The 57,671-nt window shown below is 58.8% G+C and carries 43 protein-coding genes, 1 tRNA gene and 1 riboswitch (2 of these 45 cut by a window edge); of the genes, 29 read left to right on the forward strand and 15 right to left on the reverse strand.

What is annotated here, in order from left to right:
* The 7 genes in view from AC6I8V_RS00520 to AC6I8V_RS00550 are tightly spaced (at most 54 nt apart) and all read right to left on the reverse strand, a layout consistent with a single transcriptional unit that may run on beyond the window.
* A protein-coding gene (locus AC6I8V_RS00520) for a gamma-glutamyltransferase family protein (protein WP_497844012.1) crosses the window boundary here: on the reverse strand, positions 1 to 65 show its beginning. It extends 1,534 nt beyond the left edge of the window; the window shows 65 of its 1,599 coding nt (coding positions 1–65); the start codon lies at positions 63 to 65; its stop codon lies off the left edge, out of view.
* A gap of 9 nt (positions 66 to 74) precedes the next feature.
* Entirely contained in the window at positions 75 to 956 is an 882-nt protein-coding gene (locus AC6I8V_RS00525; RefSeq protein ID WP_497844013.1) for an ABC transporter permease, read from the reverse strand.
* A 2-nt stretch (positions 957 to 958) separates the two neighbouring features.
* Positions 959 to 1,900, reverse strand: a complete 942-nt coding sequence (locus AC6I8V_RS00530; protein ID WP_497845898.1) for an ABC transporter permease — start codon at positions 1,898 to 1,900, stop codon at positions 959 to 961.
* 17 nt (positions 1,901 to 1,917) lie between these two features.
* The gene (locus tag AC6I8V_RS00535) at positions 1,918 to 3,390 is read right to left on the reverse strand and encodes an ABC transporter substrate-binding protein (protein ID WP_497845899.1); all 1,473 of its coding nucleotides are present in this window, start codon (positions 3,388 to 3,390) and stop codon (positions 1,918 to 1,920) included.
* 54 nt (positions 3,391 to 3,444) lie between these two features.
* Positions 3,445 to 4,506, reverse strand: a complete 1,062-nt coding sequence (locus AC6I8V_RS00540; protein WP_497844014.1) for an ABC transporter ATP-binding protein — start codon at positions 4,504 to 4,506, stop codon at positions 3,445 to 3,447.
* The gene (locus tag AC6I8V_RS00545; protein ID WP_497844015.1) at positions 4,503 to 5,498 is read right to left on the reverse strand and encodes an ABC transporter ATP-binding protein; all 996 of its coding nucleotides are present in this window, start codon (positions 5,496 to 5,498) and stop codon (positions 4,503 to 4,505) included. Before AC6I8V_RS00545 ends, AC6I8V_RS00540 begins: the two co-directional genes overlap by 4 nt.
* Positions 5,495 to 6,217, reverse strand: coding sequence for a FadR/GntR family transcriptional regulator (locus AC6I8V_RS00550; protein WP_497844016.1), 723 nt, complete (start codon positions 6,215 to 6,217; stop codon positions 5,495 to 5,497). Before AC6I8V_RS00550 ends, AC6I8V_RS00545 begins: the two co-directional genes overlap by 4 nt.
* 482 nt (positions 6,218 to 6,699) lie before the next feature.
* Positions 6,700 to 6,794: riboswitch (guanidine-I (ykkC/yxkD leader) on the forward strand.
* A 61-nt stretch (positions 6,795 to 6,855) separates the two neighbouring features.
* Here AC6I8V_RS00550 and AC6I8V_RS00555 point away from each other — a divergent pair.
* The 7 genes from AC6I8V_RS00555 (at position 6,856) to AC6I8V_RS00585 (ending at position 15,095) form a co-directional block, all read left to right on the forward strand.
* A complete protein-coding gene (locus AC6I8V_RS00555) occupies positions 6,856 to 7,911 on the forward strand; it encodes a putative urea ABC transporter substrate-binding protein (RefSeq protein WP_497844017.1) in 1,056 nt (351 codons plus the stop codon).
* 15 nt (positions 7,912 to 7,926) lie between these two features.
* Positions 7,927 to 8,739, forward strand: a complete 813-nt coding sequence (locus AC6I8V_RS00560; protein WP_497844018.1) for an ABC transporter permease — start codon at positions 7,927 to 7,929, stop codon at positions 8,737 to 8,739.
* A 10-nt stretch (positions 8,740 to 8,749) separates the two neighbouring features.
* A complete protein-coding gene (locus tag AC6I8V_RS00565) occupies positions 8,750 to 9,511 on the forward strand; it encodes an ABC transporter ATP-binding protein (RefSeq protein ID WP_497844019.1) in 762 nt (253 codons plus the stop codon).
* Between the two features lie 11 nt (positions 9,512 to 9,522).
* The gene (locus tag AC6I8V_RS00570) at positions 9,523 to 10,233 is read left to right on the forward strand and encodes an urea amidolyase associated protein UAAP1 (protein WP_497844020.1); all 711 of its coding nucleotides are present in this window, start codon (positions 9,523 to 9,525) and stop codon (positions 10,231 to 10,233) included.
* Positions 10,233 to 10,868, forward strand: coding sequence for an urea amidolyase associated protein UAAP2 (locus tag AC6I8V_RS00575; protein WP_497844021.1), 636 nt, complete (start codon positions 10,233 to 10,235; stop codon positions 10,866 to 10,868). The genes AC6I8V_RS00570 and AC6I8V_RS00575 overlap by 1 nt, the downstream gene beginning before the upstream one ends.
* 79 nt (positions 10,869 to 10,947) lie before the next feature.
* Complete coding sequence (uca, locus tag AC6I8V_RS00580) at positions 10,948 to 14,547, forward strand: urea carboxylase (RefSeq protein WP_497845736.1); 3,600 nt, start codon at positions 10,948 to 10,950, stop codon at positions 14,545 to 14,547.
* A 251-nt stretch (positions 14,548 to 14,798) separates the two neighbouring features.
* Positions 14,799 to 15,095 (forward strand): HTH-type transcriptional regulator, encoded by a 297-nt coding sequence (locus tag AC6I8V_RS00585; protein WP_497836561.1) that lies wholly within the window; start codon positions 14,799 to 14,801, stop codon positions 15,093 to 15,095.
* 49 nt (positions 15,096 to 15,144) lie between these two features.
* Here AC6I8V_RS00585 and AC6I8V_RS00590 read toward each other — a convergent pair whose 3' ends face one another.
* Entirely contained in the window at positions 15,145 to 15,744 is a 600-nt protein-coding gene (locus AC6I8V_RS00590; RefSeq protein WP_497844022.1) for an HD domain-containing protein, read from the reverse strand.
* A gap of 61 nt (positions 15,745 to 15,805) precedes the next feature.
* Between AC6I8V_RS00590 and AC6I8V_RS00595 the strand changes: the two genes are divergently transcribed.
* The 16 genes from AC6I8V_RS00595 (at position 15,806) to AC6I8V_RS00670 (ending at position 37,482) form a co-directional block, all read left to right on the forward strand.
* Positions 15,806 to 16,270 carry a MarR family winged helix-turn-helix transcriptional regulator gene (locus AC6I8V_RS00595; protein ID WP_497844023.1) on the forward strand — a complete coding sequence of 155 codons (465 nt, stop codon included), beginning with the start codon at positions 15,806 to 15,808 and terminating at the stop codon, positions 16,268 to 16,270.
* Positions 16,271 to 16,366: 96 nt separating this feature from the next.
* The gene (locus AC6I8V_RS00600; protein WP_497844024.1) at positions 16,367 to 16,795 is read left to right on the forward strand and encodes an organic hydroperoxide resistance protein; all 429 of its coding nucleotides are present in this window, start codon (positions 16,367 to 16,369) and stop codon (positions 16,793 to 16,795) included.
* A gap of 250 nt (positions 16,796 to 17,045) precedes the next feature.
* Positions 17,046 to 18,740: a kdo(2)-lipid A phosphoethanolamine 7''-transferase gene (eptB, locus tag AC6I8V_RS00605; protein ID WP_497844025.1), complete on the forward strand. Its 1,695-nt coding sequence runs from the start codon at positions 17,046 to 17,048 to the stop codon at positions 18,738 to 18,740.
* A 125-nt stretch (positions 18,741 to 18,865) separates the two neighbouring features.
* A tRNA-Pro gene (locus tag AC6I8V_RS00610) sits at positions 18,866 to 18,942 on the forward strand.
* Between the two features lie 835 nt (positions 18,943 to 19,777).
* Positions 19,778 to 21,388, forward strand: a complete 1,611-nt coding sequence (dppA, locus tag AC6I8V_RS00615) for a dipeptide ABC transporter periplasmic-binding protein DppA (protein ID WP_497844026.1) — start codon at positions 19,778 to 19,780, stop codon at positions 21,386 to 21,388.
* A 201-nt stretch (positions 21,389 to 21,589) separates the two neighbouring features.
* Positions 21,590 to 22,609, forward strand: a complete 1,020-nt coding sequence (dppB, locus tag AC6I8V_RS00620) for a dipeptide ABC transporter permease DppB (protein ID WP_497844027.1) — start codon at positions 21,590 to 21,592, stop codon at positions 22,607 to 22,609.
* Between the two features lie 9 nt (positions 22,610 to 22,618).
* Positions 22,619 to 23,521 (forward strand): dipeptide ABC transporter permease DppC, encoded by a 903-nt coding sequence (dppC, locus tag AC6I8V_RS00625; protein ID WP_497844028.1) that lies wholly within the window; start codon positions 22,619 to 22,621, stop codon positions 23,519 to 23,521.
* A gap of 12 nt (positions 23,522 to 23,533) precedes the next feature.
* Positions 23,534 to 24,520 (forward strand): dipeptide ABC transporter ATP-binding protein, encoded by a 987-nt coding sequence (dppD, locus tag AC6I8V_RS00630; protein ID WP_497844029.1) that lies wholly within the window; start codon positions 23,534 to 23,536, stop codon positions 24,518 to 24,520.
* The gene (gene dppF / locus AC6I8V_RS00635) at positions 24,510 to 25,520 is read left to right on the forward strand and encodes a dipeptide ABC transporter ATP-binding subunit DppF (RefSeq protein ID WP_497844030.1); all 1,011 of its coding nucleotides are present in this window, start codon (positions 24,510 to 24,512) and stop codon (positions 25,518 to 25,520) included. Before dppD ends, dppF begins: the two co-directional genes overlap by 11 nt.
* 476 nt (positions 25,521 to 25,996) lie before the next feature.
* The gene (gene bcsO / locus AC6I8V_RS00640; RefSeq protein WP_497844031.1) at positions 25,997 to 26,731 is read left to right on the forward strand and encodes a cellulose biosynthesis protein BcsO; all 735 of its coding nucleotides are present in this window, start codon (positions 25,997 to 25,999) and stop codon (positions 26,729 to 26,731) included.
* The gene (bcsQ, locus tag AC6I8V_RS00645) at positions 26,722 to 27,522 is read left to right on the forward strand and encodes a cellulose biosynthesis protein BcsQ (RefSeq protein ID WP_497844032.1); all 801 of its coding nucleotides are present in this window, start codon (positions 26,722 to 26,724) and stop codon (positions 27,520 to 27,522) included. The genes bcsO and bcsQ (AC6I8V_RS00645) overlap by 10 nt, the downstream gene beginning before the upstream one ends.
* A 53-nt stretch (positions 27,523 to 27,575) precedes the next feature.
* Positions 27,576 to 29,681, forward strand: a complete 2,106-nt coding sequence (gene bcsA, locus AC6I8V_RS00650; protein ID WP_497844033.1) for a UDP-forming cellulose synthase catalytic subunit — start codon at positions 27,576 to 27,578, stop codon at positions 29,679 to 29,681.
* The gene (gene bcsB / locus AC6I8V_RS00655) at positions 29,678 to 32,203 is read left to right on the forward strand and encodes a cellulose biosynthesis cyclic di-GMP-binding regulatory protein BcsB (RefSeq protein ID WP_497844034.1); all 2,526 of its coding nucleotides are present in this window, start codon (positions 29,678 to 29,680) and stop codon (positions 32,201 to 32,203) included. Before bcsA (AC6I8V_RS00650) ends, bcsB (AC6I8V_RS00655) begins: the two co-directional genes overlap by 4 nt.
* Before the next feature lie 11 nt (positions 32,204 to 32,214).
* On the forward strand, positions 32,215 to 36,018 hold the full coding sequence (locus AC6I8V_RS00660; RefSeq protein ID WP_497844035.1) for a cellulose biosynthesis protein BcsC: 3,804 nt from the start codon (positions 32,215 to 32,217) through the stop codon (positions 36,016 to 36,018).
* On the forward strand, positions 36,018 to 36,464 hold the full coding sequence (gene bcsD, locus AC6I8V_RS00665) for a cellulose biosynthesis protein BcsD (protein ID WP_497844037.1): 447 nt from the start codon (positions 36,018 to 36,020) through the stop codon (positions 36,462 to 36,464). The genes AC6I8V_RS00660 and bcsD overlap by 1 nt, the downstream gene beginning before the upstream one ends.
* Positions 36,465 to 36,474: 10 nt before the next feature.
* Positions 36,475 to 37,482, forward strand: a complete 1,008-nt coding sequence (locus tag AC6I8V_RS00670; protein WP_497844038.1) for a family 8 glycosyl hydrolase — start codon at positions 36,475 to 36,477, stop codon at positions 37,480 to 37,482.
* Between the two features lie 75 nt (positions 37,483 to 37,557).
* Here AC6I8V_RS00670 and bcsC read toward each other — a convergent pair whose 3' ends face one another.
* From bcsC to bcsR, 5 genes are read right to left on the reverse strand one after another with little or no spacing between them, the layout of a single operon-like run.
* Positions 37,558 to 41,049: a cellulose synthase complex outer membrane protein BcsC gene (gene bcsC / locus AC6I8V_RS00675; RefSeq protein ID WP_497844039.1), complete on the reverse strand. Its 3,492-nt coding sequence runs from the start codon at positions 41,047 to 41,049 to the stop codon at positions 37,558 to 37,560.
* On the reverse strand, positions 41,042 to 43,339 hold the full coding sequence (gene bcsB, locus AC6I8V_RS00680) for a cellulose biosynthesis cyclic di-GMP-binding regulatory protein BcsB (protein WP_497844040.1): 2,298 nt from the start codon (positions 43,337 to 43,339) through the stop codon (positions 41,042 to 41,044). The genes bcsC and bcsB (AC6I8V_RS00680) overlap by 8 nt, the downstream gene beginning before the upstream one ends.
* Positions 43,340 to 43,354: 15 nt before the next feature.
* On the reverse strand, positions 43,355 to 45,973 hold the full coding sequence (gene bcsA, locus AC6I8V_RS00685) for a UDP-forming cellulose synthase catalytic subunit (RefSeq protein ID WP_497844041.1): 2,619 nt from the start codon (positions 45,971 to 45,973) through the stop codon (positions 43,355 to 43,357).
* A complete protein-coding gene (gene bcsQ, locus AC6I8V_RS00690; RefSeq protein ID WP_497844042.1) occupies positions 45,970 to 46,701 on the reverse strand; it encodes a cellulose biosynthesis protein BcsQ in 732 nt (243 codons plus the stop codon). The genes bcsA (AC6I8V_RS00685) and bcsQ (AC6I8V_RS00690) overlap by 4 nt, the downstream gene beginning before the upstream one ends.
* Entirely contained in the window at positions 46,701 to 46,895 is a 195-nt protein-coding gene (gene bcsR, locus AC6I8V_RS00695; RefSeq protein WP_497844043.1) for a cellulose biosynthesis protein BcsR, read from the reverse strand. Before bcsR ends, bcsQ (AC6I8V_RS00690) begins: the two co-directional genes overlap by 1 nt.
* A gap of 195 nt (positions 46,896 to 47,090) precedes the next feature.
* On the opposite strand from bcsR, the gene bcsE reads away from it, so the two are divergent.
* From bcsE to AC6I8V_RS00725, 6 genes are all read left to right on the forward strand, one after another.
* The gene (bcsE, locus tag AC6I8V_RS00700) at positions 47,091 to 48,638 is read left to right on the forward strand and encodes a cellulose biosynthesis protein BcsE (RefSeq protein ID WP_497844044.1); all 1,548 of its coding nucleotides are present in this window, start codon (positions 47,091 to 47,093) and stop codon (positions 48,636 to 48,638) included.
* Complete coding sequence (gene bcsF, locus AC6I8V_RS00705) at positions 48,638 to 48,826, forward strand: cellulose biosynthesis protein BcsF (protein WP_497844045.1); 189 nt, start codon at positions 48,638 to 48,640, stop codon at positions 48,824 to 48,826. The genes bcsE and bcsF overlap by 1 nt, the downstream gene beginning before the upstream one ends.
* Positions 48,826 to 50,481 (forward strand): cellulose biosynthesis protein BcsG, encoded by a 1,656-nt coding sequence (bcsG, locus tag AC6I8V_RS00710; RefSeq protein ID WP_497844046.1) that lies wholly within the window; start codon positions 48,826 to 48,828, stop codon positions 50,479 to 50,481. Before bcsF ends, bcsG begins: the two co-directional genes overlap by 1 nt.
* Before the next feature lie 203 nt (positions 50,482 to 50,684).
* On the forward strand, positions 50,685 to 52,697 hold the full coding sequence (gene hmsP, locus AC6I8V_RS00715) for a biofilm formation regulator HmsP (protein ID WP_497845737.1): 2,013 nt from the start codon (positions 50,685 to 50,687) through the stop codon (positions 52,695 to 52,697).
* 224 nt (positions 52,698 to 52,921) lie between these two features.
* A complete protein-coding gene (locus AC6I8V_RS00720; protein WP_497844047.1) occupies positions 52,922 to 54,208 on the forward strand; it encodes a dicarboxylate/amino acid:cation symporter in 1,287 nt (428 codons plus the stop codon).
* 245 nt (positions 54,209 to 54,453) lie between these two features.
* A complete protein-coding gene (locus tag AC6I8V_RS00725; RefSeq protein WP_497844048.1) occupies positions 54,454 to 55,962 on the forward strand; it encodes a M16 family metallopeptidase in 1,509 nt (502 codons plus the stop codon).
* A 3-nt stretch (positions 55,963 to 55,965) separates the two neighbouring features.
* Here AC6I8V_RS00725 and AC6I8V_RS00730 read toward each other — a convergent pair whose 3' ends face one another.
* Both AC6I8V_RS00730 and kdgK read right to left on the reverse strand, forming a co-directional pair.
* Positions 55,966 to 56,838, reverse strand: a complete 873-nt coding sequence (locus AC6I8V_RS00730; protein ID WP_497844049.1) for an alpha/beta hydrolase — start codon at positions 56,836 to 56,838, stop codon at positions 55,966 to 55,968.
* Between the two features lie 356 nt (positions 56,839 to 57,194).
* Positions 57,195 to 57,671 carry the 3' portion of a 2-dehydro-3-deoxygluconokinase gene (gene kdgK, locus AC6I8V_RS00735; RefSeq protein WP_497844050.1) on the reverse strand. Its footprint extends 456 nt past the window's final position, so only the last 477 of its 933 coding nucleotides appear in the window; its start codon lies beyond the right edge, outside the window — the gene reads right to left on this strand; it ends in the stop codon at positions 57,195 to 57,197.

A 57,671-nucleotide genomic window follows, 5' to 3' on the forward strand; every position in this document is an offset into this window, starting at 1 on the left:
GCGTTGCGTCCCATCATCGGTACACGGTGTGAGGCGTAACTGACGTTGTAATCCAATTCACTCATAACCCTTCCTTAATGTGAGTCATTGCGCGGATCGAGCGCGTCGCGCAGTCCGTCGCCCAACAGGTTGAAGCCCTGAACGGTGAGAAAAATAGCCAGGCCGGGGAAAATCGACATCCACGGCGCCTGCTCCAGATACCCTTTGGCGGTGTTCAGCATCGCGCCCCACGAGGGCGACGGGGGCTGCTGACCCAGGCCAAGGAACGACAGGCTGGCCTCGGTGATGATCGCTGAGGCAATCGCCAGCGTGGCCTGCACCAGAATCGGCGACAACACGTTCGGCAGCACGTAACGCAGGATGATCCAGCGATCCGGCAAGCCGATAGCGCGTGCGCCATCGATATACTCTTCATGGCGAATGGCGATCACCTGGCCGCGCGTCAGACGGGCGAAAATCGGCATCGCCGACAAACCAATGGCAATCATCGCGTTCGACAGGCTGGGACCAAGAAAGGCACCGAGCGCAATCGCCAAAATCAGAAACGGGCAGGCGAGAAGCGCCTCGATAAAGCGCGAGATAATGCCGTCGCACCAGCCCTGCCAGTAACCGGCAATCAGCCCCAGCGGCACGCCAATCAGGATGGCGATCAGCACCGAAATGCAGCCCGCCAGCAGTGAGGTGCGCGCCCCCCAGATCAGACGCGACAAAATATCGCGTCCCAGCTCATCGGTGCCGAACCAGAACAGCGCGGACGGCGCTTTGCGTACCGCCAGAAAGTTGGCTTTGATCGGATCGGCCGGTGCCAGCCACGGCGCCAGCAGCGCCACCGCGACAAACAGCAGCACAATCACCGCGCCGATCAGCGCGCTCTTGTTGCGCAGAAACTTCTTCAGCACCCGACGGTTAGGGCGCGCTGCGACGGGCGCGGCGCTGGCGGTTAAAACCTCGCTCATGGTTAGCCTCGCATTTTCGGGTTGATTAACAGATAAAGCACATCGGCCAGCAGGTTCAGCAGCAGAAACCCGATAGCGACCACCAGCACCACACCCTGCACCACGGCGTAATCACGGTTAAACACCGCATCGACAATCATCTTGCCGAAGCCGGGCAGGGTAAAAACCTGCTCAGTCAGCACCGCGCCGCCCAGCAGCTCGCCGAACAGCAGCGTGGTCAGGGTGACGATGGGCATCAGCGCGTTGCGGAAGGCGTGCTTCAGCACCACTTTGGGCGTCAGCAGGCCTTTGGCGCGCGCGGTGCGGATGTAGTCCGCTTTCAGCACCGCAATCATTGAGGCGCGGGTGTGACGCATCAGCGTGGCGGCCAGACCGGTGCCGAGCACCAGCGCAGGCAGCAGCAGGGTTTTCAGGTTCTGCGCCATATCCTCGCCGATTGGCACAAAGCCCGACGCCGGCAGCCATTGCAGATGCACCGAGAACAGCAGGATCAGCAGAATTCCCAGCCAGAAATGCGGCACCGATATGCCCGATAGCGCGACGAAGTTGGTGGTGTGATCGACCCAGCTGTCTTTGCGCACGGCCGCGATGATGCCCATGCTGATGCCAACCAGTAGCGCGATCAGCATCGCCAGCAGCGACAGTTCCAGCGTCACCGGCAGCTTGCTGGCAATCAACGCCGTCACCGGTTCTTTGGTGCGCAGCGACATGCCGAGATCGCCTTTCAGCGCATTGCCGATCCACGCGAAATATTGCGTCGGGATCGGATCGTCGAGATGGTATTCGGCGCGCAGCTGCGCGATGACCGCCGGATCGCGCTCCTCACCGGCCATCGCCAGCACCGGATCGCCCGGCAGCAGCTTTTGCAGCGCGAACACCATGATGCTCACCAGCAGCAGCGTGGGAATGGCCAGCAGCAGACGTTTAACAATCAATTCCAGCATCATCGCTCCTTAGCGGTTTACTGCGCCATGCTCACGCCCGCCAGCCGCACCAGACCGTCCGGCCACGCCTTAAAGCCCTGCAATTTATTCGTCATGCCGAAAATACGCGGTTCGAAGTAGAGGTAAGCAATCGGCATATCGGTTTGCAGCTGGTTTACCACTTTGCCGTACAGCGCCTGACGCTGCGCCTGGTCGTTGGTCAGACGCGCGGCGTTCAGCCACTCATCCACCTGCGCGCTGCTGTAGCGGCCGTCGTTGAGCGTGCCTTTGCTGTTGATAAATGAATAGATGCTGCCATCCGGGTCAGGGCGACCGGACCAGCCCGACAGGCTGAGCTGATAATCACCGCGCTGCTGACGATCCAGCAGGGTGGCGAATTCACTCATTTGCAGATTGAGGTTGAAACCGGCTTCGCTCACCATCGCCTGAATCACCTGGCCTACCTGCTGCGCCGTTGGGTTGTTGGTGACCAGCAACGTCAGATTGAGCGGCGTGGTGACGCCCGCCGCCTTCAGCAGCGCTTTGGCTTTCTCCACATCGCGCGCGGGCACCGGCACATTGACGTGATACGGGCTGACCGGCGAGAACGCCTGATTTGACGGGGTATACAAACCGTCAAACGCCACCTGATTCAGCGCATCGCGGTCAATGGCCAGCGAGAAGGCTTCGCGCACGCGCGCATCTTTCAGCGGGCTGCTGGCATCCACTTTGCCGTTATTGATGTTAAAGGTGATGCCCTGATAACCGAGGCCGGTGACTTTCGCCAGCGTCAGCTTGCTGTCGCCTTCAACGGTTTTTACGTCGCTGGCGGCCACGCCTTCAGTGAGATCAAGATCGCCGGCGCGCAGGTTAGCGAGGCGTACCGAAGCATCAGGAATCGGCAGGAAAATCACTTTGTCGAAGTGGTAAGCGCCTTTGTTCCAGTAATTTTCAAAGCGCTTCAGCACGATGCGGTCCTGCTGCACCCGGCTGTCGAACTGGTACGGGCCGGAGCACACCGGATGGGTGGCGAAATCGGGTTTCTTAGCCGCTTCGGGCGCCAGCATTGCGCCAGCGCGGTCGGTGAGCTGGCTGAGTAACGCCGCATCCGGCGTTTTCAGGTGGAATTTCACCTGCATCGGCCCGCTGACTTCCACGCTCTGAATCGAGGAGATTTCACTTTTACGCAGCGAACCCGGCAGCGTCAGCGCGCGTTCGATATTGAACTTCACCGCATTGGCATCGAACTTCTCGCCATCGTGGAAGGTCACGCCTTCGCGCAGATTCATGGTCAGGGTTTTGCCGTCGTCGCTCCACGCCCAGTCGGTGGCGAGGCCCGGCACCACTTTCAGGTTCTGATCGACATCGACCAGGCGGTCACACATGGCAGCAAACACAAAACGACCATAATAGGTGCGCGCCAGATGCGGATCGAGCATGTCCGGGTCAGCGCCCAGCCCGATGCGAATCACGCTTTCGGCATGGGCCTGTACGGTGGCTCCCAGCAACAACAGGCCACTAAGGACGGGTAATAACGCTTTCTTCACGGCTTATCTCCAGAGGGTTTAGGCTTGCTGATTTACCGCCTGCTCAAACAGCGCGCGGCGACGTAAAAAGGCGGCAGAAGGTGGCGCAATCACGATGGCGCTGCGGTCGCGGTTAATCTCCTGCCAGCGGTGGCAGGCGATCTGTCGCCCGCCGCTCAGTACCTGGCTGATAGGTTCAAACTGGCGGCACTCGGCGGTGGCCCACGGACAGCGGGTATGAAAACGGCAGCCAGCAGGGGGCGAAGCCGGATTGGGCAGATCGCCCTGCAACATCGGGATGCTGCGGCTGGCCCCCGGCTGCATCTGCGGGGCGGAGGCGATCAGCGCCTGGGTATAGGGATGCAGCGGCGCATCGAAAATCTCATCGACGGTTGCCAGCTCGACAATCTGGCCGAGGTACATCACCGCCACGCGGTCGCTCATATGACGAATCACCGCCAGACCGTGCGCCACGATGACCATCGTCAGGCCAAATTGTTGTTTCAGGCTCTCCAGCAGATTCACCACCTGCGCCTGCACCGAGACATCCAGCGCAGAGACCGGCTCATCGCCCAGCAGCAGTTTTGGCCGCGAGGCAAGTGCGCGGGCGATACCGATACGCTGACGCTGGCCGCCGGAGAACTCATGCGGATAACGTTCTGCCCAGGCGGCAGGCAGGCCGACGGTGCGCAGCAGCTCCGCCACCCGATCGTGGCGCGCGTCGCGACTCAGTTTGTCGTGCAGCCACAGCGGTTCACCGACAATCTGCTGCACCGTCATACGCGGGTTGAGCGAGGCAAACGGGTCCTGAAAGATAATCTGCAATTCGCGGCGCAGCTGGTTAAGGCGCGCGCCGCTGGCGTGGGTAATGCTTTCGCCCTCGTACAACACCTCGCCAGCGCTGGCGGCCAGCAAGCGCAGCAGCAGGCGGCCGAGCGTGGATTTACCGGAACCCGATTCGCCGACAATCGCCAGGGTTTCGCCCGGCATCACCTGCAACGACACGCGATCCACCGCAGTGACGCCGCGATTACGTTTAAACAGGCGCTGCGGACCGGCGAAGGTTTTGCTTAAATCGCGGCACTCTAAAATGGGTTTCATGCGATCTCTCCCAGCGTAACGTGTTGCTCCAGCGGGGCGCGAAAACAGGCGACCTGATGATCCTGCGCCAGGGCGCGCAAAGACGGGCGGTTCTGGTGGCAGCGTGGTTCGGCGAACGGACAGCGGGTGGCGAAGCGGCAACCGGCGGGCATGTTCTCTGGCAGCGGCACCTGGCCGGGAATGGTTGCCAGCGCACCGCTGCGCGCGCTCAGGCTGGGAATCGATCCCATCAGCCCGATGGTGTAGGGGTGCTGCGGATCGTTGAAAATCGCCTCCACCGTACCGCTCTCCACCACCTGACCGGCGTACATCACCGCCACGCGTTGCGCCACTTCGGCCACCACGCCGAGATCATGGGTGATCATCAGCACCGCAGTGCCGGTCTCCTGTTTCAGCGTGTTGAGCAGGTCGAGGATCTGCGCCTGAATGGTGACGTCGAGTGCGGTGGTGGGTTCATCGGCGATCAACAGTTTGGGCTGATTAATCAGCGCCATAGCGATCATGACGCGCTGACGCATCCCGCCGGAAAGCTGGTGGGGATAGGCCTTCAGACGCATTTCCGCGGCCGGAATCTGCACCTTTTGCAGAATCAGGAGTGCGGCCGCCAGCGCCGCACGGCGATTCACCTTGCGATGACGCATCACCGCCTCGCTCAGCTGATCGCCGAGGGTGAACGCCGGGTTGAGGGAGGTCATCGGCTCCTGAAAAATCATTGCCAGCTGATTGCCGCGCAGGCTGGCGTAGTCGTACGCGCTCAGCGCGCGCAGATCGCGGCCATCAAACTGCATCTCGCCCTGTAAAATCTGTGCGCTGTCGGGTTGCAGGCCCATCAGCGTCAGCGAAGTGATGCTTTTGCCGCAGCCGGATTCACCCACCAGCGCCAGGGTTTCCCCGGCGTGCAGCGTCAGGGAAATGTCGTCCAGTACCGTGACCGGCGAGCCGCGAAACTGCACGCGCAGGTTGCGGACCGACAAAACGGGTTGAGCCGTCATGGCGTCTCCTTATGGCCGGAATACAGGGTTTCCATCAGCGCCTGTTGCAGCGCCAGCAGATGTTCGCGCATCGCCGCGGCCGCCTCGTGAGGTTGCCGGTTGGCAATATGGGTCAGCAGGCGCTGATGATGGTTGTCGTAACTGTCGAGACGTGCCGGGGTGCGGGCCTGCACGCGCAGATGCTGCCAGCCGGGATCGCGGCGCACGGCATCGACGGCATCAAATAAGCCGAGCATCAGACGGTTGCCAGCGGCTTCGGCGATGGCGCGGTGGAAGGCGCTGTCCCACAGCTCGTGCTGGTCGCCATCTTCCGGCGCGACAATGCCCTGCATACGTTCAATCAGGCGTTTCATCAGGGCGATGTGTTCTTTGCTGGCGCGCAGCGCGGCGAGACGCGCCAGACCCGGCTCCAGTTGCAGACGCGCTTCCATCACTTCCAGCAGGTTCGACTGCTGCGGCAGATCGTGCAGCGCCAGCGGCTGGACCGGCGCGGCCGGGCCGACAAAGGTGCCTTTGCCCTGCTTGCGCCAGATGCGGCCCTCTTCTTCCAGCACATCCAGCGCGCGGCGGATTTCGCGGCGACCCACGCCAAAGCGTTCAGCCAGTTCGCGCTCGGTAGGCAACGCGCGATCGGGCGTGTGCTCCTGCTGCTGAATCAGCTGACGCAGCTGCTCCAGCGCGGAGCTGGAGTTCATGGCGGTTTCTGGCGTGTCACTCATGATTGGTTCGCCTGTTTATTCATCAATTGGAATCGCGTAAAGCCTAATGTCTGTCATCAAACGACAGCCTGCACAAACTTGTAGCGGCGCGATTAATCGCGCTTTTTATGCATCTTCTGTTAAAAGGCGCGCGATAAATCGCGCCGCTACGGGGCTGGTCAGTTGTTATCAGCTTAGGCAAGAAGCGAACCAATATTTGATTGGTTCGGATGGCGATAAGGGTTCAGAAAATAACCCCATGATCGTTAAGTAAAATTTTTTTTCGGTTCAGTTGAAAAGTGAGAAGGGCGTCAACTTCCGACAGACAGGCTGCGACATCCTGGTGCGCAGTTGCTGCATGGCTGTGCATCCTGGCGGGGAGAAAACACGGGAATCCATAAATAATTGTTCCATTTCATGGGGATAGAATATTGGCACTTTTTTTGCCTGTGTTTAATCAGATGCAGGAGCGATAGCGGGGAACCGATGTCGCCAGACAATTTGCAATGGGTCACTAGGGTTCCGATCGCAAGATGCTGGTCCGAGAGTGACCGACCGTCCTCTGACGGTTACACGGCGGGATAAAAGCCCGGGAGGAAAGCGAGATCGTAACTCGCCGCCTCCTGCTTTATTCGTCCGCTAACGTCAGAGGAACCACCATGATCAAAGCCTGCCTTCGCCTGCTGTTGCTTTGCACCATCGCGCTGTCCAGCGTCAACGCGCTCGCCGCCAAACCCTCCTTCAAGATTTGCTGGTCCATTTATGCTGGCTGGATGCCGTGGGATTACGCCCAGCAGAGCGGCATTGTGAAAAAATGGGCCGATAAATACGGCATCGACATCCAGTTCGTGCAGGTCAACGACTATATCGAGTCGGTCAACCAGTACACCGCGGGCGGCTTTGATGGCTGCACCATGACCAACATGGATGCGCTGACCATTCCCGCCACCGGCGGCGTTGACAGCACCGCGCTGATCGTCGGCGACTACTCCAACGGCAACGACGGCATCCTGCTGAAAGGCGCGGATAGCGTGGCGGCGCTGAAAGGCAAACCCATCAATCTGGTGCAGCTCTCGGTGTCGCATTACCTGCTGGCGCGCGCGCTGGAGAAATCCGGTATGAGCGAGAAAGACGTCAAGGTGGTCAACACTGCCGATGCCGATCTGGTGGCGGCATTTGGCACGCCGGACGTCGGTTCCATCGTCACCTGGAACCCGCTGCTGGCGGAGGCGAAGAAGGTGCCCAACAGCCATCTGATCTTCTCCTCGGCGCAGATTCCGGGCGAAATCCTCGACCTGCTGGTGGTCAACACCAACACCCTGAAGAAATACCCGCAGCTCGGCAAAGCGCTGACCGGCGCCTGGTATGAAACCCTGCAAACCATGTCCGGCGCGAGTGACAGCGCCAAAGCCGCACGTACGCAAATGGCGCAGGACTCCGGCACCGACCTGGCCGGTTTCGACCAGCAGCTGGCGGCGACGCATCTGTTCAGCGATGCCAAAACCACCCTCGATTTTGTCGACAGCCCGCAGTTAAAAGCCACCATGCAGCTGGTTGCTGAGTTCTCCTTCAAACACGGTTTGCTGGGCGAAGCCGCGCCGAGCGCCGATGTGGTCGGGGTGGAGACGCCTGCCGGTAACTGGGGTAACGCGGGCAACATCAAACTGCGTTTTACCGATGCGTACACCAAACTGGCGGCCGCAGGCCAGTTGTAAGCGGGAGCGATGCCGATGCGTAAACTGATTAACTACCAACCGCTGCCGATGGGCCGCCTGCTACTCGGGGTGCTGCCGCTGCTGGCGGTGCTGCTGGTCTATCTGTTCGCGTCGGATGCGCGCTTAAGCCTCAACGCGGCGGATAAACTGCTGCCGGGCTTTAACGCCATGGGTGACGCCATCAACCGTATGGCGTTCCAGCCCAGCCCGCGTACCGGCGAGTACCTGCTGTGGACCGATACCGCCGCCAGCCTGCTGCGTTTGCTGAGCGGCGTGCTGATCAGCGCCATGCTGGCGCTGGCGATTGGCCTGTTCACCGGCGCGCTGCCGGTGGTGCGCGCGGTGCTGGCGCCGCTGGTAACGCTGTTCGCGCTGGTGCCGCCGCTGGCGATTCTGCCGATTCTGTTTATCTGCTTTGGCCTTGGCGAAGTGTCGAAAGTGGTGCTGATTGTTATCGGCATCACGCCAATGATTGCGCGCGATTTGCAGTTGCAGGTAGAGAAAATCCCGCGCGAGCAGCTGGTGAAGGCGCAGACGCTGGGCGGCCACAGCGCGCAGATTCTGTGGCGGGTGATCCTGCCGCAGCTGATGCCGCGCCTGTTCGATGCGGTACGCCTCTCGTTGAGTTCGGCGTGGTTGTTCCTGATCGCCGCCGAAGCCATTGTCGCCACCGAAGGACTCGGTTATCGCATCTTCCTGATGCGCCGCTATCTGGCGATGGACGTGATTTTGCCTTACGTCGCCTGGATCACCCTGCTGGCCTTTGCCCTCGACCTGCTGCTGCGGCTAATCAGCCGTCGCTGCTGGCCGTGGTATTACGCCAAATAAGGAGCAAACCATGCCCTTACTGCAACTGAAAAATCTTGAGAAGCACTACGGCCAGCAGGTGGTGCTGGAGCGTCTGAATATCAGCGTGGAAGAGGGGGAGTTTGTGGCGATTGTTGGGGCCTCCGGCTGCGGCAAAACCACCTTCCTCAATATGCTGCTCGGCACCGAAGCGCCAACCAAAGGCGCGCTGCTGCTGGATGGCGCGCCGATCCCCGATGAACCCGATGCCCATCGCGGCGTGGTGTTTCAGCGCTACTCGGTGTTCCCGCATCTGACGGTGCTGGGCAACGTGATGCTGGCGGATGAGTTCAGCAGCGCGCGCTGGCTGGGGCGCGTCTGGGGGCGTAAGCGGCTGGCGATCCGCCAGCGGGCGCAAGCGATGCTGGCGCAGGTCGGTCTCGAACATGCGCAAAGCAAATACCCGCATCAGCTGTCCGGCGGGATGCAGCAGCGTCTGGCGCTGGCGCAGGCGCTGATGAAGCAGCCACGCATTTTGCTGCTGGATGAACCCTTTGGCGCGCTCGACCCCGGCATTCGCAGCGAAATGCATCAGCTGATCACCCAGCTGTGGCAGCAGCATGGCCTGACCATTTTTATGATCACCCACGACCTGCGGGAAGGGTTCAGCCTCGCTTCGCGTCTGCTGGTGTTTGACAAACTGCGCCACGATCCCCATGCGCCGGAAGCCTGGGGCGCCACCATTACTTACGACCTGCCGCTGGATCGCCAGCGGGCCGCTGAGACGGCACCGCTGCAATCGCAGGTCGCCTGAAGGAGAGAAGCATGACTACCTCATATCAAACGTTATTACCCGCCGGATCGCACTGGTCGCTGGTGATGCGCAGCGGCACTGCGCTGACCCTCACCGATGTGGCGGGCGGGGCGAATGTCGGCATGTTGTTTTACAACCCGGAAAACCTGCTGGAGCGCTATAACGCGCCGGACACCCTCAAGTGTCAGCACACCTTTCGCCTCACTGCCGGGCACTGCCTCTATTCCGACATGGGACGCATTTTCTGCGGCATCGAGCAGGACAGTTTCGGCTGGCACGAGAGCGTATGCGGCACGCTGAATGCGCAGCAAACCGCTGCGCGCTTCGGCGCCAGCGACTATCAGCAGGCGCGCAATCAGCGCCATCAGAACGGCTACGACAGCTTCCTGGTGGAGCTGGCGAAATATGGCCTCGGCAAGCGTGATATGGCCGCCTGCATCAACTTCTTTGCCCAGGTGCGTGCTGACGACAACGGCAGGCTGCAACTGGAACAGCAGGGTGCGGCCGGTGCCGAGGTGCGGCTGCGTTTCGCCATGGACACCCTGGTGCTGCTGCACACCTGTCCTCATCCGCTCAGCCATGCCAGCCAGTATCCGCGCCAGCCGCTCGGGGTACAGATCGATGCGCAGCGCGCGCCGCTGCCGGAACATTGCCTGCAACGCGCCGAGAACCAGCGCGGCCTGCGCAATAACGCCCTTTATCAATTGCAGGGAGAGTTGTGATGATCAAAGCAAGTTTGCTCAATGCGGATGATGCCCGTTTTCAGCAGCAGATTGGCGCCGGAGATTACTGGCTGCACCGCATCGGGAAAGGCGCCACGCTGCGCATCACCGATCTGGAGGGCAACCAGGCGGCGGATACGCTGTTTTTCAACGCCGACGATACCGCCGAACGCTACAGCATGAGCGACACGCTGCGCGGCCAGCAAAACGTCTTCCTCACCGCCGGTAGCGTGCTGCGTTCCAATGACGACCGGCCAATGCTGACCATTGTCGCCGATACCTGCGGCCGCCACGATACCCTCGGCGGCGCCTGCGCCACCGAGAGCAACACCGTGCGTTATGACCTCGAAAAGCGCCATATGCACGCCTGCCGCGACAGCTGGATGCTGGCGGTGGCAGAGCACCCGGAATATGGCCTGACGCGGCGCGATATCACCCACAACATCAACTTTTTTATGAATGTGCCGGTGACGCACGAGGGCGGACTGACCTTCGCCGACGGCATCTCCGCGCCGGGCAAGTATGTCGAGCTGGTGGCAGAGATGAATATCCTGGTGCTGATCTCCAACTGCCCGCAGCTCAATAACCCCTGTAACGGGTACAACCCGACGCCGATTCTGGTCAGCGTGTGGTGAATTCCTGACGCGACGGGACGACCCGTTATCCGCCGTCAATGCCAGCGCAGGACGACCTGCCGGAATGAGAGATGAAGTCATGATTGAGCGTGTATTGATTGCCAACCGTGGCGCGATTGCGGTGCGTATTATCCGCACCTTGCAGGCGATGAATATCAGGGCGATTGCGGTGTATGCCGAGGCCGATCGCCACGCGCGCCATGTGCGGCTGGCGGATGAAGCCTGGTCGCTGGGCGAGGGCCAGGTGCGCGATACCTATCTGAACCAGGACAAGCTGCTGGCGATTGCTGCCCGCAGCGGCGCGCAGGCGCTGCATCCCGGTTACGGTTTTCTGAGTGAAAACCCCGAATTCGTTGATCGCTGCGAAGCGGCGGGCCTGCACTTTCTCGGCCCGAACGCGCAGCAGATGGCGGCGTTTGGCCTCAAACATCGCGCCCGCGCGCTGGCGCAGGAAAATGCGGTGCCGCTGCTGCCCGGTAGCGGTTTGCTGACCTCGCTGGAGGAGGCGCAGGCTGCGGCGATCAATATCGGTTTTCCGGTGATGCTGAAAAGCACGGCGGGTGGCGGCGGCATTGGTATGCAGCGCTGCGATGATGCGCGGCAGCTGGCGGACGCCTTTACCCGCGTGAAACGTCTGGCAGGTAACAATTTCGCCGATGATGGCGTCTTTCTGGAGAAGTTTATCGCCAGAGCGCGCCATATCGAGGTCCAGATTTTTGGCGATGGCGCGGGTGAGGTGATAGCGCTCGGCGAGCGCGACTGCTCGGCGCAGCGTCGTAATCAGAAAGTGATGGAAGAAACCCCGGCACCCGGTTTAAGCGATGCGGTGCGCGCGCAGTTGCAGGCCACGGCGGTACGGCTGGGGCGCGCGGTGCGCTACCGCAGCGCGGGGACGGTGGAATATGTTTACGACGCGAGCAGCCAGCAGTTCTGGTTCCTCGAAGTGAACACCCGTTTGCAGGTGGAACACGGCGTTACCGAGATGGTGTACGGCGTGGATCTGGTGCGCTGGATGGTGGAACTGGCGCAGCAGACGCTGCCGCCGCTTGCCAGCCTGCAACCGGTGGCGCAGGGCCATGCCATCCAGGTACGGCTGTATGCGGAAGATCCGGCGAAACAGTTTCAGCCGAGCGCCGGTCTGCTGAGCCAGGTGCAGTTCCCGTCAGCGCTGGCCAGCGCCGCGTTGCGCGTCGACAGCAGCGTGGAGAGCGGCATGGAGGTTTCGCCGTTTTACGACCCGATGCTGGCGAAGGTGATTGTGCACGGGGCGGACCGGGAGCAGGCGCTGGCCGGGCTGGCGCAGGCATTGGCGGCCACAGAGTTGTACGGCATCGAAACCAATCTGCTGTGGCTGCGGCATTTATTAACCCTGGCGGAGGTGCAGCAGGGGCGCATCATCACCGCCACGCTGGGCGGCGTGCAGTGGCAACCGCCGACGCTGGATATCCTCAGCGGCGGCACCCTGACCACGGTACAGGACGCGCCGGGCCGCACCGGTTACTGGCACGTTGGCGTCCCGCCCTCCGGCCCGTTCGACAGCCGCGCGTTTCAGCTGGGCAATCGCCTGCTGGGCAACGATGCGCAGGCCGCCGGGCTGGAGATCACCCTGCGCGGGCCGACGCTGCGCTTTAATCAGGCGTGCAGCTTTGTGCTGACCGGCGCACCGCTGGCGGCGCAGCTCGATCAGCATCCGCTGCCGATGAACCAGATTGTCAGCGCCCAGGCCGGGCAAACCCTGACGCTGGGCGAGGTGCGTGACGGCAGCCGCAGCTATCTGCTGCTGGCCGGTGGGCTGGATACGCCGCGCTATCTCGGCAGCCGCAGCACCTTTACGCTGGGCAAATTCGGCGGCCATGCCGGGCGCGCGCTGCGGGCCGGTGATGTGCTGCATCTGGCCGCGCCTGCGCTGCTGGCTGAGCAACAGCTGCCGTCTGCACTGCTGCCGACGCTAAGCGGCCACTGGCAGCTGCGGGTGATCTACGGGCCGCACGGCGCGCCAGCCTTTTTCACCGCTGACGACATTGGTGAATTTTTTGCCGCTGAGTGGCAGGTGCACTACAACTCCAGCCGCACCGGCATTCGCCTGATCGGACCGAAGCCGACCTGGGCGCGCAGCGATGGCGGCGAAGCGGGAATGCACCCCTCCAACATCCATGACAACGCGTACGCGTTCGGCACCGTCGATTTTACCGGCGACATGCCGGTGATCCTCGGCCCGGATGGCCCGTCGCTGGGTGGCTTTGTCTGCCCGGCCACGGTGATCGACGCCGATCTGTGGAAGCTCGGCCAATTGAAGGCCGGGGATCGCGTGCAGTTTATGCCGATCGATCTGGCCAGTGCCGATCGGCTGGCGCTGGCGCAGCGTGAAGAGATCGCGACGCTTCAGCCTCAGCCTCTGCCGGTAAGCGCAGCGCTGCCCCTGATTGATCCGCTGCTGCACCAACATGCAGCAGCAGCAGGGCTGCCGTCGCTCAGCGTGCGCGCCGCCGGCGACCGCTTTCTGTTGGTGGAATATGGCGATCTTCTGTTAGATATCGCGCTGCGGTTTCGCGTCCATGCGTTGATGCAATGGCTGGAGGCGCATCCGCTGCCGGGTCGGCTGGAGCTGACGCCAGGCATCCGCTCGTTACAGATTCACTATGATGCGCAAATCTGCGCAAGAAGTGAGCTGCTGGCGCAGATTTTGCAGGCTGATACGTTACTGGGAACCTTAGCTGATGCCGCCGTCCCTTCGCGTACGGTGTGGCTGCCACTCAGCTGGGATGATGAAGCCTGCCGTGAAGCGATTCAACGCTACAGCCAGTCTGTCCGACCCAATGCGCCCTGGTGTCCGAGCAATATCGAATTTATCCGCCGTATCAACGGGCTGGAAAGCGTTGAAGCGGTGAAGGAGATGCTGTTCAGCGCGGCGTATCTGGTGATGGGGCTGGGCGATGTGTATCTCGGCGCACCGGTTGCGACTCCGCTCGATCCGCGTCATCGCTTAGTCACCACCAAATATAATCCGGCGCGTACCTGGACGGCGGAGAACTCGGTGGGTATCGGCGGCGCGTATCTGTGCGTGTATGGCATGGAAGGGCCGGGCGGTTATCAGTTTGTCGGGCGCACCTTGCAGATGTGGAACCGTGATCGTCAGACATCCGCCTTTACCCAACCCTGGCTGCTGCGCTTCTTTGACCAGATCCGTTTTTACCCGGTGAGCGCCGACGAGCTGCTGGAGATTCGCGAGCGCTTTCCGTGGGGCGATTATCCACTGCGTATGGAAGAGGGCGAGTTCCGCCTGGCTGATTATCAGGCGCTGCTGACGCAGCAGGCCGCGGAGATTGACAGCTTCCAGCAGCAGCGCCAGCAGGCGTTTGACAGCGAGCTGGCACGCTGGCGCGCCGAGGGGCAGTTTACCTTTGATAGCCAGTTGCAGGCGCAAAGCCACGAAGAGACGCCGATCCCCGCCGATTGTTGTGGCGTGGAGAGTCAGGTGGCAGGCAGCGTCTGGCAGTGGCTGGTGGAACCCGGAAGTAATATTGAAGCGGGAGCCACCGTCGGTATTCTCGAATCCATGAAGATGGAAATCCCGATCGTCGCGCCGGTGAGTGGAAAAATCCATAGCCTGCAACGACAGGCCGGGCAGCAAGTACAGGCAGGACAATTACTTATGGTGATCGATCCTGTCGCGTTATAAGAAAGATGAAAAAATAATCAGGATTAAGGCAGCAAACCCGGTGATCTCGCCCCATACTTAGAGACCCGGTCATAAGATGCATTGCCCTGATATGTTTTCGCAGTGTGCACCAGGCTGTGTCCCGTAACGGTTTCATAAAAATTCCTCTTAAACCGCTGCGGGATGCAGCCTGAACTGGCCGGTTTCAGCGTCTTCGGACGCTTTACCTCTCTACTTTCACGTGATTCATAGTGAGTTTTAAGGAGTTCTCTATGGAAATAAAAGATCCAATGGTCGAGTTACTTAGTAGTCTTGAACAGATTGTTTTGACACGTGATGCACAGCCTTCTGTATCTGAAATCGCCCTTTCTAAGGCGTCAGTTCCCGAGCCACAGCGTTTACGAGAGATGACCGGCATGCAGGTGGATGAATTCGCCCGCGTGATGGGGGTGAGCGTCTCCTCAGTGAAAAGCTGGGAGGCGCAACGTACGCGCCCTTCCGCTACGGCGCGCAAATTGATGAAGCTGTTGCAGGCCAATCCCTATCTGGGCAGACAGTTGCTTGAGTAAATAACGACTAACGGTTCTGACCCGCCTTTATGGCGGGTTTTTTTTGCCCTTAATTGAGCGGCATTACGCCATATTTCGCCGCCTGTTCGGCAAACCAGCTCTCCGGCACGCTGTACGGCGGCTGCGCCAGTTGCGCTATCCCCTGACGAATAATGCTGTCTGCCTGCTGCCATAGCTGTTTGTCGCCGTCATTTAACAGCTGAATCTGCACCTGTTTTTCCACCAGATAGACGCGGGCGAAGTGCGGATCAAACTGCACGATAGCGCGGGTATTATCGATGATGTCAGCCAGTTTGATGGTTTGCGCTTCGGACGACGCCTGCGCGGTATGGCGAAAATGCGCCAGCTTGCGTGCAGCGCGATTTTTCGCCTGCGGCTGGGCGCTGTCGGTGAGCATCTCCACCAGTGACGCCACGCGTGGGCCAAAGTGGTTTTCAATGTCCTGCAAGGTGCTGGGAGTGTCTTCCACCGTATCGTGCAGCCAGGCGGCGGCCAGCATCGCTTCATCATCGGTGACGCTGCGCACCAGCTCGGCCACCGCAGCCGGGTGGACGATATAAGGCTCATCGGTATATTTGCGACGCTGTCCGGCTTCGGCATGAGCCTGAGCGGCATAGCGGCGCGCCTGATCTTCCAGTGAATCCCGCATATTTTATTCTCCGGAAAAAAGTAGCTTGCAATTATCTAGCGCGCTATCTATATTCAATTACATGAACAGTAACCAAGATGACAAAAAAGTGCAGCAGACGCCACTCCAGCTGGACCAGCATCTCTGTTTCGCCCTCTATTCGGCGAATCTGGCGATGCATAAGGTCTACCGCCAGCTTCTGGCGCAGCTGGAAATCACCTATCCGCAATATCTGGTGATGCTGGTGCTGTGGACGAAGGATGATGTGACGGTATCGGAGATTGGCGAGCAGCTGTTTCTTGATTCCGCCACGCTGACGCCGCTGCTGAAACGGCTGGAGAGTGCCGGGCTGCTGCGTCGGGCGCGTTCGCGCCAGGATGAACGCCAGGTGGTAGTTACCCTGACCGACGAAGGACGCGCCCTGCGCCAGCAGGCGCAGTCGATTCCTGAAGCGATTAAATGCGCTTCGGCTTGTGATGATGACACGCTGCTGACGCTGAAAAATCAGCTGGACGCGTTGCGCGACAATCTGAATCGCGCGAAGTAACAACATGCCGGGCGTGGCGCACGCTGCCGCTCCCGGATCTTTTAGGCTGTGCTAAATAAGTAGCACGCGATTATATAGCGAATATACGAGGTTATCATGTCTTTAGAGAAAGTTGTCTATACCGCAAAAGCAAAAGCAACCGGTGGTCGTGATGGTCGTGCCACTTCTTCTGATGGCGTGCTGGATGTGAAGCTGGGTGTGCCTAAAGAGATGGGCGGCGCGGGCGGTGAAGTTACCAACCCGGAGCAGCTGTTCGCCGCCGGTTATTCCGCCTGTTTCCTCGGCGCCATGAAGTTTGTTGCGGCGCGCGACAAGTTTGCCATCGCCAAAGACGCATGGATTGAAGGCGAAGTGGGTATCGGTCCGATCCCGAATGGTTTCGGTATTGAGGCAAAACTGAACATTCATCTGCCGGGAATGGACGCTGACGAAGCGAAGAAACTGGTCGATGCGGCGCATATCGTGTGTCCATACTCCAACGCGACGCGCGGCAATATTGATGTGACGCTGAATATCATCAATTAATAAGCCATAAGGGTCGCCACTCATGGCGGCCCTGCATCAGGTGAACAAAAAGTGTGCAATTCGCACAAGTAACCAAATTTGTCTGGTCTTACCTCTGAGCGCGTGCTCTACTCCCTCTCCCTTTCGTTCAGATTCCTCTCGATCCTGTACGCTGCATCACGCTTTTCAGCGGCGAAAGCGAACTCTGCTGCCTTTACACAGTCACATTTACGGTTGATGCACCGACACCGGGCCGGGAATACATATATTCATGAATTATATTAAAACGTTAACGCAGCAGAAGCTGTCCTTACTGCTTGCGCTGTACATCGGCATCTTATTGAATTTGCCGATTTTTTATCGCCGTTTTGACGGTTTTCTGACGAAATCCTCACTGGTAAATTGGGTCTCTGCGCTGGCAGAAGTGGTGGCGATCGTGCTGCTGACCTTCTTCGTCATGCGACTGCTGTCGCTGGGCGGCAAGGTGTTTTATCGCGTACTTGCCAGCCTGATGGTGGTGATCTCGGTCGCTTCCGCCTATTACATGGCGTTTTTTAACGTGGTGATTGGCTACGGCATTGTCGCATCGGTGATGACCACCGATGTCGATCTGTCGAAGGAGGTGATTGGCCTGCATTTTGTGCTGTGGATGGTGCTGGTCAGCGCCCTGCCGCTGCTGATGATTTGGCGTAATAACCTGAGCTTCACCCTGATTGAGCAGCTGAAAACGCCAGGCCAGCGCCTGAAACCCACGGCGATTCTGTTGCTGTGCGTGGCGCTGGTGTGGCTGCCGATTCGCTATTTCGACAAGCTGCAAAAGGTCAACGAAGAGATCACCAACATCGATCTGCCGAGCTATGGCGGCGTGGTGGCGCACTCTTATCTGCCATCAAACTGGATTGCTGCGCTTGGGTTGTTTGCCTGGACCAAACTGGACGAGACGGTAGATAGCCAGGAGTTGCTGGACCCGGCGAAGAAGTTCACCTACGTGGCGCCGCCAGGCATCGATGATACCTACGTGGTGTTTGTGATTGGCGAGACCACGCGCTGGGATCATATGGGGATGCTGGGGTACGACCGCGATACCACGCCGAAACTGTCGAAAGAGAAGAATCTGGTGGCGTTTCGCGGGGAGTCCTGCGATACCGCCACCAAGCTGTCGCTGCGCTGCATGTTCGTACGCGAGGGCGGCACCATGGATAATCCGGGCCGCACCCTGAAAGAACAGAATATTTTTGCGGTGATGAAAGAGCTGGGCTTTAGCTCAGAGCTGTTCGCCATGCAGAGTGAAGTGTGGTTCTACGATAACGCCGACGTAGATAACTTCTCGTTCCGCGAGCAGATTGGTTCAGAGAAGCGTAATCAGGGCAAAGCGGTTGACGATATGCTGCTGGTGCCGGAGTTACAGGCGTCGCTGGCGCGTTACCCGAAAGGGAAGCATCTGGTGGTGCTGCATACTAAGGGGTCGCATTACCTGTATTCGCAGCGCTATCCACGCAGTTTTGCCCGCTATCAGCCGGAGTGTATGGGGGTTGATGAGACGTGCAGCAAAGCGCAGTTGATTAACGCCTATGACAACTCGATTCTGTACGTTGATAGTATGCTGGACAGCGTGCTGGATCAGCTGCGTGATAAGAAAGCGATTGTGTTTTATGCCTCCGACCACGGCGAGTCGATCAGCGAGAACATGCATTTACACGGCACGCCGCGTGAAATGGCCCCGCCGGAGCAGTTCCGCGTACCGATGATGGTCTGGGCTTCCGATAAGTATCTGGCTGACCCAACCAATCGCAGCAATTTTGAGCGTTTACAGGCTCAGCAGCGCGTCGGTAAGACGCATCGTCATGTCGAGTTGTTTGACACCATTCTTGGCTGCCTGGGCTACAGTTCGCCGAACGGCGGCATCAAAGCGGCGAATAACTGGTGCCAGGCGCCAGCTGCGTCTGACGGGGTCAAAACGTTGTAATTTTTGCCTGGAACTTATTGAGCGGCGGGGGCTTTTCCTCCGCTGCCTGCTTTCCAGGCAAACGCGTTGAATTGCACAAAAAGGGATTGACGCTCCAGAACCGGCGCAGTAAGATGCGCCCCCATCGGTGAGTGGCGCAGCCTGGTAGCGCACTTCGTTCGGGACGAAGGGGTCGGAGGTTCGAATCCTCTCTCACCGACCAGATTTAAGAAAACCTGCTTGTAAAAGCAGGTTTTTTTTCGTCTGTCATTTGGCTATGCGCGTATATTCGCGGCCCGGCGTATTGGCCTGGTCGGCATAAATGTCGCCCCTCGGGTTCCGCTGTTGGGGACGAATTTATTCGCACCGCTGCTCTCGCTGGGCATCCGGTTTAGCGATCACCCTCGGATGCGGCCCCCATTTCCCTGGCATTTTTATCAAATGGTCAGAATTATCAAAAGTTAACAATTCACCCCTTACACCCGCCAATCACAAAATAGTCGTCATTATTCCTGCTCACAGCTATCAATCCCTTGCCACATCGTCGCTGTGTTCTTAATTCGCGACACATTCTTCTTATGACCGCTTTTTGCTTTTTGCTGATTTCTTATGCCAATAGTCCAGCATATTTCGCTACCTGAACGTCATAACGCACGGGGAATCGTTCAGATATTCAACATTTACTGGCAATATTTGTATGTTTTTTAGCGGTGATAATCACTGTCATTTGGCTGTATAGCCAGATAATCACACGGTGTAGCGCGCTTTCTTACCTTTTTAAATATTGGCTTACAGGCTGAAGGGTGTTTTTTATCGTTGCTTGCGGTTACTCACACTCTATGTAAATAACCCCACGTTGTATTGACGTTCATTGCAACTGTTGACAAATTGATGCGTCAATAGATGTAGAGTTGAACGCGTCTGGCGGTTTCCACGGTGCCAGCGCAACAAAAAAAACGACTCGCATTTTGGTCACCTAAGGTGACTTGCCTGAACCGCATAAAAAAATCAGAGGTCAGGCGCAAAGCACACAACATCACATCACAATGGAGCAAAACATGATCAACTCCCTGGCTAAATCCAGGATGCTGAAGGTCGGTCTGAGCCTGATCGCTATGACCGTTGCCGCGGGTGTCCAGGCGAAAACCCTTGTGTACTGTTCAGAAGGGTCGCCGGAAGGTTTTAACCCTCAGCTGTTCACCTCTGGTACCACCTACGACGCCAGTTCCGTACCGATCTACAACCGTCTGGTTGAATTTAAAATCGGCACCACCGAAGTGGTTCCGGGTCTGGCCGAAAAGTGGGATGTGAGCGCTGACGGCAAAACCTATACCTTCCATCTGCGCAAAGGCGTGAAGTGGCAAACCACCAAAGACTTCAAACCGACGCGTAACCTCAACGCTGATGACGTGATTTTCTCCTTCGAGCGTCAGCTCGATAAAAACAACAAGTACCACGGCGTTTCCGGCGGCAGCTACGAGTATTTCGAAGGCATGGACATGCCGAACCTGATTAGCAAAATCGAGAAAGTGGACGATAACACCGTACGCTTCACGCTGACGCGTCCGGAATCTCCGTTCCTTGCTGACCTGGGTATGGACTTCGCGTCTATCCTGTCGAAAGAGTACGCTGACAACATGCTGAAAGCCGGTACGCCGGAAAAACTGGACCTGAACCCGGTGGGTACCGGTCCGTTCCAGCTGCTGCAATACCAGAAAGACTCGCGCATTCTCTACAAAGCCAACCCGGACTACTGGGGTACCAAGCCGAAAATCGATCGCTTAGTCTTCTCTATCACGCCTGATGCCTCTGTGCGTTACGCCAAGCTGCAAAAAGGCGAATGCCAGGTGATGCCGTACCCGAACCCGGCTGACATCGCGCGCATGAAACAAGACAAAAACATCAATCTGCTGGAACAACCGGGTCTGAACGTCGGCTACCTGTCGTTCAACACCGAGAAAAAACCGCTGGATAACGTGAAAGTGCGTCAGGCACTGACCATGGCGGTGAATAAGAAAGCCATCATTGAAGCGGTTTATCAGGGCGCTGGCCAGGCCGCGAAAAACCTGATCCCACCAACCATGTGGGGCTACAACGACGCGGTGCAGGATTACCCGTACGATCCGGCTAAAGCCAAAGAACTGCTGAAAGAAGCCGGTCTGCCGGATGGTTTCTCCATCGACCTGTGGGCGATGCCGGTACAGCGTCCATACAACCCGAACGCCCGTCGTATGGCGGAAATGGTTCAGGCTGACTGGGCGAAAATTGGCGTTAAAGCCAACATCGTGACCTACGAGTGGGGCGAGTACCTGAAACGCGCCAAAGCGGGTGAACATCAGACCGTGATGATGGGCTGGACCGGTGACAATGGGGATCCGGACAACTTCTTCGCCACGCTGTTCAGCTGTGCGGCGGCGAAAGACGGTTCCAACTACTCACGCTGGTGCTACAAGCCGTTTGAAGATCAGATTCAGCCAGCCCGTGCTGAAGCCGATCACAACAAACGTATTGAGTACTACAAACAGGCTCAGGTGATCATGCATGAGCAGGCTCCGGCGCTGATCATTGCGCACTCCACCGTGTATGAGCCAGTGAGCAAGAAAGTGACTGGCTATGTGGTTGACCCGTTAGGTAAACATCACTTCGAAAACGTCGATATCCAGGAATAACCTTTCGGATTATGGCGGTCAGGGTCGACGCCGTCGGCCCTCGGGCGGTCTCTTGACCGCCCGTGCCCCGCACTTTTTTTTCCGGCTAATTTCTTATATTGAAGCGCTTCTGGCGTCGCGTTCGGCTATGTGCCGGATGTATGTTTTAAGCAATGTAGTCCCCGGCGGCGACGCCGTGGGAAATGACTGAGAGTACGGCTTATGCTGCAGTTCATACTCCGACGTCTGGGTCTTGTCATCCCAACGTTTATCGGTATTACCCTGTTGACCTTTGCGTTTGTCCATCTGATCCCCGGTGACCCGGTCCTGATCATGGCGGGTGAACGCGGTATCACGCCAGAACGCCACGCGCAGTTGATGGCGATGTTTGGTCTTGACCAACCCCTGTGGAAACAATATCTCACCTATATCAACGGCGTTTTGCACGGTGATTTGGGTATCTCGCTGAAAAGCCGCATCCCGGTGTGGGACGAATTCGTTCCGCGCTTTAAAGCCACGCTGGAGCTGGGCATCTGCGCGATGATTTTCGCCGTTGCCGTCGGCATTCCGGTGGGCGTGCTGGCAGCAGTGAAACGCGGCTCCGTCTTCGATCACACCGCCGTCGGTATCTCGCTGACCGGTTACTCGATGCCGATTTTCTGGTGGGGCATCATGCTGATCATGCTGGTGTCGGTGCAGCTTAACCTGACGCCTGTCTCCGGCCGTGTCAGCGACACCATCTTCCTCGATGACAGTCACCCGCTCACCGGCTTTATGCTGATTGATACCCTGATCTGGGGCGAACCGGGCGACTTCAAAGATGCCGTGATGCATATGATTCTGCCCGCTATCGTGCTGGGCACCATCCCGCTGGCGGTGATCGTGCGTATGACGCGCTCCTCAATGCTGGAAGTGCTGGGCGAGGACTACATCCGCACCGCGCGCGCCAAAGGGCTGACGCGTATGCGCGTGATCGTGGTGCACGCGCTGCGTAACGCCATGCTGCCGGTGGTCACGGTGATCGGCTTACAGGTCGGTACGCTGCTGGCCGGCGCCATCCTGACAGAAACCATCTTCTCCTGGCCGGGCCTCGGTCGCTGGCTGATTGAAGCGCTGCAACGCCGCGATTATCCGGTGGTGCAGGGCGGCGTGCTGCTGGTGGCGGTGCTGATCATCCTGGTCAACCTGCTGGTTGATTTGTTGTACGGCGTGGTTAACCCACGTATCCGTCATAAGAAATAAGGGGGCATCATGTCTGCTGTTGATCCCGCAAGCGTAAGCGTTGCACCGAAGCCGATGACCCCGATTCAGGAATTCTGGCACTACTTCAAACGTAATAAAGGCGCGGTTATCGGCCTGGTTTACATCATTCTGATGCTGCTGATCGCCATCTTTGCTGAGGTGCTGGCCCCCCACGCGCCAGCCGATCAGTTCCGTGATGCGCTGCTGCACCCGCCGGTATGGCAGGATGGCGGCAGCTGGAAATTTATTCTCGGCACCGATGACGTGGGGCGCGATATTCTTTCGCGTCTGATGTTTGGCGCACGCCTGTCGCTGCTGGTGGGCTGCCTGGTGGTGGTGCTGTCGCTGATTCTGGGCGTGGTTTTCGGTCTGATGGCCGGTTATATCGGCGGCGTGGTTGACGCCATCATCATGCGCCTGGTGGATATCATGCTGGCGCTGCCCAGCCTGCTGCTGGCGCTGGTACTGGTGGCGATTTTTGGCCCGTCGATTGTCAACGCCGCACTGGCGCTCACCTTCGTGGCGCTGCCGCACTACATCCGTCTGACGCGTGCTGCGGTGCTGGTTGAAGTGAACCGTGATTACGTCACCGCCTCCAGCGTGGCCGGTGCCGGTACGCTGCGCCAGATGTTCGTCAATATTCTGCCTAACTGCCTGGCACCGCTGATTGTGCAGGCATCGTTAGGCTTCTCCAACGCCATCCTCGATATGGCGGCGTTGGGCTTTCTCGGTATGGGGGCGCAGCCGCCGACACCGGAGTGGGGCACCATGCTCTCCGACGTGTTGCAGTACGCGCAAAGTGCCTGGTGGGTCGTCACCTTCCCTGGGGTGGTCATCCTGCTGACGGTACTGGCATTCAACCTCATGGGCGATGGTTTGCGTGATGCACTCGACCCGAAACTCAAGCAGTAAAGAGGCACCGAGATGGCGTTATTAAATGTAGAAAAACTGTCGGTGCATTTCGGCGACGAGAAAACACCGTTCCGTGCGGTTGACCGCATCAGTTATCAGGTTGAGCAGGGCCAGGTGGTCGGCATCGTGGGTGAATCCGGCTCCGGCAAATCGGTCAGCTCGCTGGCGATTATGGGGCTGATTGATTTCCCCGGCCGGGTGATGGCAGAGAAGCTGGAATTTAACCAGCGCGATCTGCAACGCATCTCCGAGAAAGAGCGCCGCCAGCTGGTGGGTGCCGAAGTGGCGATGATCTTCCAGGACCCGATGACCAGCCTCAACCCGTGTTACACCGTGGGCTTCCAGATTATGGAAGCGCTGAAAGTGCATCAGGGCGGCAGTAAAAGTACCCGTCGTCAGCGCGCCATTGATTTGCTTGAGCAGGTAGGCATTCCCGATCCAGCCTCGCGTCTGGATGTGTATCCGCACCAGCTGTCCGGTGGCATGAGCCAGCGCGTGATGATCGCCATGGCGATCGCCTGCAAACCCAAACTGCTGATCGCCGATGAGCCGACTACCGCGCTCGACGTGACTATCCAGGCGCAAATCATCGAGCTGCTGCTGGATTTACAGAAGCAGGAAAACATGGCGCTGATCCTGATCACCCATGATTTGGCGCTGGTGGCAGAAGCGGCGCAGCACATCATTGTGATGTATGCCGGTCAGGTAGTGGAAAGCGGTAAAGCGGTGGATATCTTCAAAGCGCCGCGCCATCCCTACACTCAGGCGCTGCTGCGGGCGTTGCCGGAATTCGCTGCCGATAAAGCGCGTCTGGCTTCGCTGCCGGGCGTGGTGCCGGGTAAATACGATCGCCCGACCGGCTGCCTGCTGAATCCGCGCTGCCCCTATGTGACTGACCGTTGCCGTCGCGAAGAACCTGAACTGCGCGATATTCCGGGCCGTCAGTCCAAATGTCACTTCCCACTGGATGATGCCGGGAGACCGACTTATGAGTCATGAAAATAATCAGCAGGATTACCTGTTGCAGGCGATAGACCTGAAAAAGCATTACCCGGTGAAGAAAGGGCTGTTTGGCCAGGAGCGACTGGTTAAGGCGCTGGATGGCGTGTCGTTCAACCTGGAACGCGGCAAAACGCTGGCGGTGGTGGGGGAGTCAGGCTGTGGTAAATCCACCCTGGGCCGTCTGCTGACCATGATTGAAACCCCGACCGAAGGGCAGCTGTTCTGGCACGGCCAGGACCTGCTGAAACACGATCCGCAGGCGCAGAAACTGCGTCGTCAGAAAATTCAGATCGTGTTCCAGAACCCCTACGGTTCGCTCAATCCGCGTAAAAAAGTCAGCCAGATTCTGGAAGAACCGCTGGTGATCAACACCACGCTGAGCAAAGCGGAACGTCGCGAAAAAACGCTGGAGATGATGGCGAAGGTAGGCCTGAAAACCGAGCATTACGATCGCTACCCGCACATGTTCTCCGGCGGTCAGCGTCAGCGTATCGCCATTGCACGCGGTCTGATGCTCGATCCGGATGTGCTGATTGCCGATGAACCGGTATCGGCGCTGGACGTGTCGGTGCGCGCCCAGGTACTCAACCTGATGATGGACCTGCAACAGGATCTCGGCCTCTCCTATGTGTTTATTTCCCACGATCTGTCGGTGGTGGAGCATATCGCGGATGAGGTGATGGTGATGTACCTCGGTCGCTGCGTGGAGAAGGGCAGTAAAGAGGCGATCTTCAGCAATCCGCGTCATCCCTATACCCAGGCGTTGCTGTCGGCGACACCGCGCCTGAATCCTGATGAGCGTCGTGAGCGTATCAAACTGACCGGTGAGCTGCCCAGCCCGCTGAACCCGCCGCCCGGCTGCGCATTCAATGCACGCTGCCGTCGCCGCTTTGGTACCTGCGTACAATTGCAGCCAAAACTGAAAACCTACGGTGAGCAGCAAATCGCCTGTTTCGCCGTGGATCAGGACGAAAATCAGCCGGTCGCTGGCGTATAAATTTTTATCGATAACCGTTAAAGGCCCCGAATGGGGCCTTTTTCTTTGGCGCTTTTAAACTTCAGAAAAATTTAAGACTGTAGCCACTATAATGGCTGGTCTGGAAAATCCATAACCCCTCTGCATCTGTCATGCGCTGGCCTTAAAAATCCGATCCACTGTTAAGACAAATTCTGAATTTTGTCAGAATTGTGTGAGCTTCGTCACGTAGTGGAAAAATCCGTAACATGCAGAGGGTTAGTGATTTTTCAGTAAGTTATGAAAAGATTATCACGATGATTATTTCAGTTAACCGTTATTAATTAATTCCGGCATATAAACAGCAGCATAGTAATTTAAGTGCCTTTTTTTCTATCTTATAGATTAAACTCTTTTATTGAATGCGGTGGTTTAATAATCAGAATTCTCTCACTGTGTTTTAAGTGATGTGATATATTCGCGAAAATTTCCCCCCTCCTTTTACAGGCGTCCCGGTCATGAAGAACTACGACGATTTGCAGCGTTTTAAGGAAAAAACGCAGACGCTGGATATCGCTTTCAAGGATATGTCTGGGCAGGCGCAGGAAGCCGAACAAAGTCAGTGGGCGATTATCCGTCAGCTGGCCGCTGACGACGACCAGGAAACCCTGGGCAGTGGCCAGCGCATTGATTTACCACAACCGCAGCCGATTCGCGGCAACGAATTTAGCGCCGCAGCGCAACAGTCACCGGCTGCGCCGCTGGTCAGCAGCGCTCGCGGTTCTATTCTCGACAGCCTGGCAGCGACGCCTGTGGCCGGGGCGACTCCGGCTGCCGCCGAACGTGCGGCCGTCTCCTCACTGTTTCCACCCGCGCCGACCACACCGGCACCTTCGGTAGCGCCGAAGGCGACCCATGTTGACCGCCAGGCGACCACCTCGCTGTTTCCGCCTCCGCCGCCCAAACCGGTTGAAGCGCCAGTGGCCCCGGCCCCCGTGGTGGCTGCGGCAGCTGAGCCGCGGGTCGCACCGGCGCCAGCCCCTGCACCTTTTATCGCACCGACACCGGCGCCCGCTCCGGTGGCTGCCGCACCGGCACACACTTTTGCGTTACCCACCGCACCGGCACCACAGCCTGCTGCGGCAACGTCACGTTTTGGCGCGTTATTCCGTTCACGGCCCGCTGAGCCTGTGAACCTGTCGAAAGAGACACTACTGAAACCGTTACTGGAGAAGATTGCCCTATGCCGTTAGTTTGTGTGTGCTCGCCAAAAGGGGGAGTAGGGAAGACCACCATGGCGGCCAACCTGGCCTGGAGTCTGGCCCGCGCAGGCAGCAAAGTTTTGGCAATCGATTTCGACGTGCAGAACGCCTTACGTCTGCATTTCGGCGTTCCGCTACATGATGGCCGTGGCTTTGTAGCGCGTTCGGATGAGCAGGCCGACTGGAGCCAATCGATCCTCACCACCGGCGGCAATATTTTTGTGATGCCTTATGGTGATGTCACTGAAGAACAACGTGAGCGTTTTGAAGAAAAGCTGAGTAAAGATCCGCATTTCCTGAAACGCGGACTGGATACGGTATTAAATTATCCCGGCCTGGTCATTATTGCTGATTTTCCGCCAGGCCCTGGTCCGGCATTAAAAGCGATGACAGCACTTGCCGATATGCATTTAGTGGTAATGCTGGCAGATACCGCTTCCGTTTCTCTGCTGCCGCAAATTGAAAATGATCGCATGATTGGTCAGCCACTAAATAATAAACGTGGACACTATTTTGTTCTCAACCAAAGCGACAATCGCCGCAATATAAGCCGTGATGTCACCGCTTTTATGCAGCAGCGGCTGGGTGAAAGTTTACTTGGCGTAGTTCACCGTGATGAAAGCGTCGCGGAAGCCAATGCTTCACAGCAATCTGTTTTTGATTTCAGCCCTGCTTCTGCGGCAGCGTTTGATATTGAGCTGGTTGCCAAACGCGTTTCCAATATTCTGAATATCTCCGTCGGCAACGGCGAAGTTCAGGCCCCAATACGCAGCCATTATTAACTGCCTGGCGTTGCCAGGCCGCATAATAACAACACAGCTCCGCAGGGTGAATCATGAGTAAAATCGGGTTTTACCTGCTGCTGCTGGTGCTTGCACCCGTCGCAGCGGTAATCATCATCACGCCGATGGACAGCCAGAAACAATATATTTTTGGCTTGATTAGCATCGGGATGATGTTTTTGATGGGCTTTAGCAAAAGCCGCAAAATAACTGTGGTTATGGTCATTCTCTCCGCGCTCATGTCTACCCGATATATCTGGTGGCGCACCACGGAGACGTTACAGTTTAATTCTGAGATTGAGGCTATTCTCGGCATCGGTTTATATATTGCCGAGCTGTATGTCTGGCTGATCTTAATTCTCGGCTTCCTGCAAACGACCTGGCCATTAAAACGCACCATTGAACCGCTGCCGGAAGATACCAGCCTGTGGCCGACGGTGGATGTCTATGTGCCTTCCTATAACGAAAGCCTCGACGTTGTCCGCGATACGGTGCTGGCCGCGCAGTGTATTGATTACCCGCGCGACAAACTGAAAATCTATTTACTGGATGACGGTAAACGCAGTGAGTTTGCGGTATTTGCCGCCGATGTGGGCGTGGGTTATATCACCCGCGACGACAACCGCCACGCGAAAGCCGGTAACCTGAACCACGCGATGAAAATCACCAAAGGTGAGCTGATTTGCGTGTTCGACTGCGACCACGTCGCCACCCGCACCTTCCTGCAGGCGACGGTGGGGCCGTTCCTGAAAGATCCCAAACTGGCGCTGTTGCAGACGCCGCACTACTTCTACTCGCCGGATCCGTTCGAGCGTAACCTGCGCGCCGCGCGCAGCATCCCGAACGAAGGTTCGCTGTTCTACGGCCCGGTACAGCAGGGTAACGATAACTGGAACGCCACCTTCTTCTGCGGCTCCTGTGCGGTAATTCGCCGTAGCGCGCTGGAGCAGATTGGCGGTTTTGCGGTAGAAACCGTTACCGAAGATGCGCACACCGCGCTGAAAATGCAGCGTCTGGGCTGGGGTTCGGCGTTCCTGTCGATCCCGCTGGCGGCCGGTCTGGCGACCGAACGTCTCGGCCTGCATATTATTCAGCGTACCCGCTGGGCGCGCGGCATGACGCAGATTTTCCGCGTCGATAACCCGCTGCTTGGCCGTGGCCTGAAGTGGCAGCAGCGCCTGTGCTACCTCAACGCCATGCTGCACTTCCAGTTCGGCCTGCCGCGTGTGGCGTTCCTGACCGCGCCGCTGGCCTACCTGCTGTTTAACCTCAACATCATTCACTCGTCGGCGTCGCTGATCTTCGCCTACGTACTGCCGCATCTGGTGATGTCGCTGTACGTCAACTCACGTATGAATGGCCGTTTCCGTTACACCTTCTGGGGTGAAATTTACGAAACGGTGATGTGTTTCCACCTGGTTATCCCGACCATTCTGACCATGCTGTCGCCGAAGCACGGCAAGTTCAACGTAACCGACAAAGGTGGCGTGTTGGATCAGGGCTTCTTCGACTTCCACATCGTGCGTCCGCATGTGATTGTCGCCGCGCTGCTGACCGTAGGCATCGTCGCGGGCGTGGTGCGTGCCACCATGCATAACTACTTCGGCGTTGACCCTTATGTGATCGCGTTGAACGTCGGCTGGGCGGTATTCAGCCTGATTATCCTGATGGCGGCGATTGCCGTGGCGCGCGAAACCAAACAGGTGCGTAAAACCATCCGTATTGAAGTGCAGATCCCGGCGATTATTCACTACGCCAGCGGCATCTCGTCACGCACCATGACCAGCGACCTGTCGATGGGCGGCGCGCAGCTCGATGCACCGGATGGCCGTCATGAGTTTGATGAGATCGAAGAGATTGATCTGCTGCTGAAATCCGGCGCTATCACCATCCCGGTAAGCAAAATCTCCGGCGATGAAGAAACCATTCGTCTGCGCTTTGAAGCCATGCCGCTGTCGCGCCGCCGTGAACTGGTGCGCGTGGTGCTGGCGCGCGCCGATGCGTGGATTCAGCCGCAGTACAAGCAGGACAACCCGCTGCTGTCACTTGGCACCATTATTCGTACCGTGTTTGAGCTGTTCTGGCTGACGTGGAAAGACCGCCGTAATAAACGTAAGCAGGATGCTCAGCCAGCCGTGAAAGAGGACAGCGCTGCATGAAGACATTGACGCAAACGTTGCTGGCGAGTTCGCTGGCAACCGCGCTGCTGCTCGCCCCGGCCTGGGCGGATACACCGGCCGTCACGCAGGACAGTTCGGCCCTCGGCCAGGTTCCTCCGCCGCAGGGGCTGGATACCAATGCCGATGACCAGCTGAAAGCCGCCGCCGGTGCTGCTCCTTATGCGCCCGCCGCCAACGCGCCGGTGGAAAACGCGCCGGTGGAAAACGCACCCGCGGTACAGAATGCTGCGCCCGCCGCGGCCAGCGACAGCGCCGCGCCCGAAATGGTGCTGCCGACGCCTGCACCGGCCCCCGCGCCGGTGCCTGCCCCTGCGCCGGTGATTTCTGCCGCTCCGCTTAATCAGCCGGTCAGCACCGTGATTTCAGTGGCGCAGATGGGCCAGAAGCAGGGCATCATCCTCACCGGCGGCCAGTTGCAGTCCGGCATCGTGTTTACCCTGCCGAGTGACGAAGTGATCACCAATGCGCGCCTCAACCTGTCGCTGCGCGTCTCGGCAGCGCTGGCGGCGCGTAATACCTCGCTGCAACTGATGCTGAATGGTCAGCCGCTGGGCACGCTGCCGCTCGGCGCCAGCGACAGTGATGTCAGCGATTATCAGCTCGATATTCCGGCCGCGATGGTGGTGTCGAGCAACAACCTGAGTTTCAAGATCAACGATGCGGACAAATTGCTGTGCGAGAAAGAGAGCGCGCAGCAGTACCAGGTAGCGATTCTGCCGAAAACCACGCTGAGCCTCGAAGGACAGCAGCTCAACATCGGCACCAGCCTGCGTAACTTCCCGCGTCCGTTCCTCGATCCGCTGCGCATGACGCCCGCCAGCGTCAGCATTGGCTTTGCCGCTAACGTCACGCCGGATGCCGTCAGCGCGGCCGCGCTGGTGGCGTCCTGGCTGGGGATTCAGTCGGACTACCGTGGCATTCGTTTCCCGGTGGTACGCGGCGATCTGCCGGAGCACAACGGCATCCTGTTCGGTCATCCGGGCGATAAAATTGGCGGTCTGACCTTCCCGGCCGCCAACGGCCCGACGTTGCAGATGGTCGATAACCCGAACAACCCGGTGTACAAACTGCTGCTGGTGAGCGGGGCGGATGATGCCCAGCTGCGTCAGGCGGCCAACCGTCTGACCACGCAGCCGCTGACTACCGATGCCAGCAACCTTAACGTCCAGCCGCAGCCGATTGCGCTGCGTAAACCGTATGATGCGCCGCGCTGGATCAATACCAGCCGCCCGGTGCGTCTGAGTGAGCTGCTGCGTAAGGATCAGAGCCTGACCGCCACCGGTATCTGGCACGATGCGCTGAGCGTGAACTTCCGCGCCGCGCCGGATCTGTTTATGTGGGACGGCGATACCATTCCGGTAAACCTGCACTATCGCTTCCCGTCAGAAAGCTGGATCGACGAGAACAATTCGTTCCTCAACGTGATGCTGAACGGCACCTTCCTGCGCAACCTGACGGTGAATAAAGTCGGTCTGCTGGAGAGCGCCTGGCACCGTCTGGGTGGCGATGCGCGTCAGGAAAACTACACGCTGAAGCTCGATCCTTACCTGATTTACGGTGACAACCAGCTGGCGTTGTACTTCAACATCAAACCGAAGGCGGATGCGCCATGCGGCGTGTTGCTGAATAACAACATCAAAAGCCGCATCGAAGATGACTCGTCGATCGACCTAAGTCACACGCGTCACTTCACCATGCTGCCGAACCTGTCGTACTTCGTCGGTGCCTCCTTCCCGTTCTCACGTCTGGCGGATTTCGCCCAGACCACGCTGATGCTGCCGGAAAAACCGAGCGATGCGGAGATCGCCACGCTGCTGGATATGGCGGCGCGTGCCGGTAACGCCACAGGCGTGCCGCTGGCGCAGAACCAGGTGCTGTTCGGTATGCCGAATGGCGGCACCAACCTGGCGCGTCTGGAGCGCAGCGATCTGCTGACGGTGAGCACCACGCAAAACAGCGCCTTTAATCAGGCGATGCTGGCGGGGACGCCGTATGAAACCAGCGGCAGCACGCTGGGGGTGAAAGATCCCACCACCTGGGACAAGCTGCGTGGCTGGCTGGTCGGTGACTGGTATCGCCAGCAGCTGGATGCGGATCGTTACTTCTCCTCCAATGAGGCGTGGCGCGGCTTTGTCAGCTATCGCTCGCCGTGGAACCCGGATCGCCTGGTGGTGATGACGGTAGCGACCAGCGATGACCAGCTGCTGCGACTGCATCAGGATTTGAACTCGGCGCGGATTAACGCCGGTATTCGTGGCGATACCGCCATCATCACCGATGAAAACGGTATCCGCAGTTTCCGCGTCGGGCCACAGTTCCCGAGCGGTGAAATGCCCTGGTACATGATGGTGGTGTGGTATGCCAACCAGCACTCGGTGCTGATGGCGATTGCCGCGCTGCTGCTCTCGGCACTGGTGGGTGGTGGCGCCTGGGTAATGCTGAAACGTCATGCATGGCGACGTCTCAACCCGCAGGGTGATAGCAAGTCCGGCAAGAAGTAAGGATAAAAACAATGAAAAAACATCTGTTAAGTGCCGGTATTCGCCATGCCCTGATTCTGGGGGGGGCGCTGACACTCTCTCAGCCGCTGCTGGCGGCCGAGAGTACCAATCCCGCGTTGCAGGCGTTGTTCGATCAGGCGGCTTACTGGCACCAGAAAGCGCATGACGATTTAGCCAAAGCCTCATTGCAGAAAGTGCTGATGGTGGAGCCAAACAACACCCAGGCGCTGTATCTGCTGGCGCTCTATTCACAACAAAGCGGCGACAACGTTGCCGCATCGCAATGGCGTGCGCGCCTCAGCCAGGTGTCGCCGAACGATGGGCATCTGTCCGAGCTGGACAACGCCCGTCAGCTGCAAAGCATTCCGCAGTCGCAGCTGTCGCTGGCCCGCCAGCAGGCGCGCAGCGGCAATATCGCGGCCTCGTTGCAAACCTGGCGCAACACCTTCAGCGGCAATGAGCCGCCGCCGAGTGTCGCCGCAGAATATTATCTGACCATGGCGGGCGATCGTTCGCTGCTGCCGCAGGCGGTGGAAGCGCTGCGTCAGTTCTCCGCTGAACATCCGCAGGATACCGGTGCCAGACTGGCGCTGGGCAAGGCGCTGACCTACCAGGAATCCACGCGTCGCGAAGGTATTGACGTGCTGGCGAGCATGGCTGACGGCAATAAAGATGCCGACCGCTCGCTGCGCCAGGCGCTGCTGTGGCTCGGCCCGCAGGCGTCCGACGCCGCGCTGTACCAGACCTGGCAGCAACGCCATCCGCAGGACAATACGGTGCTGGATTACTACCGTAAAAATGTCGGCGGCGCGGAGAAAGGCGCAGGCTTTACCGCGCTGAACAGCGGCGATGTCAGCAGCGCCCAGAACAACTTCGAGAAAGTGTTGCAGGCCAACCCGCAGGATGCCGATGCGCTGGCCGGTTTAGGCTATGTCGCACAGCGCGCCGGGCGTTATGCCGAAGCGGCAGATTACCTGACGCGTGCCGCGCAGATGGGCGGCGATCAAAGCGCAACCCGTCAGAAACAGGCCGACGATGCGCGTTTCTATGCGCAGCTGGCAACCGCACAGCAGGCGCTGAAAAACGGCGACAGCGCGCAGGCACTGGCGTTGAGCGAACCGCTGGCGCAGGCGGAGGGCGATAAAGGCGTCTCCGCTAAACTGTTCCGCGCGGATGTGCAGCGTCGCAGCAACCAGCTGCAACAGGCCGAGCAGAGCTACCGGGCTATCCTGCAAACCGACCCGGATAACCGTAACGCGAAAGAAGGCCTGTTCTACGTGCTGCGTCAGCAGAACCGCGGCGCCGAAGCCAACACGCTGCTGGCGTCACTGCCGGATAGCGTGCGCCAGAGCGTCGCGCCGCGCGGCACCAGCACCGACCCGATTCGTCAGCAGGCGAAGCGCGAGCTGGCGGCGGGCAACAACGCGGCGGCCATTGCCACGCTGCAACAGGGCATCGCCCGTTATCCGAATGACGGCTGGCTGCGTCTCGACCTGGCGCGTCTCTATCGCGGGCAGGGCGACAGCATGATGGCGGCCAATATTATGCAGCCAACCATGCGTACCGGTGCCAGCACCAATGAATTGTACGCGGGGGCACTGAATGCCAGCGAAAGCGGCGCCTGGCAGCAGGCGAGCATGTTGCTGGCACGCATTCCCACCAGCAGCAAAAGCAGCGACATGCGCGATTTATCGCAGCGTGTGAACTTCAACCTGCAAATGAACACCGCCGATCAGTATCTGGCGCAGGGTTCCAATGCCGCTGCGGCGAATACGCTGCGCGCGCTGGCGGCGACGCCGCCGTCGAACCCGACAGATGCCGGTAACCTGGCGCAGAAACTGGCGAAAGCGGGCGATCTCACCACGGCGGTATCGGTGGTGCGCAGCAACATGCAGCGCGGCGTGCAGGGCAATGCGGGCGATTACGCCGCGCAGGTGGCGGTGCTGAATCAGGCCGGTCTGACCACCGAAGCGCAGAGCTTCCTCAGCAGCCCGGAATTGCAGGCACGCAGTACCCCGACCCAGCTGGCGGGCATTCGCAACGGTTACGTGATCAACGAAGTCGATCGTCTGCGTGAGCAGAAGCAGTACGCCGCCGCGTATGACAAGCTGGTGGGCGCGCTGCAACACGATCCGCAGAACCGTGATTTGATGTTCGCCATGGCGCGACTCTATCAATCCGGCAAGATGAATAAAGAAGCGGGCGTGGTCTATGACTACCTGCTGACGCAGGATACCCCGACGCAGGATGCGCGCGAAGGCGCCATCAACGTGGCGCTGGCGCAGAACGACGTACAGAAAGCCAATACCCTGACGCGCGGCCTGCGCAACGAGCAGTCGCCGGATCGCCTGCTGCTGCTGGCGCGCGTGGCGGAAGCCAACGGCGAACACAGCCAGGCGATGAGCTATCTGCGCACCGCGCGCGGCCAGCTGATTGGCTTGCAGGGCGCACAAACCGGCAGCGTGCCGACCGTCGGTGGTCTGGCGCTGGCCGACAACCCGTTTATCAACCGCAGCACCTCGCCGGTGGGGCGTTCGCCGTCCAGCTACGGCGCGGTGATGCCGTGGCAGTCGTCACCGAACGCCACCAGCAGCGCCGAAGGCGTGACGCTGGCGAGCGACACCCCGGTGGTGCAGCAGAGTCGTACGCTGAAGCAGATCGACGACATGATGGACGATTTGCAGGAGAAAACCGGCACCTGGACCCAGGGGCAGGTGCAGGTGCGTGGGCGTGATGGCGAATCGGGCCTGAGTAAGCTGACCGAAGCCAAAGCCCCGCTGACCTTCTCCACGGTGCCGTTTGGCAACTCACGTTTCGACTTCACCATGACGCCGATTACCCTCTCTGCGGGTAGCGCGGCGGGCGATGCATGGCGTCGCTTCGGTACCAACTCGCTGATTCAGGGCGCGGTGGTGGCGTCTGGCGATGCCAAAGTCACGGATGTGCCGTCCTCCTCTACCGATTCGCAACGCGGTAATGGGGTGGAGCTGAATATGGCGCTGAAGGGCGACAGCTATAAAATCGACCTTGGCAGTACGCCTCTCGGCCAGGATCTGAGCACCATGGTGGGCGGTATCCAGTGGTCACCGAAGCTGACTGACTTCCTGACGTTGATCCTGACCGGTGAGCGCCGCGCAGTGACCGACAGCCTGCTTTCTTACGTGGGTGCGGAAGATAAGGCGAGCGGTCAGCGATGGGGCCAGGTCACCAAAAACGGCGGCAACGCGCTGTTGAGCTACGACAATGGCGATGCCGGGTTCTATGCCGGGGCCGGCGCTTACAGCTATATCGGTGAGAACGTCGCCAGCAACAATAGCGTGCAGGCAACGGCGGGTGCCTATGTGCGTCCGTTCCACTATGACGATCGCGAGCTGAAAGTGGGTATGAGCCTGTCGTGGATGGACTTCTCGAAAAACCTTAGCTACTTCAGCTATGGTCAGGGGGGTTACTTCAGCCCGCAGAACTATGCGTCGATATCGTTCCCCATCGACTTCTCGCGTAAGTTTGATGACCTGAAAGTGAGCATCGGCGGCTCGGTGGGGTATCAATCCTACAGCCAGGATAAGAGCGCGTACTTCCCGAACGATCCGTCATTGCAGTCGCAGCTGCAAGCCATGGCCGATGCGGGTTACGTGAAGAGTGCTTACTACGATGGCGAGAGCAAAAACGGTATCGGCTATAACCTTCATGCCGGTGCAGACTACAAGATCAACAAAGATGTCACCATTGGCGGTCAGTTAGGCTACGACACCTTTGGCGATTACAACGAGAGCACAGCCAATCTGTACTTCCGTTACCTGTTCGGAGACAACTAATGAGTGAGCAATTGGCATCCCGCGTCACCCATCCACATCAGCCAGGCTGGTTTGATCTGGTGAGCGTGATGATTGAAGGTATGCTGGATAACGCCGGTGAGGAAGCCGAAGGCTTCCTTAACCAGGTGGGCGAATCGCTGGCGGCGCGCTATCCTTTGCCGGAGACGCGCACCGTGCAGGATCTGGAGCGTGAAATCAATTTGCAGCTGGCGCGGTTTAACTGGGGCTTTTCCCAGTTGCAGCCGATGGACAACGCCATTTTAATTCAGCATCACGCGTTACCGGCAGGCGACAGTCAGGTGGATGTTGAGCGCTGGCAGCTGGCCTTCAGCGCGGTGCTGGCGGGCGTGTATGCGCAGTGGTTGCAGGCCCAGGGCGGCAGCGCGGCGGTGCCGGTGACACTTGAAAAGCTGGATGGCGGCACGCTGTACTACCGATATCAATAGGATACTTGTGATGAGAGTTTTGCCGTTCTGGCGTCAATGGATTCTCTGTTTCATGGTGATGTTTTTTAGCGCACAGGCGGCCGCAGATGGCTGGAGCACGTTTAAAAGTCGCTTTATGAGCAGCGATGGCCGTATCAGCGATACGGCCAACAACAATGTCAGTCATACCGAAGGCCAGGGCTATGGCATGTTGCTGGCGGTGGCGAATAACGATCGCCCCACCTTTGACCGGCTGTGGCAGTGGACGCAGAGCCATCTTAGCAACCCGCAAAACGATCTGTTTTACTGGCGTTACACGCCGGGTGCCACCGATCCTATTGCCGACAAAAATAACGCGTCAGACGGCGACGTGCTGATTGCCTGGGCGTTGCAGCGCGCTGCGCAGAAGTGGTCGGGCAGCAATTATCAGCAGGCATCGGATCGCATCCAGCGCGCCATCGTGAAACAAACGGTGATCACCTATGCCGGGCATAAAGTGATGTTGCCGGGCGCGCAGGGCTTTAATAAAACCAGCTACGTGGTACTCAATCCGTCGTACTTTCTGTTTGCCGCCTGGCGTGAGTTTGCTGAGCAGAGCCATTTGCGCATCTGGAATCAGCTGATTGACGACGGTATGGCCCTGCTGGGCGAGATGCATTTCGGTAAAACCGGTCTTCCGCTGGATTGGGTGGCGCTGAATGCCGATGGTTCGGTCGCTCCGGCGCTGGGGTACTCCAACCGGTTCAGCTATGACGCGATCCGCATTCCGCTCAATATCTGGTGGTATGACCCGCAGAGCCTGCGGCTGACGCCGTTCCAGCGCGTGTGGCAGGGTTATGGCCGTATGACGACTCCGGCGTGGTTTGATGTGCTGGCGAATACGCCCGCCCCCTACAACCTCGACGGCGGTCTGCTGGCGATCCGCGACCTGACCCTGAGCGAAACCGGTTATCTCAGCGATCAGCTGGCGCCGAATCAGAATTATTTCTCGTCCAGCCTGCAACTGCTGACCTGGCTGGCGTATCAGGAAAAGCGTTGATGTTGGGTTCGGTCGGGAGAAATCCCGACCCTGCCAACGCCCGCACGCCACAGGATTTATCCCGGCCTGATGTAATTATTTAAAATCCGCATACGGAATCAGTGGCTGTGGCGGCATATCCATATCGCCGTCCCAGCCCGCCATCGAATAACGCACATACAGCAAGCCGTGGCTCGGCGTGTAATCTTTCGCTTGCTGGATATCCATCCCCAGACCGACAAACCAGTGCGGCGTGACGCGACGCTCCACCACCGCCTGCACGGTATAACCGAAACCGCTGCCGGAGCTGCTGTCAGACGTTGGATTCGATGCCAGCTCAAAACCGGGATTAACCGGATAACGTTGCTGCGCATCGGTTTGCGAATGCGACCAGGAGACCGACCCGCCCACATCAAACGACCAGTTATCGGTGCGCTGGCGATACGTCACCGGCACCGAGAACGACAGATATTGCTGCGGGCTGTAGTAGCCACCCTGACCAAAGGTGTAATCGCTCAAATCCTTCTGGTAATGCCACAACATGCTGTTGAGGCCGACGGTGGCGCGACGGTTATCTTCGTTGATCAGCTTGTAGTAATAACCCGCCATCAGACGTTCCCGCGTGTTATCCGCCACGTTGTCGCCGGTTAACTGATGCGCGCTGAGGTCAGCCCAGACGCCATGCGCGCCGCCCTGATCGTAACTCAGCCCCAGCGAACCCCCGGTTGCGACCACGCCGCCCCAGGTTTTTCCGCCATTGGTCGCGGGATCGCGTGCGCCAGCATAGGCCAGCAGCGAGCTGGAGATCGGACGGCGTGAGGCGGTAAGCGTGACGCCGATATCATCGACATCGGTTTTCCAGCTCAGCCCGCCGACCCAGTTGGTCTCTGTAAAGCCCAGTGGGGTGGTGCCGAGATCGCCCGACCAGCGATCGTTATGCCAGCCGACGCCAATCGACGTCCCTTCGTCACGTTGGGTGAAGTCGCGGCGACAGCCGCCGGAATTGGCATCGTTACAACTGCCAAACAGCGCGCTGTGGCTGCCGTTTTCGCTGGCAAAGGTGCCTGCGGAGACCAGCACATGATCGACGCGAACGAAACTACGACCATCAGCCAGCGGAGTTTCCGCCTGCATCATGGTGGTGTGGGCGGTGAAATCGGAGGTGCCGCCGGTGCCCCTGTTGCGCGAGTAATCCTGCTCCAGCGTGACGGTGGTGTCCTGCTGCCGCGCCAGATCGGCTGCGTCGCTGCGGATACCGCGTTTCAGCCAGTCATCCTGCGCCTGATTGCGCGTCAGTCGGGTGTAGCTGTCGTTATCCTGGGGGATCTCGGGGCTGATGCCGCTGGCGACCATCGCCAGCCGATAATCCTGCTGCGCCTGTTGCGGCTGGTGGCGCTGGTTTTCGAGCCGCGCCGCATCGCGGTACACCAGCGCTTTGCTCTGCGATGGCGCCTCTTTTGCAGCACGGGTTTTCAGATCGGTAAATAGCTGCTGCGCACGCGCGCTGTCGCCGCTGTTTTGCCAGGCGAGGGCCACGCGGCGCGCGCTGTTGATGCTCTCCTGCGCCACGCTGTCCGGCAATTTTTGCAGCGCCTGACGGGCCTCCTGCGGGCGCTTCAGGGCAATCAGGGCTTCGATACGGCCCAGTGCGGCGTCGTTGTTGTTCGCATCCTGACGTAACACCTGCTGATAACCCGCCAGCGCCGTGCGCGCATCGCCGCGCTCCAGCGCCCAGTCGGCGAGGGTGATATCGCGGCGTGGCGAGGCGGGCTGTCGTTGCAGCAGCGCGATTGCCGCCGCTTCGTTGCCGCCGTCGCGCAGTGCGGTGGCGCGCGCGAAGACTTTCTGCTGCGTCAGCCGGTCGGCCAGCTCATGCATGTTGTCATCCCAGCGCGTCTGCGGCAGACGATTCAGCGCCGCTAACGCCGCATCATCCTCATCGCCGGACGACAGCCACAGCGCCCAGGCGTATAACGCGGCGGGGTCCTGCGGATGCTGACGCACCATGGCGTTCATCACCTCATGCCCCTGGGCGTTCTCGCCGCTGCTGCGCAGCGCGCCGGCCAGCCGGTACGACAGCCAAATGTCGTTGGGATTGTCCTGGGCCGCCTGACGATATTTCACCACCGCCTGGCGCCACTGGCCCTGCTGCGCCAGCGCATCGGCCTCGGCGCGCAGACTGTCGCTGCGCAGGGAATGCAGCGTATCGGCCAGCGTGCGCTGTTGCGCGGCGGGCAGCCCATTAATAAAGGCCATCGCCCGCGCCGGCGACTGCTGCTGATAGAGCGCAGCCAGACGACGCACCGCCGTGGTGTTGCCGCGGTCGATGCGCAACGCCTGCTGCCAGTATTGTTCGGCCTGCGCGCTGTTATGCCGCGCCTGCGCGACATCGCCAAGACCAATCAACGCCCAGCTGTCACGGTTATCGATCGCCTGAGCGTTGCGATACTGACGTTCTGCCCCGGCGATATCGCCGTTCTTCAGGGCATTATCGCCGTTGTTGATCGCCAGCCAGTAGCGGTTGGTTTGCAGCAGCGACTGCCACTTGCCGACCTGGGTGCTGGCCTGACCATTCTGGATCGCTTTTTCCAGCCAGCTGATGGCGGCGGCACGGTTATTGGCGCGCGCCTGCGCCTGGCCCATCGCCCCCATCAGCTCGGCATCGTTTGGGTTGGCTTTCAGCGCGGCACTGAGGGCGGCAATCGCGCCCGCGCCGCCACCGGCATCCACCAGCGCCAGGCCGCGCATACGCTGACGATACGCCGGATCGGCCAGCAGCTTTTGCTGCCGCGTCAGCTCCTCCTGGCCGCGTTGCTGCGCATCGCCGGAGGTGAAGACGGTGAGATATTGTTGCAGGCTGGCGACGCTGCGGTCGCTGACCGGCTGATTCTGGATCTGTTGCAGCCAAAGCTCGGACGCCGCATCGCGGCCGCCGTCGCGGTTGGCGAGGCGGCGCAGCTGGGTTAGCGCTTCGCCCGGCTGGTTGTTATCAAACGCCATGCGCGCCAGTTGCAGCTCCACGCCAATATTGCCGGGATAGCGCTGCTCCAGCGCCTGCAACTGGTGCCAGGCTTCCAGCTCATGGCCGGGCAAACGCGCCACCAGCTGCCAGTATTCCAGTTCGGTATTCACATCCGGGAACACGCCGTTAAACAACGCATCCCAGGCGGCTTTGGCTTCAGCCGGGTGACCGGCGGTCGCCAGCAGCCGCGCCTGTTGCAGCTGCTGGCGGCCCTCGCCGCTCATCAGTTTCAGCCCGGCTTCCGATTCGCGGGCGGCAGCGGACTCTGGCGCCACGCGCTTCAACGCATCCAGCAGCTGTTGCGCTTTGGCCTGATCCCCCTGGCGCAGCGCCATACGGATCTGCGCCGCCAGCACCTGCGGGTTGTCAGGATCGATTTTCTCTAGCCGGTAAAGCGACTGCTGCACCAGGTCGTACTTGTTGGTCGATTCGCCGGTACGGATCTGCATCAGCAGCCATTCGACCGGCGAAACCTGCGGGCCTGTCGGCGCGGCGAGCGGTCCCGCCAGCATCCCCAGCGTGGTGCCGAGTAGCAGCGCGACCCGCCGTACACGCGTTTTATTCATCGTAATCGTCTTCTGCCAGACGACGACGGCTCACCATGCGCATCAGGCGCCATGCCATCAGAGCAAACAGCACCACGACCACCAGCGCGCAAATCGCCAGCCACACCGGATGCGTCGCCAGCAGGTTCCACAGGCGTTCCCACCACGGCAGATGACCGACGAAATAGGTATCGCCAACGCGCAGGCTGTTCACGCCGGATTCACGGATGATGGTGGCGGAGCCGAAAATCGCCGCCCGTTTGCCGCTGTCCTGCATCGCATTGTTGAGCAGATCCCAGCCGCGCGGGCTGTCGGCCAGCAGCGCTACCACGCTGCGTTGATCAAAGAACGGTGACTGGAAGCCGACAATCGCCCCCATTGGCCCGCGCGAACTGATGGTGGTCTGGCTCTCGACCGCGCGGTCGCTGGCGGAAACCGGCACGTTCGGTGCGGCGATGGGACGTGCGGGCATATTGAGCCAGCTGCGCGCGGCATCGACCAGCAGGTCGATCTTGCGGTCATCCTGTAGATCCGCCGGAATGCCGCCGATCATCAGCAGATCGGCATCGCTGCTTTTGGCCTGGTTCCAGTCGTCGCTCATCTGCACGCGCAACGCCGGATAGCCGGTTTGTGCGCCGATGCTGCCAAGCGCATTCAGCAGGGTGGTGACTTCGTTGTTGCTGGGCTTGGGTTGCACCAGCACCAGGGTTTGCGCCAGGTCGGCGTAACGGCTGTAAGGGAAACCGGCATTGGCGTAGGCCGCCAGCGACGGCATCTCGATGTAATGACGGTAGCCGGAGAAGTCGATGCTGGAGTTATCGTCGATCACTACGTGATGGCCGACGGCGGTCACCGTTTCGCAACGGCCATCGGCGGTGCCGCCGATAAAGGTGTTGGCGTAGTCGAAGCTAAAGCGCAGCTGGTTTACCACGCCGAGACGCAGCGCCGGAATGGTCAGCTGGCGGTTGCTGTCCTGCAAGCCCTGCATCAGCGGAATGCGCATCAGCTGCTGTCCGGCGGTGTCCTTCGGCGTCAGCGGATAGTCCTGCATAAACTGGTTGTTCAGATGCACCGCCAGGCGCGAGCCATCCTGCTGAATCGGCGAGGTGTAGCGGTAAATCAGGTCCATATCGATGCCGCGTGCGCGCACCAGGAACAGATCCGGCGGCAGGTTGAGCGTCAGGGCGATAGGGTTGGGTTGCAGGCCGTCGGCCTGTAGCTGGTTCTGATACTGGGTCAGTTCGGCAAAGGTGGTGCGACGGTCGGTGCGTACCCAGTTCGGCGCATCGTAGGCGTTGCGCGGGGCCAGTAGTTTGACGGCATCCACGGTAGAGGTATCGCCACGCAGCAACAGTTCGCCCTGGGCAATGCCTTCCACTGCCGTCAGCAAATCGTTGTCATCGCGGCCAAGGATCAGCAGCATCTTCTCGTACGGATTATCCGGCTGGCTGACCATCTCCACCGTCGGTTTCTGCACCGGCGGCAAATCTTTCAGGAAATCAGGGCGGCTGGCGTTGGTGGCGAAAACCACCGCGTGTTGATCTTTCGGCAGCTGATTATAGACAACCGGGAATGACTGACCGCGCCAGGCTGCTTTGCTGCCAAACCACGAGGCCAGAATACCCGCCGCACGCTGCTGTTGCAGATCCGGCGGCGCGCTGAACACCATCGGCAGTTGCAGCGGTCGGTTGTCGCGGCTGTCGAAGAAGGGTTCCGGGAAGTGGGAGAGATCGTTCTTCAGCGGCAACTTTTGCAGCGTCAGGTCGAGCTTGCTCTCCTTGCCGATATCCAGCCAGATGGTGCTGTTGGCCGGGTTTTCACACACGTTGGCATAGTGGCCGACCAGCTCCAGCCGCACGCGGTTGAAGTCCGTGATAAAACGCGGATCGATAGCCAGCTGGGTTTGGTTCTCTTTGCCGAGCTGATCGGCGGTGATGGTAACCAGCCCGACCATTTCATCGTTGAGATAGACCTTGAGCTGCGACAACGTGGGGGTCAGCGCGGGCGAAGGACGGTAGCTGAGGGTCAGCAGCGCGCGTGTGACCACTTCATCACTGCGCACGCCGAATTCAATCTGGCTGGTGGGTTCAGTGCCGCGTAGCGTCATGCTGCCCGGTGGCGGTGCCACCTGGTTGAACACCAGCTGACTGGCACGCAGCGGGGCGTTGGGATCGACCAGCTCACTCATGACCGGCAGGGGACTTTGCGCCGCTGCGGCCGGGGCTGCCGGGGCAGCCGGTTGCAGGGCGGCCTGTGCCAGACTTGCCGTGCTCAGCAACAGGGCGGTGAACCAACTTAGTTTTCTCGTCATGGTCATATCATCAACTTAATGAGTGTTTTCTGTTTTTATGCCAGCTGGCACGCGGCCAATACCCTGCGGCAGTAGTGACGCCAGCCACCTCAGCAGCCGGGTGAGGAGGCTGAATAAACGGCGCAGCGGTGGCGGTCCATACTCCGCCAGACGCAGATAGCCTTTAAAGCCCAGCACCATAATGTCGCCAAGGCTCTGGACCGGTTTGTCTTCCGGGAATCCGTCCTGCCACAACGCCCAGGTATCGGCGCGGGCAAAGGTACACTGAATAAATTCAATGTGTTGTTCGGTGGAGAGCTGATGCAGGCGGATACCGGCGCGACGGCCAAATACGCGCTGCACCTGGCACGGGAAGCTGAACTCCTGCTGACCCCGGCGCAGCAGCAGCCATACCGGTTCATCTTCTTTCAACGCATCCGCTTCACGCAGCTCGACGCCGACGCCGCCGTCCGAGTAGTCGCGCAGCGTACAGGGCACCATATGGCCATCTTCACGCGCCAGCGCCGCTGGCATGGCAATCTCGACGCGGTGTGCTTCGCGAATCTGTCGCGCCTCAACCGACACCGCCACGGCGCCGCCGAGGATAATCATGTTGTACAGCACCCAAATCAGGCTGACCCAGATGGTGAGTATCTCGTTGGCCGGACCGTACGCCATGCGCCAGAACGCCATCGCGATACCGGCCAGATTGAGCAGCACCAGGATCATGTAAGGTTTGGTGATCACCCAATCGAGATGCTGTTCCGCCACCAGGCCACCTTTGGCGGTCACGTTGAATTTGCCTTTGTGCGGGTTAAACAGCGCCACCGTGGTGGGGCGGGCGATATACCAGGCGAGCACCGTTTCATACACTTCGCTCCAGAAGGAGTGACGCCAGCGCCCCTGAATACGTGAGTTAGTCAGGCTGGTGTGCAGCATATGCGGCAGGACGTAAATGGCGATCGCCAGCGCCGGGGCGTAGATGATATAGGCGTGACACAGCAGGAACGCCAGCGGCGCCAGCAGGAAGATCAAACGCGGTATCCCGGCGAGAAAGTGCAGCATGGCGTTGGCATAGCACAGGCGCTGCACCAGCTTTAAGCCTTTGCCAAACAACGGGTTATCCAGCCGGAAGATCTGCACCATGCCGCGCGCCCAGCGAATGCGCTGGCCGATATGCGCTGACAGGCTTTCGGTCGCCAGCCCGGCGGCCTGCGGAATTCGGATATACGCCGAGGTGTAGCCGCGGCGGTGCAGGCGCAGCGAGGTGTGCGCATCTTCGGTGACGGTTTCCACCGCGATACCGCCAATTTCTTCCAGCGCGGTGCGGCGCAGCACGGCACAGGAGCCGCAGAAAAAGGCCGCGTCCCAGGTATCGTTGCCATCCTGCACCAGGCCGTAAAACAGCGAACCTTCGTTCGGAGTCTGGCGGAAACGGCCAAGGTTGCGCTCAAACGGATCGGGCGAGAAGAAGTGGTGCGGCGTCTGCAACATCCCCAGCTTCGTGTCTTTCAGGAACCAGCCCATGGTTAATTGCAGGAACGAGCGGGTTGGTACGTGGTCGCAGTCAAAAATCGCCACATATTCACCGCTACAGCGGGTTTTCAGCGCATGGTTGATGTTGCCCGCTTTGGCGTGTTCATGGGTCGGGCGTACCACGTACTGCACGCCGACGCTGGCGGCAAACTCGCGAAACTCCTCGCGCGTGCCGTCGTCGAGAATGTAGATATTCAGCTTTTCCTGCGGCCAGTCGATGCCCATCGCGGCATAGATGGTGGGTTTCACCACGCTGAGCGGCTCGTTAAACGTCGGCACCAGAATATCGACGCTCGGCCAGCTGCTGATTTCCGGCGGCATGGAGAGCGGATGGCGATTCAGCGGCCACAGCGTCTGGAAATAGCCCAGCACCAGCACCGTCCAGGAGTAGGTTTCCGCGCCGATCAGCAGCAGACCGAATCCGAGGCTGAGCGGATCGTCCCAGTTGAGGGTTTCGGTGTAGCGCCACCACAAATAGCGGCAGGAGACGGTGAGCGACAGCACAATCAACATGATGGTGGAGAGGCGCCCCGGTACGCGCCGCACCAGCATCGCCAGACACCACAGCAGCAGCACGAAGACAAACTGCGTCATGATGCCAAACGGCTGTGAAATGCAGAGCAGCGCCAGCAGGCCGGCGCCAATGGCGGCCATCATAAACAGCAGCTGACGCAGGCGCGGAGACATACGTTGCAGGCGCTTCTCGCTGCGGTGGATAAGGTTGTGCCGTTCCAGCCGCGTGGGTAGCGCGCCAAGCCATTGATATAACCGCTGACGCCAGCGAAACAACGGCCGAAATGCATTCAGGCGTTTGCGTTCGCTGCGTGCGCTGTTGTCGAGCGGCAGCACCAGCAGCAGCCACAGGCTTTGTAACGCGTAGCGCAGGACATCGAGCGGACGCGGACGCTGCGGCGAAATTTGCGGATAGTAACGTTGACGCTGTTGCAGAATACGCTGCCAGCTGGGGGTTTCCAGCCGTAACAGCGCCCAGGCCAGCACGCACCACAGCAGATGCAGGCTGATGGTCGGCCAGCTGGCGCCCTGCCTGCGTGCCGAGGCGGCACGCTGTTGCAGCGCCTGCCAGGCCTGTGGGATCAACAGCCAGCGCAGCGGATTCATTTTTCCGCTCCCGCCACGTTGAGCAGCAACCAGTTTGCCAGGGTGTTGACCTCTTCACTGGCCAGCGCATGAGGGCGATATTCACCCAGCGGCTGCTTCATCATCAGCGCCTCTGCCAGCGCTTCATCACGATGGATCACCTGTGGAATCAGGTTTTTCAGCGAGCTAATCCATAGCTGATGCAGATCCTGTTGCAGCTTGCTGTTGGCGTTGAACTGGTTGATTAAAAACAGGGTATGCGGCAGAAAACGCGGATGATGCAGCCGCAGCTGGCAGTTGGCATCCGGGGTCAGCACCTGCACCAGCCGATCAACGGCGGATAAAAAGGGCAGATGCCAGGCGGAGAGGTCCGCCGGTAAATCAATAATCAGCCAGCGGTACTGGGATTTCAGGGCCGCAAAAGCGTTAAGCAGCGGTGAAGCTAATTTCTCTTCGGCGCTGCGAATGCTTAATGCCTGCTGATGGGAAATGGCGCCAAAAGGCAGAAAATCCAGTCCGGGGCGATAACGCTGCGCCGTCTGTTGCCAGGGCTGCTGATTGAGCCGCGCAGGCATCCATCCGGCTTCCTCGCTGAGGGCAAGATTGAAATGGGTAGCCAGTTGATTGGCAGGCGAAAGATCGATGACCAGCACCGATTCCTGTAACGCGTTCAGCGCCCAGCCGAGCGCGGCGCTCAGCGCGGTGGCACCGCAGCCGCCACGCAATCCCTGGAGAGCAATGATCGGCATTAGCGTTCCTGCTCCTGTGCGGCAGTTAATTCCTGTAGCAGCGGCCAGCAGGACAATATCGTATTCAGGCGTTCTTCCCTGGCAATATCAATGTAGCGAAATGCCTTCAATGAAAAGGCCTCGCTCAGGGCATTAATGTCATCCTGTTCTTCATTGGTTGATGAGATCAGAGAAAAAGCATTTTCGGTTTTCATTACTTTTTTGTCACCAAAATACGACAACGCATGAACAATGATTATATTTCTTAGAGCAGGTTAACGTTTTGGCAAACGTTTAGCCTTCTCACAGGTCAATGTGATTGGAGATAACTCGCTTTTTTTTATTTCAACAGTTCCATTACTCGCCGTCTATAATAAACTAGCCTGGATTGTACAGATCGCGAATCAAATATGAAAAATCACTATGCGCTCGGCCTGCAACAGGTTCAACAGGAATTAATCACGCTACAGACGCCAGGACTTTACTGGATCACCTGCCAGCGGCAGGAGGATGCGCGATCGTTGCTGCGTCAGGTGGTTAGCCATCAGCAGGCTATTACCCTGATTAGCTCGGATGAAAAACCTCAGGCGCTACTGACGCCTGAACCCGCGGGTGGCCCGGCCCGAATTCCTTTATTTTCGCTACCGGCCAATAAAATCAGTTTGCAACGCTTGCAAAGCGATTTTGCACGCGTATTGAATAATCGCAATGGCATGGTGCTGTTTTATAGTAATGCCGCGCATTGGGGAAAATTTTCCCCGGAAGAGTTGACATTGTGGCTAAAACGTATGCGTCGTTTGTTAATAGAAAAACAAATGACGCTGCTGCTGATTAGCTCAGGTGCTTCAATAATGAACCTGCGTAATTATCTGCAACGTTATTTTCGCCAGCTTGATGGTGTCGCACATTTAGAATTTCAACAGGATAGCTGGCAATATCGAATTAACTGGTGGTATTCCGCCGATCGTTTGTTAGCTGACCGCGCTATCCGATTGCGTTTTGCCGATAATCAGTTTATTGCCGCGCAGGACGACGAGCAAAATATCCCGCTCAGCCTCAATGATGAACATCAGTTTCTTGCTGAGCAGAGCGTGCTGGAAGGGGCGCCGCCCTTGTCGGTACAGTGGCGATTGTTCAGTGATAACGATGGGGTGTTTTCGCGCGCACAGCAGGCCAACGCCGCTACCGTCGTGTTTAGTCTGGCCCACAACCATGACATCACCACGCTGGCGAAAATGGTCCATAGTCTGCGCCGTTCGCGCGGTAACGCGTTAAAAATCGTGGTGCGCGAGATGAACACCAGCCTGCGCTACAGTGATGAGCGCCTGCTGCTGGCCTGCGGCATCAATACCATCGTGCCCGCGGCGGCGTCGCTGTCGCGTTTTCTTACCACGCTGGAAGGGATTCAGGGGCAGCAGTTGGCCCGCCATGTCCCGGCGGATCTGCCCGCGCTGATGCAGGCATTGCAGCCGTTGCAGCAGCGCGGCTATCTGCCGCTGGATGGCTTCTGTGGCGCGGTGCAAAAACTGATCAGCAACACGCTGCTGCCGGAGAATGATAAGGGGCTGATGGTGGCGCTGCGTCCGGTGCCGCAGCTGAAGCCGGAGCAGGTTCTGTCCCTGTGCAAACCCCGTCGCTTCGGCGATCTGGTGACCTTGCTTGACGATCGCATCTACCTGTTCCTCTCCTCCTGTCGTTTTAACGATCTGGATATTGCGCTGAAATCGATTTTTTCACTGCCGCATGATGAGCTGTTCAGCAACCGAATGGTGTGGTTTGAGGACAACCAGATTCTGTCGGAAGTGCACAAAATCAGTCAGCTGACGCCGGTGGCCATGCATGAATTACCGACAGCGCCGGTTGCCGCGCCAGCCGCGCCCTCGCCGTCGGCAGCGCATACGCGTGCGGCGCAGGTTCCGCAGCCGATTACCCTGAATATTGATGGAGCGCAGTCCTGATGACACTAATGGATTGGGTGCAGGTCATCATCCTGCTGTTATTGATTTTGCTTTTTCTTAAATCCCTGTGGGCGAGCTGGCTGCCGCGTAGCAGCAATAGCCTGCTGATGCGGCTGCTGCCGGCACGCGCGCTGAAGTCTGAGGGAGTCTGGCAACGGAATACGACGAAAACGGATACAAAACCGTAATGAGTGATAATAAACCTTCGGCAAGCGGCTGGTCGCTGCGCGGAACAGAGTGGCGCGGCCTCGGCGGCTGGAACTTCTACTTTCTTATTAAGTTTGGTCTGCTGTGGTACGGCTATCTGAATTTTCATGCGCTGAGCAATCTGGTGTTCCTCGCCTGGCTGCTGTTTCCGCTGCCGCCGCTGCGCTGGCATCGGCTACGTAACTGGATTTCGCTGCCGATTGGCTTTGGCCTGTTCTGGCACGATACCTGGCTGCCTGGCCTCAGTTCGATTCTCAGCCAGGGCGATCAGGTGGCGGGATTCTCCACCGCCTATTTGCTGGATCTGCTCGACCGCTTTATCAACTGGCAGATGCTCGGTGCCATCTTTGTGCTGCTGGTGCTGTATATGTTCGTCGCACAATGGATTCGCATCACGGTCGTGGTATCGCTGCTGCTGATCTGGCTTAACGTCGTCACCCTGGCCGGCCCCTCTTTCTCCCTGCTGCCGGGTAAAGCCGCCACGCCAGAGGTGGTGCTTAATCAGCCGCCTGCCGCTGCGGGCAAAACGCCAGATGCGCTCGATCAATCCGCGCCGCCGACCAGCGCCAATCTCACCGCCTGGCTGAGCCGTTTTTACGACAGCGAGCGGCAGCGCGCGACGCATTTCCCGGATAGTCTGCCCGCCGATTCGCAGCCGTTTGATATTCTGGTGATCAACATCTGTTCGCTGTCATGGTCCGATCTGGACGTGGCGCAGCTGCGCAATCATCCGCTGTGGAGCCACTTCGACATCGTGCTGAATAACTACAATTCAGCCACCGGCTACAGCGGCCCGGCGGGCATCCGTCTGCTCCGCGCCAGCTGTGGGCAGACCTCGCATAGCGACCTGTATAAAGCCACCGATCAACGCTGCTATCTGTTTGATAATCTTGCGAAGCTCGGCTTTAAACAGGAACTGATGATGGACCACACCGGCGTGTTTGGTAACTATCTGAAAGAGCTGCGCGAGTATGGTGATGTGCAGGCTCCGCTGATGTCACAGGCAGGCATCGCACCAGAACTGACCTCCTTTGATGGTTCGACGGTGTTCAATGATGGTCAGCTGATGCAGCGCTGGCTGGATGATCGCAGCAAAAGCAGCGATGCGCGCAGTGCGACTTTCTATAACCTGATCCCGCTGCATGACGGCACGCGAGAACTGGGCAGCACCCGTACGGCGGACTGGCAGCCGCGCGCCAAAGTGCTGTTTGACCAGCTCGATACCTTCCTGACCAATCTGCAAAAATCGGGTCGTCGCGTGATGGTGCTGGTGGTGCCGGAACATGGTGCGGCGCTGAAGGGCGACAAGATGCAGATGTCCGGCCTGCGCGATATTCCCAGCCCGGCGATTACCCATGTGCCGGTGGGAATTAGCTTTATCGGGATGAAGGCGCCGCATCAGGGGCAGCCACTGACCATCAATACCCCGACCAGTATGCTGGCGATTTCCGAGATCGTCTCCCGCGTGGTGGATGGCCAGGTGTTTAATGCGCCGAATGTGAATATGTCGGCGCTGACCGACAACCTGCCGCAAACGCCGGTGGTATCGGAAAACGATAACGCGGTGGTGATGATGTATCAGGGCAAGCCCTGGATTCGCCTCAACGGCGGCGACTGGGTGGCTTATCCACAGTAGTATCAGGATGGTGCGGTTTTAATACGGTCGGGATTTATCCCGACCGTCTGACAACTGATATAAATCCGAATAAAATCGTTAAATCCGGGCAGAACCCCGATTTTGCGACTTTCTCCCGGCGAAAAAAAACCGTGATCTGGGATATACTTGCTGCGCATTTTCCTGTCTGATAACACGGCTTAGAGTCGCCAGGAGAAGTTTTGTTGCGCGTCAGTCGTTCATTAACGATAAAGCAGATGGCTGCGGTCTCAACCGTGGCATTAGTTACCATCTGTATTTTTATCGTCATCCAGTTGTTTCATTTTGTGCAGCAGCGCAGGATTGACTACGCCCAGCAAATGGAAAATGTGGCGCATACCGTGCGTCAGCCGCTGTCTGAAGCGGTGTTAAAAGGCGATATTCCCCAGGCTGAACGTATCCTTAACACCCTGAAACCCGCTGGCATTCTGGCGCGTGCAGACGTGGTGTTGCCGAATGCCTTCCAGGCCCTTCATGCCGATTTTGAAGTCGAGAAGCCGGTGCCGAAATTGGTGGCGCGCCTGTTTGAGTTGCCGGTGCAGATCACGGTGCCGCTCTATTCGGTGGAACATACCGGGCTGCCGAAGCCGATCGCCTATCTGGTGCTACAGGCCGACTCATCACGGGTATATCAATTTATCCTCAGCACGCTCTCCACCATGATCACCACCTTTCTGCTGCTGGCGTTGATTTTGTCGGTGGCGATTAGCTGGTGCATCAACCGGCTGGTGGTACATCCGCTGCGTAATATTTCGCGCGATTTGCAGGAGCTGCCGCCGCAGGCGATCCTGACGCATAAACTGACGCTGCCCAACAGCCATCGCGATGATGAAATTGGTATGCTGATCCGCAGCTATAACCGCAATCAGCAGGTGCTGGAGTCGATTCACGATGAGATGAGTCGCCTGACCACCCACTTTGCCGTTACCGATCTGCCGAATCGCGCGCTGTTCCTGGCGCTGCTCGACCAGCACATCAACCATCGTCACCCCAGCAAACCCTGGGCGCTGATGGTGATCCGCATTGAAACCCTCCAGGAAGCCAATGGCGTGCTGAGCGATGAGCAGCACGACACCCTGATGCTGACTCTGGTGGAGAAAATCCGCAGCACCATCGACGATCACACCTTACTGGCGCAGACCGGACCAAGCGATTTCGCGCTGCTGATGAAGCGTGCGCACAATCCGTTCCGGGCGATGCGGCTGGCACGCAACCTGATGATCCGCATCAATCAGCCGGTCAACCTGCAACAGTTGCAGCTGCGTCCAAATGCCAGCATTGGCCTCGCGCTGCATGATGAGGCGCCGATCTCCGCCAGCGAGCATCTTGACCGCGCCACCTCCGCGATGATGTCGGCACGCCATCAGGGAAAAAACCAGATTCTGTTCTTCGACGCGGCGCTCACCGAGCGGGCGCAAAAGCGCTTAACGCAGGAACATGACATTTTGCAGGGCTTGCAGGACGAGGAGTTCGCGCTTTACCTCCAGCCGCAAATCAATATGGCGACCGGCGAGCTGGCGGGCGCAGAAGCGCTGCTGCGTATGCGTCAGCCAGATGGCAGCTTTGGATTATCCGAAGAGTTTATTGCCAGCGCTGAAGAGATTGGCGTGATTTCGGTGATTGGCCGATGGGTATTTGAAGAGTCCTGTCGCATTATTGCCGCGTGGCAGAAGCAGGGCATCAACATCCCGCTCAGCGTCAATATCTCGGCGGTGCAGCTGCGCGATGCCAGCATGGTCAGCCATTTGCAGGGGTTGCTGGAACGTCACCGCATCACGCCGGGCAACTTCGTGCTGGAAATTACCGAAACCGCGCAAATTGGCGATGCCGAGCAGGCTATGGCGCTGCTGCGTTCGTTGCAGCAGACCGGCGTCGCAGTGGCGCTGGATGATTTCGGTATGGGCTACTCCAACCTTAACTATCTGCATCAGTTCAAGTCATTGCCGGTCAACAAGTTAAAAATGGATCGCAGCTTTGTGGCCGTGCTGCCGGATGATGACACCATGGTGCGCATCGTGGCGGCAATCGCCGATATCATCCATCTGGACGTGATTGCCGAAGGCGTGGAAACCGCCGAGCAACGCGACTGGCTGCTGGCGCGTGGTATCACCATCGGCCAGGGCTACCTCTACGCCGAGGCGCTGCCGCTGCCCGTTTTCAATCAACGCTGGCTTAACCGTGCCTCACACGCTGAATAATCACCTGCTTCATTGATTTCCTTACGAATTTGCCACTCCTCCACTTGCTGAAGCGTTTCAGTTCATAGTTGGAGTTTTGTAACTTTTGTAAGGAATGTAACCCTATATTAATCCTGTTAACCGGATGTTATTTTCCAGAGGTCGGCAGGGTCTTCCCGGACGCCGCCCCATAATCACTATTTTAAATAAATGACGGTGCAATCCGTCTTCACTGGACACCTGTTATGAAAACTTCGCTGTTTAAAAGCCTCTATTTTCAGGTGCTGCTAGCCATTGGCATCGGCGTCCTGTTAGGCCATTTTTATCCCGAGTTAGGCGCGCAGATGAAGCCGCTCGGCGATGGCTTTGTTAAGTTGATCAAGATGATCATCGCCCCCGTCATTTTCTGTACGGTGGTGACCGGTATTGCCGGCATGGAGAGCATGAAAGCAGTTGGACGGACTGGCGCAGTGGCGCTGCTCTATTTCGAAATTGTCAGCACCATCGCGCTGATTATTGGTCTGATCGTGGTTAACGTGCTGCAACCGGGCGCCGGGATGAATATCGACCCTGCCACGCTGGATGCCAAAGCGGTGGCGATGTATGCGCAGCAGGCGGAGCAGCAGGGCGTGGTGGCCTTCCTGCTGGATGTGATTCCGAATAGCGTGATTGGCGCCTTCGCCAGCGGCAACATCCTGCAAGTGCTGTTGTTTGCGATTCTGTTCGGTTTTGCCCTGCATCGCCTCGGCGACCGTGGCACGCTGATTTTCAACGTGATTGAGAGCTTCTCAAAAGTCATCTTCGGCATCATTAATATGATTATGCGTCTGGCGCCGATTGGGGCATTCGGCGCGATGGCGTTCACCATCGGCAAATACGGCGTCGGTTCGCTGGTGCAGCTCGGTCAGCTGATTATCTGCTTCTATATCACCTGTATTCTGTTCGTGGTGGTGGTGCTGGGTCTGATTGCCCGCGTGGCGGGCTTCAACATCTTTAAGTTTGTCGCCTATATCAAAGAAGAACTGCTGATCGTGCTTGGCACTTCCTCTTCGGAATCCGCGCTGCCGCGGATGCTGGATAAAATGGAACGCCTCGGCTGTAAGAAGTCGGTGGTGGGGCTGGTGATCCCGACCGGTTATTCGTTCAACCTCGACGGCACCTCGATATATCTCACCATGGCGGCGGTGTTTATCGCGCAGGCGACTAACGCGCACATGGATATCATCCATCAGATCACGCTGCTGGTGGTGCTGCTGCTGTCGTCGAAAGGCGCGGCCGGGGTGACGGGCAGCGGCTTTATCGTGCTGGCGGCCACCCTGTCTGCGGTGGGACACCTGCCGGTGGCGGGTCTGGCGCTGATTCTGGGTATTGACCGTTTTATGTCAGAAGCCCGTGCGCTGACCAACCTGGTGGGTAATGGTGTGGCGACGGTGGTAGTGGCGAAGTGGGTCGGTCAGCTGGATGAGCAGCAGCTGAATGAGACGCTTTCTTCAGCGAAAAAGGCGAAAAACGCATCAGAATCCTCGCTGTAACGCAGCAATTGCGTTAATTTGCCGGGAAATGCCCGCTGTGACTTGCCCTCACAGCGGGCATTTGCATAATAAACCCCATTGATTTTTTTCCCGGTTTTTCACCTCGTTGCGCGACATCCTGACCTTCCTGTGGTCAAAGAGTCGATTGTTCTAATAAACGTGGCGGCAAAATGCCGCGCCGGTCACCCCCGAGTGACCGTACGTGCCGTGATAACGAGTGTTGATCTGTTTGAGTAGGGGTTCACATGCAGGGCACCAGAATTCGGCTTTTGGTTGGCGGATGGCTGCTGGCGGCATCCTGTTTCGGCGCACACGCTGAGATGCTCCAGCCCGATCCCGCCTGGCAGGAAGGCAAACTGGACAATGGCTTTAGCTGGCAGCTGCTGACCACACCACAGCGTCCCAGCGATCGTATTGAGCTGCGCCTGATCGTTAACACCGGTTCGCTGGTGGAAAGCGCGCAGCAAACAGGTTTCAGCCATTTGATTCCACGTCTGGCGTTGGTACATAACACCGCGCTCGACACCAATCAGCAACGCGCGCTGTGGCAACAGGCGATGGATCCGCATCGTCCGCTGCCGCCCGCCATTTCGTCGTACGATTTCACCCAATACAATCTCAGCCTGCCGAATAACCGCCCGGAGCTGCTGAAAGAAGCGCTTAACTGGCTGTCGGCCACCGCAGGCAAGATGACTATCAATGAGCAGGTGGTGTCGACCGCGCTTAGCGTGTCCGATCCCATCGCCACCTGGCCGCCCAACACCCAGGATGTGTGGTGGCGCTATCGCCTGAAAGGCTCGGCAATGCTGGCGCACGATCCCGGCGAACAGCCGCGCGCCCCGGTGGATATGACCCAGCTGAAGAATTTTTATCAGCAGTGGTACACCCCGGATGGCATGACGCTGTACGTGGTCGGCAATGTGGATAGCCGCAGCCTGGCGGAGCAAATCAACAAAGCGTTCGCGCCGTTGCAGGGCAAGCGGGCTTCGCCGGCGGCGCTGCCAACGCTGTCTCCGTTGCCGCATCAACCGGTAAACCTGGTTAATGGCGCGATGAGTCAGGATCGCCTGTCGCTGGTGTGGGACAACGCATGGCAGCCGATTCGTGATTCGCAGAATCTGCAACATTACTGGCAGAGCGATCTGGCGCGCGAAGCCTTGTTCTGGCACGTCCAGCGCGTGCTGGCTGATAACAAAGCGCAGAACGTGCAGGTCGGTTTTGACTGCCGGGTGCTGTATCAGCGCGCGCAGTGCGCCATCAATATGGATAGCCCGAATGCCACGCTGGCGCAGAATATGAACCTGGTGGCGAAAGAGCTGGCGACGGTACGTGATAAAGGTCTGCCGCAGGAGGAGTTTGATGCTCTGATGGCGCAGAAGCTGCTGGAGCTGAACAAGCTGTTTGCGACCTATGCGCGCACCGACACCGATATCCTGATGGGCCAGCGCCTGCGCTCGCAGCAAAACGCGGTGGTGGATATCGCCCCGGAACAGTATCAGAAACTGCGTCAGGCGTTTCTCGGCGGTTTAACGCGCGATCAGCTTAATCAGGAACTGCGTCAGCAATTGACTCAGGAACTGACCATGGTGCTGATTCAGCCGGAAGGCGAGCCGGAAACCAATGTGAAGATGTTGCAGGAGGGCTGGGATAAAGTGATGGCCCCGCCAGCGGCACCTGCCGCGTCTGGCAGCACGGATGACAGCAAAAGCGACGGCAGCGCCAGCGGGAGTGAACTGGCTCCGCCATCGTCATAAGCCTCAGGTTTTTGCCCGCAGCCACTCGGTCACCAGCATCGGCCAGCTGGCTAACGGCAAATCTGCCACGCCACGGATGCCAAATCCGTGGCCGCCTTTCTGATAGAAGTGAATTTCCGCCGGAACGTGGTTCTCGCGCAGCGCGCTAAAGAACACCATGCTGTTATTCACCGATACCGTCTCATCGTCCGCCGCGTGAATTAATAACGTCGGCGGCGTTTGCGCGTGCACCCGCGTTTCCAGCGAATAGGCATCAATGCTTTTCTGATCCGGCCAGGCGCCGAGCAGGCGGGTGCGCGAGCTTTCGTGCGCCAGGCCGTCACGCATACTGATCACCGGATAAAGCAGCACCATCGCATCCGGGCGCGGCGAGAAGCTATCGGCCTGATCCTGCACCGGGTAGATTTTCTCCCCGAAGCGGGTACCGAGGCTGGCCGCAACGTGACCACCCGCAGAGAAGCCCATCATCACAATATATTTGCCATTCATGCCGCGCTGCGCCCGATCGCGCAGCACGCGCACCGCACGCTGGGCATCGGCCAGCGGCGCATCCGGTCCTTCGTGATGGCCGTCGTACGGCAGACGGTAAGTCATCACCGCCAGCGTGTAGCCCATCGAGGTGAAGAAGGTGGCCAGCGCGCTGCCTTCGCGGTCGATCAGCACCCGCTGATAGCCGCCGCCAGGGGCGACCAGCAGCGTAATGCCGTTGGAATCTTCCGGGTGCCAGATCGCCATTTCCGGGCAGCGTACGCCGGTGGCGGCACGATCATAAGGTTCGTACTCTTTGGCGAGATCAACAATCTGCGGTTGTGCGCGTGAGTCGCTGGCGCCCGGCGCATCACCGTGCGGCCAGATATTAATAATTTCTGTGTGCATAAATCTGTCCTGAGCGAGTCATGTTGTCGTTTTTGTGGTCGCGGCCGGAGAAACAGCATCCTGCTGTTGTTGATTAAAACATGGTCTTTTTTGCAGCGATCGTCCAGCCGAAAGCGGAGAATTTGGGCAGATTCGGACAATGCCTGGCGCTGCGTTTAGTTGCTATAACGCATTGAATTTAAAATTAGATCGTAAGCGAGGCTAAAGCGCTTTTGCGCTTTCTGGCACAGAAATGGATCGCCGCAGGCGATAGCAGAAACTGGCAGGAATAAATGCTGCGTTAAGGCAAATTCATGCAGCAGGTGCGTTAGCCGGACTGAAGAGAAAAACGCCCCGACTGGCAGGGCGTGTGCTGATTATTGCGGCATGGCGCTGAGCGGGATAATTGCGCCGCGATGCTGAATAACGGTGCTGGCGGTGAGGTGGCCGCGTGCGGCAGCGGCATCTGGCATTGCGCCTTGCAGGCGCAATGCCAGATAGCCCGCGCTGAACGAGTCACCGGCCGCGGTGGTGTCGATCACTTTTTCTTTCGCCAGCCGGATGGCAGGCACATCGTGCAGCAGCTCGCCGTTAAGCGCCACCAGGCAGGAGTCCGCCCCGCGCTTGATAACGATTTCCTGTACGCCAGCGTCATGCGTACGCGCAATCACCGCTTCCAGCGGCTGTTCGCCCCACAGCAGATGTTCATCATCCAGCGTCAGAAAGGCGATGTCGGTGTTTTGCAGCATCGCGGCATACGCCTGCTGCGCGCTGGTTTTGTCTGCCCACAGGCGCGGGCGGTAGTTATTATCAAAAATCACTTTGCCGCCGTTGTGGCGACAGGCGCTCAGCAG

This window comes from Pantoea sp. X-Soil-TKNS-1207 (assembly GCF_059730485.1).

Coding starts and splice junctions, on each gene's coding strand:
- AC6I8V_RS00565 (WP_497844019.1), top strand. CDS start 8,750: ATGCCCTTACTGCAACTGAAAAATCTTGAGAAGCACTACGGCCAGCAG.
- bcsC (WP_497844039.1), bottom strand. CDS start 41,049: ATGAATAAAACGCGTGTACGGCGGGTCGCGCTGCTACTCGGCACCACG.
- bcsA (WP_497844041.1), bottom strand. CDS start 45,973: ATGAATCCGCTGCGCTGGCTGTTGATCCCACAGGCCTGGCAGGCGCTG.
- AC6I8V_RS00540 (WP_497844014.1), bottom strand. CDS start 4,506: ATGAAACCCATTTTAGAGTGCCGCGATTTAAGCAAAACCTTCGCCGGT.
- bcsO (WP_497844031.1), top strand. CDS start 25,997: ATGAAGAACTACGACGATTTGCAGCGTTTTAAGGAAAAAACGCAGACG.
- AC6I8V_RS00720 (WP_497844047.1), top strand. CDS start 52,922: ATGAAAACTTCGCTGTTTAAAAGCCTCTATTTTCAGGTGCTGCTAGCC.
- bcsD (WP_497844037.1), top strand. CDS start 36,018: ATGAGTGAGCAATTGGCATCCCGCGTCACCCATCCACATCAGCCAGGC.
- AC6I8V_RS00575 (WP_497844021.1), top strand. CDS start 10,233: ATGATCAAAGCAAGTTTGCTCAATGCGGATGATGCCCGTTTTCAGCAG.
- AC6I8V_RS00530 (WP_497845898.1), bottom strand. CDS start 1,900: ATGCTGGAATTGATTGTTAAACGTCTGCTGCTGGCCATTCCCACGCTG.
- bcsQ (WP_497844032.1), top strand. CDS start 26,722: ATGCCGTTAGTTTGTGTGTGCTCGCCAAAAGGGGGAGTAGGGAAGACC.
- bcsB (WP_497844034.1), top strand. CDS start 29,678: ATGAAGACATTGACGCAAACGTTGCTGGCGAGTTCGCTGGCAACCGCG.
- bcsQ (WP_497844042.1), bottom strand. CDS start 46,701: ATGCCGATCATTGCTCTCCAGGGATTGCGTGGCGGCTGCGGTGCCACC.
- AC6I8V_RS00525 (WP_497844013.1), bottom strand. CDS start 956: ATGAGCGAGGTTTTAACCGCCAGCGCCGCGCCCGTCGCAGCGCGCCCT.
- bcsG (WP_497844046.1), top strand. CDS start 48,826: ATGAGTGATAATAAACCTTCGGCAAGCGGCTGGTCGCTGCGCGGAACA.
- AC6I8V_RS00560 (WP_497844018.1), top strand. CDS start 7,927: ATGCGTAAACTGATTAACTACCAACCGCTGCCGATGGGCCGCCTGCTA.
- dppB (WP_497844027.1), top strand. CDS start 21,590: ATGCTGCAGTTCATACTCCGACGTCTGGGTCTTGTCATCCCAACGTTT.
- dppA (WP_497844026.1), top strand. CDS start 19,778: ATGATCAACTCCCTGGCTAAATCCAGGATGCTGAAGGTCGGTCTGAGC.
- bcsB (WP_497844040.1), bottom strand. CDS start 43,339: ATGACGAGAAAACTAAGTTGGTTCACCGCCCTGTTGCTGAGCACGGCA.
- bcsR (WP_497844043.1), bottom strand. CDS start 46,895: ATGAAAACCGAAAATGCTTTTTCTCTGATCTCATCAACCAATGAAGAA.
- bcsA (WP_497844033.1), top strand. CDS start 27,576: ATGAGTAAAATCGGGTTTTACCTGCTGCTGCTGGTGCTTGCACCCGTC.
- uca (WP_497845736.1), top strand. CDS start 10,948: ATGATTGAGCGTGTATTGATTGCCAACCGTGGCGCGATTGCGGTGCGT.
- AC6I8V_RS00555 (WP_497844017.1), top strand. CDS start 6,856: ATGATCAAAGCCTGCCTTCGCCTGCTGTTGCTTTGCACCATCGCGCTG.
- dppF (WP_497844030.1), top strand. CDS start 24,510: ATGAGTCATGAAAATAATCAGCAGGATTACCTGTTGCAGGCGATAGAC.
- dppD (WP_497844029.1), top strand. CDS start 23,534: ATGGCGTTATTAAATGTAGAAAAACTGTCGGTGCATTTCGGCGACGAG.
- AC6I8V_RS00725 (WP_497844048.1), top strand. CDS start 54,454: ATGCAGGGCACCAGAATTCGGCTTTTGGTTGGCGGATGGCTGCTGGCG.
- AC6I8V_RS00600 (WP_497844024.1), top strand. CDS start 16,367: ATGTCTTTAGAGAAAGTTGTCTATACCGCAAAAGCAAAAGCAACCGGT.
- AC6I8V_RS00590 (WP_497844022.1), bottom strand. CDS start 15,744: ATGCGGGATTCACTGGAAGATCAGGCGCGCCGCTATGCCGCTCAGGCT.
- AC6I8V_RS00595 (WP_497844023.1), top strand. CDS start 15,806: ATGAACAGTAACCAAGATGACAAAAAAGTGCAGCAGACGCCACTCCAG.
- AC6I8V_RS00585 (WP_497836561.1), top strand. CDS start 14,799: ATGGAAATAAAAGATCCAATGGTCGAGTTACTTAGTAGTCTTGAACAG.
- AC6I8V_RS00545 (WP_497844015.1), bottom strand. CDS start 5,498: ATGACGGCTCAACCCGTTTTGTCGGTCCGCAACCTGCGCGTGCAGTTT.
- bcsE (WP_497844044.1), top strand. CDS start 47,091: ATGAAAAATCACTATGCGCTCGGCCTGCAACAGGTTCAACAGGAATTA.
- bcsF (WP_497844045.1), top strand. CDS start 48,638: ATGACACTAATGGATTGGGTGCAGGTCATCATCCTGCTGTTATTGATT.
- dppC (WP_497844028.1), top strand. CDS start 22,619: ATGTCTGCTGTTGATCCCGCAAGCGTAAGCGTTGCACCGAAGCCGATG.
- AC6I8V_RS00730 (WP_497844049.1), bottom strand. CDS start 56,838: ATGCACACAGAAATTATTAATATCTGGCCGCACGGTGATGCGCCGGGC.
- AC6I8V_RS00670 (WP_497844038.1), top strand. CDS start 36,475: ATGAGAGTTTTGCCGTTCTGGCGTCAATGGATTCTCTGTTTCATGGTG.
- AC6I8V_RS00550 (WP_497844016.1), bottom strand. CDS start 6,217: ATGAGTGACACGCCAGAAACCGCCATGAACTCCAGCTCCGCGCTGGAG.
- AC6I8V_RS00570 (WP_497844020.1), top strand. CDS start 9,523: ATGACTACCTCATATCAAACGTTATTACCCGCCGGATCGCACTGGTCG.
- AC6I8V_RS00660 (WP_497844035.1), top strand. CDS start 32,215: ATGAAAAAACATCTGTTAAGTGCCGGTATTCGCCATGCCCTGATTCTG.
- eptB (WP_497844025.1), top strand. CDS start 17,046: ATGAATTATATTAAAACGTTAACGCAGCAGAAGCTGTCCTTACTGCTT.